Raw genomic sequence first — 43255 nt, 5'->3', positions numbered from 1 at the left:
CCGTCCGCCCGCCGTCGCCCGGCCGCCGCACGCCCCGGCGACCTGGGACCGCCCCGGCACCGCCGGACGGTCCGAACTGCGGCGCGACCTGCGCCACCTGTGCGCCGGGGTGGCGGGCGCGGTGGAACCGGGGGAGCTGGCCCTGGACCTCGAACTCGCCGAGAAGGCCGCCTTCCGCACCCTCGGCTGCCTGCTCTACGGCATGGGCCGCACCGCGGACGGGGTCTTCTGGTGGCGGATCGCCGCCCAGTACGGCGACCAACTGGCCGTCCACTGCCTGGCCGTCCACTACGCCGCCGAGGGCGAACGGCGCGACGCGGCCCGCTGGGCCGCCGAGGCCGAGGACCTCAGCGGCCCGGGGCGGCTGCCGGTGCTCGCCCCGGAGGCCCGGCCGGGCTGCGCCGCCGAGCTGGCCCGGCTGCTGGCGGAGCGCTACGACGGGGAGATCCTGCTGACCCTGCGGGACGCCGTGGCGGCACCGCCGGCGGCCGACGGCGGGCGGCTGGGCGTGCGCGCGGTGCGGGGGCGGGGGATGGTACGGATCCGGTGACGGGGCGGGTGCCCTTGGCGGTGGGCCGGGGCTCCGGCGGGGCGGGTCAGCTGAGTCCGGAGAGGGCGCTGCCGAGGTAGTCGGCGCCGAGCACGATCGGGACGGCGGTCGTGATCGCCGCGTGGTGTGCCGCCATCCAGGCGCGCCACTCGCCGAGGGCGTGGACCGAGCGGTCGGCGCCGCGGAACTGCACGGCGAGCGGCACCAGGGTGCCCAGCGAGCCGATCAGCACCAGCAGGGCGGCGGCCACCGTCCTCGCTCCGGTGCCGGACGGCGCTGCGGCTACCGAGGCGGCGCCGCCGACGGCCGGGATCAGCGTCGTGGGGCGGGATACGACCAGGACCACGGCGAGGGCGGCGGACCTGGCCGGGGTGAGGCGGTCGATCCCCAGCAGCCAGGTCGGTGGCGCGGTGACGTGCCCGGGCCGTGGACGGTCGCGCCACTGTTCGGCCGCGAGCCCGAGCAGGGCGATGCCCAGGGCGAGCTTCAGCCAGGACGACCAGGTCGGGCTGCCGCTGTCCGGGGCCAGTGCGCCGCCGGCCGTCACCACGAGCGCCGCGACCGCTGCCAGGCCGAGCACCCAGCCGGCCGCGAACGCCGAGCCGTTGGCCCGGCCGCGCGGTGAGGCGAGGATCAGCAGCACGGCGATCAGCGGCAGCGGACTGAGCGCGACCGCCACCGCCGAGGCCAGCACCGAGCCGATCGCCTCACCCATCCGCGGACCTGCCTTCCGTCGCCGGGCGCCGTCCGCCATTCAGCTACCGCCGGGGGCGGGGCGCACGGCCGGTGCCGCCGTTCGGGTGAGGGTGGGTGGGTGGTGGTGACCTTGTCGGGTGGGCGGGTGATCTTGTCCGGGATCGGCTGCGGGAGCGGCCGGGGGAACGGCCGGGGAGAACGGCTGCGGGGCCGCCGCACCGATGTGGTGCGACGGCCCCGCGACGGACTGCGTCGGCTGGTCGTCCGGCTGGCTATCGGAGCGGTCGCCCGGCCGGGCGGCGCCCGGTCAGTCGGTGCCGGACTCGATCGCCGCGTGGTCGAGCGCGGTCGGCCGCTCCTCGTCGCCGTTGCCGGCGGCGATCGGCGCCGCGCCGCCCGGGGCGAGCTCGCCGATCAGACCGCTCCACGGTGCCAGCTGGCCGTGACCCGCGTACAGCTCCAGCTTGCTGCGGGAGTCGGCGATGTCCAGGTTGCGCATGGTCAGCTGGCCGATCCGGTCGTCCGGGACGAAGGCGGCGTCGACGCTGCGCTCCATCGACAGCTTCTCCGGGTGGTAGCTGAAGTTCGGGCCCTGGGTGTCGATCACCGAGTAGTCCTGGCCGCGCCGCAGCCGCAGGGTGACACTGCCGGTGACGGCCTGGCCGACCCACTTCTGCAGGCTGTCCCGGAGCATGAGCGCCTGAGGGTCGAACCAGCGGCCCTCGTACATCAGGCGACCGAGGCGCCGGCCCTGGGTGTGGTAGGTGGCGAGGGTGTCCTCGTTGTGGATCGCGTTCAGGAGGCGCTCGTAGGCGATGTGCAGCAGCGCCATGGCCGGGGCCTCGTAGATGCCGCGGCTCTTGGCCTCGATGATCCGGTTCTCGATCTGGTCCGACATGCCCAGACCGTGCCGGCCGCCGATCCGGTTGGCCTCGTGCACCAGCTCCACGGCGGTGTCGAATGCACGGCCGTTGATCCGGACCGGACGGCCGAACTCGAAGTCGACGGTGACGTCCTCGGTCTGGATCTCGACGGAGGGGTCCCAGAAGGCGACGCCCATGATCGGGGCGACGATCTCCATCGAGGTGTCCAGGTACTCCAGCCGCTTGGCCTCGTGGGTGGCGCCCCAGATGTTGGCGTCGGTGGAGTAGGCCTTCTCGGCGGAGTCCCGGTAGGGCAGGTCGCGCTCGGCCAGCCACTCGGACATCTCCTTGCGGCCACCGAGCTGGTCGACGAAGTCCTGGTCCAGCCACGGCTTGTAGATCCGCAGGTTGGGGTTGGCGAGCAGACCGTAGCGGTAGAACCGCTCGATGTCGTTGCCCTTGTAGGTGGAACCGTCGCCCCAGATGGAGACGCCGTCCTCCTGCATGGCCCGGACCAGCAGGGTGCCGGTCACGGCACGGCCGAGCGGGGTGGTGTTGAAGTAGGTCTGCCCGGCGGAGCGGATGTGGAAGGCGCCGCAGGCCAGGGCGGCCAGGCCCTCCTCGACCAGCGGGGCCCGGCAGTCGATCAGGCGGGCCTGCTCGGCGCCGTAGGCACGGCCACGGGCCGGGACGTCGGCGAGGTTCGGCTCGTCGTACTGGCCGATGTCGGCCGTGTAGGCGTAGGGGACGGCACCGTGCTCGCGCATCCACGCGACCGCGACGGAGGTGTCCAACCCACCCGAGAATGCGATGCCGATCCGTTCACCGACCGGCAGCTTGCTCAAGACCTTCGACATGCATGCACCCTTGACCCACCCGCGCGGCGCGGGCTCCTGATTTAGCGACGTGTGAGGGGATTCGGCCTGATTGATCCGATGCCCGCACTCTGGCATAGATTTGCAGAGTACCGCAAGAGCATACGGACGCGCCGGGCGGGGTGGTCGATCCCGAGTGTCGCTTCCGGTCGTCGCTCTGGGCGTCAACTCCGCTGGGTGGTCCGGTGTTTGACGGGGCCGACGGTCGCGTGGGTCGGGTACGTCGCCCGGGGAGGGGAGTGGCCGGGAAAGCGAGGGGCCGGGCTCCCGAGGGGGAGTCCGGCCCTGCAGTGGTGACGGGGGTGCGGAGGTCAGGCCTTGCGGCCGACGCCTGCGTACATCCAGCGGGTGGAGCCCTCGGTCGGTCCGTCCGGGCGCCAGAGCGGGACGAAGTCCACGCCCGGTTCCACCGGCTCCCAGCCCGTGAGGAAGGCCTCCACCTCGGCGCGGCCCCGGAGCCGGATGCGCGAATCGGTGTCGTCCCAGGTCTTCACGACCTCGGCGGCCCGCTGCGGATTGCCCTCGGCGGTGCTGTGCGAGAGCAGCAGGAAGCTGCCCGGGGCGAGCCGGCGGTGCACCGCCCGGACGGCCGCGGCGGCCTGGGCGTCGTCGACGAAGTGCAGGACGGCCATCAGCATGACGGCGACCGGCTGGGAGAGGTCGATCAGCTCGCGCAGCGCGGGCCGGTCGAGCAGCTCGTCGAGGTCGCGCAGATCGCCGGTCAGCACGGTCGTGGAGTGGTTGCTCGCGAGCAGCGCCCGGCCGTGGGCGAGCACGATCGGGTCGTTGTCGATGTAGACCACCCGGGAGTCCGGGGCCAGCTCCTGCGCGACCTCGTGCACATTGCCCTGGGCGGGCAGGCCGGAGCCGATGTCGATGAACTGGCGGACGCCGGCCTCGACGCAGAGCTGGACGGCACGGCGCAGGAAGGCGCGGTTCTCCCGGGCCGCCTGCGGGATGTCGGGTGCGGCGGCGATCGCGTGCTCGGCGGCGGCCCGGTCGGGCGGGAAGTTGTCCTTGCCGCCCAGCCAGTAGTCGTAGATCCGGGCCGGATGGGGCCGGTGGGTCTGCAACATCACCGGGTCCACGAAGCCCGTCGTGTCGGTCACGTCCGCCGTGTTCGTGGCGTTGTCGAGCTCGGGCATCGCGTCCCCTCCGTTTGGCCTGATCAACTGTCATCAGAAGCTGGCAGCCAGCCGGTTGATCGGTTCTGCATCGTACCCGGCCCACTTGGAAGGACGATCAGCGCCCCGGGTCGGGTTCACCGCGAGGTCCACCGGCGGCGGAGGCCCGGGCGCGCAGCCAGGGAGTGCGGGCGGCGAGGACGCCGAGCCCGAGGGCCACCAGGTGTCCGGCGTCGGCCAGTTGCTGGTCCGTCGCCCAGGCGCCGGCCAGTGCGAGGGCCAGGGCCGGCAGGCCGTACCGGCGCAGCGCCCGCGGGCCCAGGGCGAGCAGGCAGCCGACGGTGGCGACCAGCCCGTAGCTGATCCCCACGTCCCTCGCGCGGGAGAGTGCGCCCGGGATGCGGGCGGTCAGCATGACCCACATGGCCCCCTCGGTGAGCAGGGTGGCGCCGAGGTGGCCGAAGACGAACACGGCGCCCGCGCGGGCCGGGCCCCAGCGCCACTCGGCCAGGCCCAGGGCGACGGCGACGGCCGCGATGCCGGCCCACGCCGGGACCCCGTCGACCACCAGGCCGCTGGTGAACAGCGTCCACCACTTGCCCACCTCCATGTGGTGGACGTTGCTGCTGTTGTGCCGGACGAACCGGGCCCGCGCGGCATGGCTCTCGTTGGCGAGCCAGGTGGCGGTGAGGGTCAGCAGGACGACGTAGACGGAGGTGAGGCGCAGCCGGAGGGCGGTTCTGCGGGCCGTCGAGCGGAGGGCGGCCGTTCTGGACGCCGCTCGCCGGGTGGTGGCGGGGTCGGGGTCGGTCGGTTTCGTCGTCCCGAGGCGGTCCGTCATCGTGCCTGGCGCCCTTGCTGTGCGGTGTCCGGTGCCGGCGGCTCCACGGGAGGCCGGAGAGCCAGCCTACGGCAGTCGGGGGTGTCCGCTCCGCCGACGGTTCTCGGACGGGTGACGCCCGGCATCCTCTGGGGGCCGGGAGGTTCTCGGGCGGTGCGGGGGCGGTGCGGGGGCGGTGCGCGGGCGGATGCCGGGCGGGTCTCGGGTGGGACTCGGGCGGTGCGTGAGGGAAGGAAGGCCGGAGCCGGAGCGGGGTCACCCGAACGGGCCGTCGCGGCGGCGGGTGGGGGCCGGGCCGGGCGAGGGTGAGGGGGACCGTCGAGGAGGCGCCGATGACCGGCAGCACCACCGGGGTGCCGGGGGCGCACCGGGGGCCCTGGTGGACGCCGGCCCGGGCGGTGTGGCGGTACGTCCGGCGTGCTCCCGGCACCTACATCTGGCTGGCGATCCTGCTGGTCACCACCCAGGTGATCCGGCACGTCGACCCGGCGACCGCCGACCGGATCCTGGAGCGGCGCTCCACCAACCTGCACCACTTGCAGGTCTCGCCGGTCCGGGTGTTGGCCACCAGCGCGCTGTGGATCGCGGGCGGTGGCTGGCTCGGCTACTTCGTGCTGTACAACCTCTTCCACGTGCCCGCCGAGCGCTGGCTGGGCACACTGCGCTGGCTCTCGGTCGCGGTGCTGGCGCACGTCGGCGCGACGTACCTCAGCGAGGGCGTCCTCGGCTGGGCGATCCACCGCGGCATTGCCGCGCCGAAGGCCGTCTACACGCTGGACTACGGGGTGAGCTACGCGCTCGCCGGGGTGGTCGGGGTGCTCACCTACCTGATCGTGCGGCCCTGGCGGTACGTGTACCTGGTGGGGGTGCTGGCCGTGTACGGCTACGGCGTCCACCAGAGCCGGGACTACACCAGCATCGGCCACCTCAGCGCGGCGCTGATCGGGCTCGCCTGCTATCCGATCGCCCGGGACCGGCCCGGCTCCTTCGACCCGGTCGCCTGCGTGGGTGCGGTCGGGCGGCGGTTGCGCGGGTGGCTGCGCAAGCGCTGAGGGACGGGCGGTGCGCGGCGAGCCCAGATCGGTGCCCGGCCTGCGGAGTGTGGTGGGCCGGGGCATTCGGTGAATGCCAACTGTTGGAAACGGTAGGGCTCTTAACCGTTCTTTACCGTACGGGCCTTCCCTCCGCCGGGCCCACCGACCAGGCTTACCCCCTGCTTCGCCGGGACCGCGCGACCGCGCGGCCGGCCTCAGGGGAGGACCGCACTCGTGCCCATCAGGCAACACCGACGGCTGCTGTTGAGCGCTGTCACGCTCACCGCCCTCGGACTGACCACCACTCAGGCGCTCGCCGCGCCGTCGACGTCGCCCACGGCGCAGCCCTGGCAGGTGCGGCACCAGGCGGACGTCGGGAAGCAGCACGCCGCGCAGACCAAGAAGGCCACCGCCCCCTCGACCTTCAGCCCCAAGGCCGACCCTGCGGCCGGGGACGGCGGCAACGAGGCGGAGAACTCCGCCGAGGGCGTCGCCCAGTACACCGAGGCGCGCACCGCGCCGGGCGTCGTGGCGCCGGGCGCCTACGGCGCGGCCTGGGCGCAGCTGCAGTCGATGCCGCACACCGACGGCAACTGGAAGCACGTCACCGACAAGCCGTACAACTCCGACGACCCGCGCTACCGGGACGTCAACTCCAACTCCAGCGGCGGCGCCGGTCTGGTGACCGGCCGGATCACCGGCATCGCGGCCGACAGCAACGGCTATGTGTACGCGGGCGGCGCCGACGGCGGGGTGTACCGCTCCCGCACCGGCGGCGGGCAGTGGCAGCCGATCGCGGACAGGCTGCCGACCCTCTCCACGGGCACGCTGAACCTGGACGAGGGCGGCCGGCTCTGGTACGCCACCGGCGAGTCCAACACCGGGGCCACCTCGTACGTGGGCACGGGTGTGTACGTGCTGTCCGACCCGCAGCACGGGAAGTTCCAGCCCGGCAACCGGGTGGGTGGCGCGGAGCTGGAGTCGACCATCATCCACGCGCTGCGCTTCGGCGGCGGCAAGGTGTGGGCGGCGACCAGCCGGGGTGTGTGGAGCCACTCGACCTCCGACCTGTCGGGGCCGTGGACGCTGGAGTTCGCGCCCAATCCGGACTACCTGCCGGGCGGTTCCAAGGACAAGGACCCGAGCGCGCCGTACAAGAACATCGCCAATGACATCGCGATCGACCCCAAGGACCCGTCCAAGGTCGTCCTGGCGGTCGGCTGGCGCGGCGGCGACACGTACAACGGCTTCTACAGCAAGGCCGCCGACGGCAGCTGGCAGCGCGTCGCCTCGATGGGCGACCTGCCGACAGACGCCGCGAACGTCGGCAACGTGACCTTCGCACGTTCGGCGGACGGCTCGCGCTACTACGCGATCGACCAGTCCCCGGATGTCGCCGCGCACAACCCGGACACCGGCCTCAAGGGCATCTACGTCTCCAAGTCGGGCTCGCCGTACGGCCCGTGGACGCTCATCGCGGACAAGGACAAGCTGAAGGGCTCCGGCTCCGCCCTCCAGGACGCGGGTTACCAGCCCGGCATCCAGGCCTGGTACAACCAGTCGCTCCAGGTCGACCCGGCCAACCCCGACCACGTCTACGCGGGCCTGGAGGAGGTCTTCGAGACCACCGACGGCGGCAGCAACTGGGCAACCGTCGGGCCGTACTGGAACAACGGGTTCCCGTGCTGGAGCATCGACCCGAGCAAGCAGACCGGTGACTGCTCGCCCACCGTCCACTCCGACCAGCACGCCGTCGCCTTCGGCAGCTACCAGGGCAAGGTGAACGTCTACGTCGGCAACGACGGCGGCATCTACCGGCGCCCCGGTAACGGGCAGTTGGACGCCTGGGGTCACGGTAAGGACTGGACCCCGCTGAACGACGGCACCATCGACACCCTCCAGTACTACTCGGTCGGCATCGGCAAGGACCCGGCGGACCGCTCCGGCAAGGGCGTCATCGTCACCGGCGGTCTGCAGGACAACGGCCAGTCGATCCTGCGCGCCCACGACAAGGTGATGGGCTCCAACTTCGGCGGCGACGGCGCCGACACCCTGGTCGACCCGGCCAACGGCTGCAACATCGCCCAGGAGTACGTCTACCTGGACATGTGGGTCACCCAGAACTGCGCCGTGAACGACGGCAGCTGGACGAAGGACCCGAGCAAGGCCACGTCCTTCGAGATCGCCCCGCCGGACAAGGACACCAGCGCCGCCCGGTTCATCGCGCCGCTCACCAGTGACCCCAAGGACACCAACACCTGGATCGCGGGCGGTCGGCACGTCTGGGTGCAGCACAAGGGTTACGCGATCCGCAGCGGCAGTGAGTGGACCAGCGCGTACGACCTGGGCGCCGGGCACGTCGCCACCGCCGTCGCCACCGTCAACGGGACGGTGTACGCGGGCTGGTGCGGTCCGTGCAACAACCAGGGCTTCAGCCGGGGCATCGCGGTCGGCAACATCGACGGCACCGGCTGGCACCAGCTGGACCTGCCCGTCGACGGCACCCTGCCGAACCGCTACATCTCCTCCTTCGCGGTGGACGAGAAGGACGCCCGGCACGTCATCGTCGCCTTCAACGGGTTCTCCCGGACCTGGACCGAGGGCCCCGGCGCGGGCACCGGCCACCTCTTCGAGACCCACGACGGCGGCGCGACCTGGACCGACGTCTCGGCCAACCTGCCCGACGTCCCGGCGACCTCGGTGAAGATCCTGTCCGACGGCGGGCTCGCCCTGGGATCCGACCTCGCCGCGTTCTACCGCGCGCCGGGCGAGAGCCGGTTCTCGGTGCTCGGCCGCAACCTGCCCACCACCGCGGTGCAGCAGCTCAAGACCGGCCCCGACGGCCGCCTGTACGCCGCCACCTTCGGGCGCGGCATCTGGTCGATCAACCCGCATCAGCTGTCCCAGGACAACGACAGCCAGGGTGACGACAACCAGGGCGACGACAACCAGGGCTGACGGTCCGCTTCGTCCCGGTGCCCGGCCCGCTCACCACGAGCGGGCCGGGCACCGGCGCGTCCGGTCACCCCGCGTCCGATGAACGGGCGGGCGCGGTGGATGTGCGCGGTGGATGTGCGCGGTGGGGCCTGGCTACTGGCCGACGCGCTGGGCCAGGCAGAGGATGTTGCCCTCGCTGTCCTTGAACCAGGCTGCGCGCATTCCCTCGCCCTCGGCGACGCCGTCGACCGTCTTGAGGCCGGGGAAGTCGTACTCCTCGAAGGTGATGCCGCGCTCGCCCAGGGCGGACATCTCCCCGTCGAGGTCGGCGACCTTGAAGCTGGCGAGGGTGTGGGCGGCCTGTCCGCCGCTGGGAGTGCGGTAGACGGTGAACTGGGTCGTGCCGCATTCGCAGGTCAGTTCCTCGTCGCCCTCGTCGACGACCTTGAGGCCGAGGACGTCGGTGTAGAAGGCCTTGGCGCGGGCGAGATCGGTGGCGGGGATGACCGCTTGCAGCGGTCCGTCTCCAAGCATGGTGTTTCGCCTCCTCTCGGTTACCAGGCTAGGGAGGTACGGAGCCCGTCGCCCGGCGGGCGGGGGACCGCTTCGGGCCGTGGGCGGCCGATCACGCCGAGGAGTTGGCGCAGGGACACGATGCTGTTGTCAAGGAGCGGTCAGTAGGCGGCGGCCGGCCGGCGCGGGGCCCGGCAGGCCGTGGGTCGTATACCGTCCGTCATGTCGGGCCTCCTTCCTGAGCGTCCTTGTCCTGCGAGGCGGCTTGTCCTGCGAGGTGGTTCGTACGCTGTCACGCGGCGTGGTCGGTTCGCAACCGATTTATCACCCTCCCGTCGGCCAGGCCTGCGGCATCTGCTCCAGGACGCCGCGACGGACAGCTCAGGTGCGCTCCAGCCGGTCGAGGACGACGGTGTCGCGCAGGTGCGGTGCCACGGCGCGCAGTGGTCGCCGGCGCCCTGGGCGGTGGTGAGCAGGATGTGCTCCTTGGGACAGCGCAGAAGGTCGTACAAGCGGCGGTCCTGGCCGGGGACCAGGATCTCGGTCTCGTAGGCGAGGACGAGGGCCGGGCAGCCGACCAGGTGGGCCACGCCCGCATCCCCCGCGAGAAAGGCATCCGCTGGGGCGGAGGATGCGCGTCCCGGCGTTCTGACCAGCGGAGAAGCAAGCTCCCAGGCGAGCGGTAGGGTCACCCGGGTGCGGTCCCGGGGCGGGCCCACCGCAGGCGGCAAGGGAGGCCCAGTGACCACATGGCGGCGGTTCGAACGCCAAGAGGACGCGCGCGAATTCTGGGAGATCCGCCAGGAAGGGATCCGCTGCTTCCTCCGCTGGGGCTCCGACCGCACCTCGGGCAAGGGGAGCACGACCATCCTCCACGACGAGGAACAGGCGCGACGCCACACAGCACGCAAGATCAACGAGCGTCTCCGCAAGGGCTTCACCGAGGTCGAACCGCCCTCCGGTCCGGCAGAAGCCGAGACCGCGTCACCGGTCCTGGACGTCATCACCAGGGCGGCCGGCCCCTACACGCCGGTCCCCGAGTTCCTGCCGGTCGAGGGCTTCGACCAGGTCTACCGCCGCGCAAGCGCACCCGATCACCCGATGGGCTTCCTCGAGTACTACGTGCTGCGCGAGCAGGGACGCACCGCGGTCCGATTCGCAGTGCGAGCCGGCAGCCACCAGGACGCGATGGTTGCCGAGTTCCTGGACTTCCTCTGCTCCAGACGTGACCTCGCCTTCGACGGCCGGTCCCACCACAAGGTGCCGTTGCCGCGCCCGGTCGGGTCCTTCGATCACGCGCTGTTCTGCTCGCCGGCACTTGGCCGGGCCTGTGCGGCCTATCCGGCAGCGGCGGCGCGAGTGGCGACAGCCTTCCCGATGTTCAACTGCGAGATCGGGGACGAGGACCCGGAGGTGCTGGTCGACGCCCGCATCCACGGTCCTGCCGCGCTGCCCTACAGCGACTGGGGACGATCGCCGTATCCCGCCGTTGACCTGCGCTTCGACGTCCAGCCGTCGTTCTACCGACCGTCACCGAAGTTCAAGGTCTTCCGTCCGGCCGACGTTCAGAAGCTCATGGACGTGCTGCGGACTGCATCGCCGCAGAGCTGGCTGGAGATGCGGTCCTTCCGAGGCGAGACCCTGCGTCTCCAGCCTGAGACGAGCATGTCCTTCGCTGACGTGCTCTCCGTTCTGACCAGCTGAGGACCCGACAGTCCTCGCCAGCGGTACCAGCGGCTGCGTTCCCCGAACCCCGGACACCCGGACCGCCGACACCTGGGCCGGTGGCGTTCCGCGGGTCCTGGTCAGGCGGCCGGCTGGGTGCGGTGGATGGGCGTCCGCCTGGTGAGAAGGCGTCGGCGTTCGTCCTCTGTCAGGCCGCCCCACACACCGTAGGGCTCGCGCGTCGAGAGGGCGTGACGTCGGCATTCGATCATGACCGGGCAGTCGACGCAGATGGCCTTCGCGGCCTCCTCACGCGCGTCGTGGGCAGAGCCACGCTCACCCGGGGGGTGGAAGAACAGGCTGGTGTCCGCTTGACGGCAGGCACCGTGGATCTGCCAGTTCCACTGGTGGTCGAAAGCTCCGGGCAAGCGGGATATGTCCGTCACGGCAGGTACCTTTCCGGTGTCGACAAACACTGCACAATCGCTCGTCTAACCAGCTTCTGGCACCTTAACCAGGGCACGGTGAGGGCCACTTGTGCTTGTGCGCGGCGAGGCGGCCCTTCTCGAAGAACGCCTTCTCCAGGGTCCGTATCAGGCGGGACGCCTTGACGACTGACGCAGACGCGGCGGGCGTCTGCGGGGATGGTGAAGGTGCCGTCTGCGGTCGCCGTGCGGCGTCTACTCTCCCCGGGGCTGGGCCAGGGGGCGCCCCAGCGCGCTGTTCGACAGATCGGCCAGCAGCGCGGCGACGTCCCGGTGGACCTCCAACGCGCCGGCGGCTCGCAGATCGCGGGCACTCCAGCCACCCGACAGGACGGCGATGCACGGCACGCCCGCCTCGGCGGCCGCCTGCACGTCCCAGAGGGTGTCGCCGACGAACACCGCCTCGTCGGTGCGGGCACCGGCCTTGTCGAGCGCCGCGTGGACCAGGTCCGGCGCGGGCTTGCTCTGGCGCACGTCGTCCGCGCTGGTCGCCTCCGTGATCGCATCGTCCGCGCCGAGGGCGCGCCGCATGACCTCCAGGTCACGGCCGGAGGCCGAGCTCGCCAGGACAACCGTCCACCCGCGGGCCGTCACCGCCCGCAGCAGGGCCGCCGCACCGTCGAAGGCCCGCAGCCGAGGCCAGAAGCGTCCGTAGAGAGCCTTCTGCGCGGCGCTGATCTCCTCGTCCTGGCTGGGGTCCCGGTCGGGGCCGAGCAGCTCGTCGAGCAGTTGGTCGCCGCCCATGCCGATCGCGCGGTGGATTCGGGCCATGGCGGGGTGGTGGTCGTACTGCGCCAGTGCCTCCGCCCAGGCCACGGTGTGCAGATAGTTCGTGTCGAGCAGCGTTCCGTCGACATCGAACAGAGCTGCCGGCGCCATGGGCCAACCTGCCTTCGCGTAACGGGGACCAGAGCACCGACAGTACGGTGGGGCGCCCTGACGCGCGACCGCTTCCGTGCCGCGCTCCTGGCGGGGGACCATGCGACCTCAGGTCGCCGCCTTGCACGCGTGTGGCCGCCGCCGTTTCGCCCGCTGCTTCCCGGGGAGGCGCTCAGTATGGTTCGTATCGGTTACACGATGATGAGTGAGCAGCGAGGTCCGCGGCAGCTGGTGCAGGACGTGGTGCGGGCCGAACAGGTCGGGTTCGACTTCTCGGTGGCGTCCGACCACTACTTCCCCTGGCTGGACGAGCAGGGACACTCCCCGTACGTGTGGAGCGTGCTGGGCGCGGCGGCGCAGGCGACCGAGCGGATTCCCCTGATGACCTATGTGACCTGTCCGACCATGCGGTACCACCCGGCGGTGGTGGCGCAGAAGGCGGCCACCGTCCAGTTGCTCTCCGACGGCCGGTTCCGGCTCGGCCTGGGCTCGGGGGAGAACCTCAACGAGCACATTGTGGGAGGGGGCTGGCCCGCGGCCGATGTGCGCCAGCAGATGCTGGTCGAGGCGGTCGAGATCATCAGGGCCCTGTTCGCCGGCGGCTACGTCAACCACCGGGGCGAGTACTTCCAGGTGGAGTCGGCGAAGCTGTGGGACCTACCGGAGCAGGCACCGCCGATCGGCATCGCCGTCTCCGGGGCACAGTCGTGCCGGATCGCCGGGGAACTCGCCGACCTGGTGATCGCGGTGGAACCCGAGCGGGCGCTGCTGGACGCCTTCGACAGCCACGGTGGGGCGGGCAAGCCGAAGGTGGGGCAGCTGCCGGTCTGCTACGACCCCGACCGGGAGGCCGCTGTGGCCCGCGCCCACGCGCAGTTCCGCTGGTTCGGCGGCGGGTGGAAGGTCAACGCCGAACTCCCCGGTCCGGCCGCCTTCGATGCCGCAAGCCGGTTCGTGCGCCCCGAGGACGTATCGGCGTCCATCCCCTGCGGTGCCGATGTGGAACCTTTCGTGGACGCGGTGCGCGCCTTCGCCGACGCCGGGTTCACCGAGGTCGCCTTGGTGCAGATCGGCGGGGATGCGCAGGGGCCGTTTCTCGGCTGGGCCGAGAAGTCCCTGCTTCCGGCCCTCCGGGAGCTCTGAAAGCCCGGGAGCTCTGAAAGCAAGCCGGCGGCCCCGGATGTCGGCGGGTCCCGGGTCGCCCGCGGCTTGTCCGTGGCTAGGCCCTCAGCACTGCGCTGCCCCCGGCCGGCTCAGGCCGCCAGGCTGCCTTGTCACGGGGCGGTGTCACAGGGGCGGTGGCACGTCGCTCTCGCGGCTTCCGCAGGTGGCCGAGCGGCTCAGCACCTCGGCCGGCTCAGCACCTCGGCGCTGACGACGCGGTGCCACCGGCTCAGGGTGCTGGCCTGCTCACGCGCACGCTCGGCCAGGCGGTCGAGCTGGTCCGGATCAAGGCGCGGGTCGTCGTCGGCGATGGCGCGAAGGGCGTGCCACAGCGCCGCCTTTCCCTCGACACCGGCGCGCAGCGCCTCCAACTCGACCAGGTCGCTGAGAGGGGACCGACGCAGCAGAGTGCCGTTCGGCTTCAGCCGGCCGACCCGCTCGCCGGCGAGACCGAGCCAGGTGCGGTAGCGGTGTACGGGCACGCCGAGTCGGTTCATGATGCGCACCAGGTCGTCGCGATCCCGTCGGACCTCCATGGCGAGGCCACGCAGGTCCGCCGCGCGCTGGCTGTCGGCGTGCGTGTCCGCCATCCGGCGCGCGAGCGCGGTACCGCCGAACGCGCCGGTGAGGTGGTCGTTGAGGTAGACGCCCAACGGTTCCGCCATCTGCTGTTTCGACATCACGATCTCCCAAGAATCGGAACTTCGCGGCCGACGGCACGAGGGGAGGAGTTGCTGCATGTCGTGCTGCTGGAGGAACCCGCCACTCGGCGCTGGCTCACCAGCGATACCAACGGCCGCGCGAGCCGCCGGCCCCAGCCCCGCGGAACACGAAACCCAGCAGCCACAGCACCAGCAGCACGACGGCTACCCACCACAGGATGTGGATGGCGAATCCGACACCGGCCAGGACCACCACCAGCAGAAGCACCAACAGCAGAGCAACCATGGTCATCGACCTCCTTGTGCTGCGGGTGCCCGGCTGCGCCGAACTCATGCGTGCCCCCTGAAGGGGCGCCGACCCCAGCCGCCGCGTCGTTGCCAGAGCCGCAGCGCGCCCGCCCGCCCGGACAAGATCTCGCCTGCGAGGCGCGGCAGAGGTGCGCCGGGCCTCCGCCGCGCTGGAGCGGATCGTGAAGACGCCTACGGTATCGGTGCCCCGGGGCGCGGCGAACGGGGCTCCCGGGTGAGCGGCTGTGGGTGGCGTCAGCGGGCGAACTTCTCGATGGCCGCCGGGGTGACGGGGGTGAAGAAGTTGACGAGATTGCCATCGGGGTCGCGGAACAGCAGCGACCGGTTGCCCCAGGGCATCGTGGTGGGCTCGGTGACGAAGTCCGTGACGAAGCCGGTCAGGTTCTGGTGAACGCGGTCCACGTCGTCGACGAGGAACTCGGTGATCACGCTGTGGTTGTCCGCTGGGCGGGCAGAGCCCGGGGCGAACAGCGGGACGGTGCGGGTGCTGCCGATCGCCAGGGTGGCGCCCGCGGTCCTGAGTTCGGCGAAGTCTTCGTTGGCCCACGTCGCCTGCGCCCCGGTGACTCGCTCGTAGAAGTCGACGAGGCGCGCTACGTCGCTGGTGATGATGCGGATCGAGACGAAGTCCATGGGAATCTCCTTGGCTGTGCTGAAGGCGTGCACGTCGCAGGCTAGGAGAAATAGTGGACAGAATCGGTCCTGTATCCGGGTTGGGCATGCGAACATGCCTCGCGGGCCGGGTGGCTCAGGTGCATCGGGACGGCGAGGAGTTCTCGGTGGTGACCGAGGACTGGCAGCGGGTGCGGGCGCGGCGGGTGCTGGTGACCACGGGACTGGTCGACGAGCTGCCGGACGTGCCCGGGTTGGCCGCGCGGTGGGGGCGCGATGTCCTGCACTGCGTGTACTGCCACGGCTGGGAGGTGCGTGACCGGGCGATCGGCGTCCTCGGCAGTTTCCACCAGGCGCTGCTGTTCCGGCAGCTGTCCGAGGACGTCACCCTGTTCCCGCACGGGGGAGCGGAGCTGACGGAGGAGCAGTGGGAGCAGTTGGCCGGGTTGGGCGTCGGGGTGGTCGAGGGGCAGGTCGGCGCCCTGGTCATCGACGAGGGGCAGGACCGGCTGACGGGGGTGCGTCTGGTGTCGGGTGTGACGGTGCCGGTTCAGGAACTGGTGGTGGCGCCGCGGTTCGTGGCACGGGCCGGGTTCCTCGACGGACTGGGCCTGACGGTGCAGGAGCACCCCATGGGACTCGGCGAGCAGGTGAAGGCGGACGGTTCTGGCTTCACCGGGGTCGCCGGGGTCTGGGCGGCGGGCAATGTCAGCGACGTGCTGGCCGGCGTTCCGCAGGCCATGGCGGCCGGGGTCGGGGCGGCGGTGGCGATCAACAGGAATCTGCTGCTGGACGACGCGGGCCGTGCGGCGGAGTCCCGTACTGCGGTCCCCGGCTCCGGCGCTTTCAGAGGGGCCATGGAGGCCGAGGTGTCGCGGCGGGTGCTGGGCACCCGTGTGCACGGGCTGGAGGGACTGCCGCACGAAGGCTGAGCGCCGTGGGCCGATCGGCGGGAGGCGGGGATCAGGTGGTGCGGGCCTTGAGGTGGGCCCGCTCTCCCTGGGTGCCGAACAGGATGAGGAGTTCCACGGTGCGCGCGTCGTCGGGGCCGAGCCAGTGCGGGACATGGGTGTCGAATTCAGCGGCTTCGCCGGGTTTGAGGATCACGGTCTCGTCGCCGAGCAGCAGGCGCAGGCGGCCTGCGAGGACGTAGACCCATTCGAAGCCCTCATGCGTGCTCAGGTGGGGTTCGCACCGCCACCGGCCCCGCCGGGGGAAAGGCCGTTGTGCGGGTGGTCAGGGACGCGATGGCGGGGTCGTGCGGCGCGTGCGGTTAATCGACGGTGGACGACGCGACACGGGAGCGCTCCGCAGAGCAGCGCGACATCACCGCTCCCACCCCGGACGTCCGGGCCAAGGCCGACGACAAGGATGAGGCCGACGACAGGGACGAGGACGGGGATGACGAGCCCCCGGCAGCCGACACCCAGGCACCCTGACCGCCGGCTGCCGCCCATCCGGCTGTCTCGGCGTCGACTGTGCGCCCGGGCCCCGCGAGAGCCTCGTGAGGCGACGGGTGCTTCCGGCGTGCCGCTGCTACGCCAGCGTGACGCCCTCGCTGTCCAGCAACTCGACCAGTTCGTCGCGGTGCAAGAAGGCGACGCCTTCGAGGAGATCGGGATGGCGCAGCAGGGCGCCGGCTTCGGCGTCGAAGGCGCCCGGGCTGGTCAGCCGCTCCAGGCCGCCGACGAGGCCGTGAGGACCGGCGGCGGTCGACGCTCGGCGGGCGCGGGCAGCGAGGGCGGGGTCAGCCAGCAGGCAGGCGGCCCAGCTGACAACGACCTCCTCGACCCAGGTCCGCCACGGCGCGTCCTCGGGTTCGTTGCCGGCGAGCCAGTCCAGCCGCCCCGATCCGCTGGGCGCGAGCACGTGCAGCAGCTGGGCGTCGAGGTCGGTGGGGTAGCGCAGGGCGGCCGCGAGGGTGGCGGCCTGCCGGGCCTGGGCCTCGGCCAGCGCGGCGTTGACCGGGCCCGGTGGCGGAGGGTATGCCGCCAGGAGCCAGCGTGTGCAGGCGGCTATGACAGCGGTGAGGTCGGTGGGCACGGCGATCGGTCCCTCGGGGCGGGCTCGCCGGCCTCCGGTAGATCGGTGGTGCGGCGGTGCGAGCTGCTGGATGCGAGGCCGCGCTGCCCCGCTCGTGGCCGCCAGTGTAGGCAGGCCCAGGCCACCGACGGCATGACGCCGGTCACTCGCCGCCGCTCGACCAGCCCATCAGTGAAAGGCTCCGTTGAAACGGGGAAGTTCACCTTGAGACGCGGTCGCTGCGAGGGACGCTTCAAGCGCGCATGTGGAAGGGCTCGGCGATGGACGGGGTCGAAGACCGTATCCACAAGCCCGGCACCGACCATGCTCGCCAGGGTGATCGCCCGTGCGCATGCCACTTGTCAGCGCCCGCACCGAACGGTCACTCGAATCGCCGTCGGCGAGTAGCGCGCGAATGAGCCCTGGCCGAGGCTGGGCGGAAGTCCGGGTGACCAGAGGGGTGCGGTGTCGATGTTCGATGCGAGCTTTGCGTTCCCGCCCTCCCTGCTGGACCCGGTGACCGGCGCCCGCGGCCGGATCGCCGTCATCGGCGCCGGTATGGCCGGCCTGGTGAGTGCGTACGAGCTGCAGCGGCGCGGCTTCGACGTCGTGGTCTACGAGCAGGCGAACCGGCCCGGCGGGCGGGTCCGCACCCACCGCTTCTGGGACGGCACCCACATCGACCTGGGCGCCATGCGCATCCCCGGCAACCACCACTGCGTGCTGCACTACGTCTCCCGGTTCCGCCTGGAGACCCGCCCGTTCGTCAACGCCAACCCGCGCGCCTACTACCACCTGCGCGGCCGGCGGGTGCGGGTACAGGACGTGGCGGCGCTGTTCCCCGCGTACGCGCTGCGCCCCGCCGAGCGGCAGGCCCCCGGGTCGCTGCTGGACCGGCTGCTCGGCGCGGTGTGGAGCACCCTGACCCCCGAGCAGCAGCACCGCACGCTGGCCGGACACTGGGACGACCCCGCGCTGGAGCGGCCCGCCTCCGTCTCGCTCTGGCAGTTCGTCCACGAGCACCTGTCCCAGGACGCCTGGGACCTCGCCGGCCACGCCAGTGGCCTCGCCCACTACGAGCAGTCCTCCCTGCTGGAGGTCCTGGTCGACTACTTCGGCCTGTTCCACCGCGGGCAGGTCGAGCTGGTGGACGGCCTGGACGCGCTGATCCGCGCCTTCGTCCACGCCCTGCGCCCCGGCAGCGTCCGGCTGTCCGCCCGGATCGACGAACTCGCCCTGACCCCGGACGGCGTCCGGCTGATCGGCGCCCGGCTCGGCGCCCCGCTGCACGACCGCGCCGACTACGTGGTGTGCTGCGTCCCGGCTCCCGCACTGGACCGGATCAGCGTCACCCCCGGCCTACCCCACCCGCAGCGGCACGCCGTGCGCGGCATCAGCTACGCCAGCAGCACCAAGACCGTGCTGCACCTCACCCGCCGCCGGTGGGAGCTGGCGGACGGCATCCACGGCGGCGGGAGCTTCACCGACCTGCCGATCCAGCAGTGCTGGTACCCCTCGGACAACGCGGTGTGGGTCGAGGACGGCGTCAACGGCGGCCCCGGTCCGCACTGGGCCGCCCGCGACCCGCTGCGCTCGGCCGAACCGACCGCCCTGCTCGGCGCCTACCTGTGGGGCGCCAACGCCCGGCGCTTCACCGCGCTGCCGCCAGCCGACCGGGACGCCCTCGTCCTGGCCTGTCTGGAGCGGCTCCACCCCGGCATCACCGCGGACGTCGACGACATCCTGCACTGCGACTGGGACGTGCAGACCGGCATGGGCGGCGGTGCCTTCGCCCACCTCACGCCCGGCGAGCACACCCGCTACCTGTCCGTGCTCGGCGCCCCGCACCCGGTCGACGGCCCGCGGATCTTCTTCGCCGGCGAGCACCTGTCCGGCGCCCACGCCTGGTGCCAGGGCGCCGCCCGGTCCGCCCTGGACGCCGTGGGTGCCCTGCTCGACCGCGCCGGCCACCCCCGGATCGCCACCCGGGTGGGCACCGCGTGACGGACCGCGAGCTCACCCGCGCGGATCTCCGGGCCCCGTTCCGCCCGGCCCGCCGCGAGCAGGTCGGCATCGAGGTCGAGTGCGGCCTGGTCGACCCGGCCACCGGGCTGGCCGCCCGCTACTCCGGGGAGCGCGGCGTCCAGGCCGTCCTGGAGGCGGTGCTGGCCCGGTGGGGCGGTGAGCGGCAGGAGGACGCCGGCCGGCTGACCGGGGTGCTGCGCCCGGACGGCAGCCAGATCACCCTGGAGCACGGCGGGCAGATCGAGTACTCCTCCACGCCCGCCCCCGGCGTCGGCAAGGCGGTCGACGACCTGCGGGCGGCGCTGGAGCAACTCGCCGAACTGGCCGACCGCTTCGGCCTGGCCCTGCTGCCCGGCGGCTACCTGCCCTTCGACCGCCCGGCGGACATGGAGTGGGTGCCGATGACCAGGGGCGCCCTGATGCGGGAGCACTTCGCCGGGCTGGGCGAGCCGGGCAGCCGGGCCCGCAATGTCATGGCGCTGTCGCTGTCCACCCAGGTCACCCTGGACTACCTCTCTCCCGAGGACTTCACCCGCAAGCTGCGCACCCAGGTGGCCGCCGCACCGGTGGTCTCCGCCCTACTGGTCAACTCCCCACTCCAGGAGGGTCGTTCGGAGGGCCTGCTGTCCCACCGGTGCTGGTCCTGGCTGCGGATGGACCCGCGACGCAGCGGCGTGCTGCCGCCCGCGCTGCGGCCCGGCGTCACCGTGGACGACGTGATCGACTGGGCGCTGGACATCCCGCTGATCCACTACCGCGACCCGGCCGGCCGCTACCACCCGGCACCCGACCGCACCTTCGCCGAACTCCTCCGGCACGGCTACCCGGACGGCGGCAGGCCCACCCCCGCCCACTGGAGCGCCCACCTGAACCAGCTCTGGACCGACACCAGGGTCCGCGACACCCTCGAACTGCGCGGCGCGGACGGCCCGCCGCACCCCTTCTCCGCCGCCGTCCCCGCGCTGTGGACCGGCCTCAGCTACCACCCCGGATCCCTCGCCGCCGCCTGGGACCTGCTCGGCCACTACACCCTCGCGCAGCACCGCGCCGCGCTCGCCGAACTGCCCGTCCGGGGCCTGGCCACCCGCCTCGGCGGCGACCCCGTCCGCCCGCTGGCCGCCGAACTGCTGCGCCTGGCCCGGACCGGCCTGTCCGCCCGCGTCGCGGCCGGCCTCGAACCGCCGCACGTCCCCGGCTACCTGGACCCGCTGGACGAGATCGTCGCCACCGGCCGCACCTTCGCCGAGCAGTGCCTGGGGCGCTGGCACGGCGAGTTCGGCCGGGACCCGGCCCGCTACGTCGCCGCCCACCGGGTCTGAGGCCGGCCGGGAAAGACCAAGGGCGGGCCAGCGGGTTTCCGTGCCGTTCAGCACCTCCTGCGGCAGGTGTGCGGGACCTCCACCGGCACCTGGACGAGGAGGACGACCGCACCGAGCACGAGGCACTGGCCTGGCCCGCACAGTGCCACACGGCCCGAAACGGGTCCGACCAGCCCAGCGCAGCGAGGCCGCACCAGGGCCACGATGGAAGTACGAGACGAGAAAGAAGAGCACGATGAGGACCAGGTTGCGGCCCCGCACCGGGGAGGGCATGGCGCTGCTCGGCGTCCTGCTCCTGATCGTTCTGGAGCTGGTCGCCCTCACCACCGCTCCGGCCGGGGACCGGGCGGTGATCGGCGGCACCCTGATCGGCGCCGGCACGGCGGCGTTCGTCATCGTCGCGGCCCTGCTGCACAGCCGACACAACCGTGAACGGCACGCCCGCCAGAGCCTGCCCCCAGTCACGGACAGTAACTGGTTCGACGGCCAAGCCCTGGAGGGATTCCCGATGGAAGCCGTCCGGCCCATGCTGCTGGGCCCGCACGCCCCCAGCCTGAACCGCCTCTACGCCGCCTGGGTACTCGCCACCCACGGCCATGACGCCGTCTGGATCATCCACCATCTCGACCTGCCCGCCGATGTCACCCACCTGCTTGTCGACGCCGCCCACCGGCAGAGCGCGGGGGCTGACCGGACCCGGGCCGGGTGAGCAGCGAGGCCACGTCCATCCCGTACGCCTGTTGAACCGGACGGAGTCCGTCACGTGATCACGGCCCTCGACCACATCCAGCTCGCACCGCCCGGCAGCGAGCCGCTCGTGGGCGCCTGCTGCGGCGCAGGCCGGCTGGGGTGGTGACTAGCCCGCTCGGGGTGCTTCGCCACCGCCTGCTCGTTGAGGACAGGCACACAGGTGTGAGCTCGGTTAGCTTCGGGGCGTGGACCGTGTCGTGTTGTTGTCCCGGTTGCTTCGTCGCCCGCTGGTGGGGCGCGGCGGTGAGGTGGTGGGCCGCCTCGCCGACGTGATCGTCCGCCTGCGCGGTCGCGACTACCCGCTGGTGACCGGCCTCGTCGCGCAGATCGAGAAGCGTGAGGTGTTCCTGCCCGCCGAGCAGGTGGCGGACTTCGACGGCGACCGTATCCGGCTCACCCGCGAGGTGGTGGACCTGCGCCCGTTCGAGCGGCGCGAGGGCGAGGTTCTGCTGCGCGCCGATGTACTCGGCCACCGGGTGATCGACGTCGCCGATGTCGAGCTCGTCAAGGCCCACGACATCGAGCTGCGCGAGCGGCCCGACGGCTGGGTGGTCGACCGCCTGGACACCCAGCCGCACCGGCCCCGCCTGTTCGCGCTCGGGGGAAGATCCGAGCCGCACTGGCGGGACTGGAAGGCGTTCGAACCGCTGATCGGCCACGCTCAGTCGGCCCGGGCACGCGGCCCGTTCGGGCGCCTGGGCCACCTCAAGGCGGCCGACCTGGCAGACCTGCTGGAGGACGCGAACCGTAGGGAATCCGACGAGATCCTGGAGACCGTCCACGCGGACCCCGAACTGGAGGCGGACGTCTTCGAAGAACTGGAACCCGATTCGCAGACCCGCCTGCTCGCCGAGCGGGGCGACGCCGAGATCGCGGCCGTCTTGACCCGGATGCACGCGGACGACGCCGCCGACGCCATCAACGACCTCCCGCAGCGCCGCCGCCAGCCGGTCCTGGACGCCCTGCCCGCCGGGCAGCGCACCAAGGTCCTCACGCTGATGGGCTTCAATCCCTCCAGCGCCGGCGGCCTGATGGCCCTCGACATCCTCACCGCGCCTCCGAGCGCCACCGTCGCCCGAGCCCTGGATCTGGTCCGCGCCGCCCAGACGCTGCAGCCCGAGGCGATCACCAGCGTCTATGTGGTCGAGGAGCCCGATCCCCGCCTGATCGGCACCGCCACCCTGGTGGCCCTGCTCCAGGCCGACCCGCATGCCGACCTCGACCAGATCATGGTCACCGACCCCGTCCGGGTGCTCCCGGACACCGACGTCGAGGACGTCGCCCTGCTGATGACCGACTACAACCTGCTCACCGTCCCCGTCGTCGACGAGCAGGACCGGATCCTCGGCGTCATCACCGTCGACGACATCCTGGAGACGGTCATCCCCGAGGACTGGCGACGCCGCGAGCCGGCCCCCCACCCGGCCCATCGCGTGGAGGAGACCCAGCCGGGCGGACGGCCCAACGACACGACGGGCCAGGGCGCATGACCGCCCCCCAGCAGCCGCCCGACCAACCCGGCCGACGGCAGGAGGGACAGCATCCGGCCCAGCCTCCGAAGGACGAGAAGCCCCCGAAACCCGAGGCCCGCCCTGAGCCGTCGCCCACCCCGGAGCCTGCGGCCACCCCGAAGACCGCGCCCGCGCCCCGGCCCACGCCTCCTCCAACGACGCCGTCCCGTCCCAGCGCCGTCCTGGATGAGGCCCATCTCGGCGACATCGAGGGCGCCTTCGGACGGATTCCCCGCGAACACGCCGAGGAACGCCCCGGCCTCAAGGCCCGCCTGCTGACCCTGCTGGCCATCGTCGGGCCCGGCATTATCGTCATGGTCGGCGACAACGACGCCGGCGGCGTCTCCACCTATGCCCAGGCCGGCCAGAACCACGGCTACAGCCTGCTGTGGGTACTGCTGCTGCTCATCCCGGTGCTGATCGTCAATCAGGAGATGGTCGTCCGCCTCGGCGCGGTCACCGGCGTGGGCCACGCCCGGCTGATCAACGAACGGTTCGGCCGGTTCTGGGGCTGGTTCAGCGTCGGGGACCTCTTCATCCTCAACTTCCTCACCATCGTCACCGAGTTCATCGGCATCGCGCTCGCCGCCGACTTCCTCGGCGTTTCCAAGTACCTGGTCGTACCGATCTCCGCCCTGCTGCTGATCGCCGTCACCAGCAGCGGCTCCTTCCGCCGCTGGGAACGAGCGATGTTCGCCCTCATCGCGGTCAGCCTGCTGCTCATCCCGCTCACCCTCATGTCACAGCCCCAATGGGGCCGCGCCGCGCACGACTTCGTCGTCCCGAGCATTCAGGGTGGTATCACCAGCGACGCCGTCCTGCTGATCATCGCGATCGTCGGCACCACCGTCGCCCCTTGGCAACTGTTCTTCCAGCAGTCCAACGTCATCGACAAACGCATCACCCCGCGCTTCATCGGCTACGAACGCGCCGACACCGTCATCGGCTCCATCGTGGTCGTCGTCGGAGCGGCAGCCCTGGTCATCATCGCCGACTACGCGGTCCGGGGTACTCCGTTCGAAGGGCACTTCACCGACGCCGGCGGCATCGCCCAGGCTCTCGACCAGCACAGCCACGCCATGGCGGTGATGTTCGCCATCGTCCTCATGGACGCCAGCATCATCGGCGCCGCCGCCGTCACCCTCGCCACCAGCTACGCCTTCGGCGACGTCTTCAACCTCCGCCACTCCCTGCACCGCGGCTTCGGCGAGGCCAAGCAGTTCTACGCCTCCTACAGCCTCATGGTGCTGGTCGCCGCCGCCATCGTCCTCATCCCCGGCGCACCACTCGGCGTCATCACCGAAGCCGTCCAGGCCCTCGCCGGCCTCCTCCTGCCCTCCGCCAGCGTCTTCCTGCTGCTGCTCTGCAACGACCCCGAGGTCCTCGGCCCCTGGGTCAACCCGCGCTGGCTCAACCTGCTCGCCACCGTCATCATCGCCGTCCTGCTGCTGCTTTCCGGCACGTTGATGGTTGCCACGCTCTTCCCGTCTGTCGACATCAAGGGCCTCACCATCTGGCTGGCCGGAATCCTGGTCGCGGGCCTGCTCGCGGCGGCGATCGGCCTGCGGATCGCCGAGCGCCGCAGGGGCACGGCAAGGCCGGCGCCACACGTGATGCCGCACGCCGAGAAGCTGGCCTGGCGCATGCCACCACTGGCCCTGCTCAAGCCCGTCCAGTGGTCACCGGGCCTACGCCTCGGCATGCTCGCGCTGCGCGGTTACCTCGTCCTGAGCGCCGTCCTGCTCCTCGTCAAAGCCATCCGCCTCAGCGGAGGCTGACCGACCCCGGACCCCCGGGCCACCCCGTCGAAAGGTCAACAGGACGCGGTCCGCGCGTGGATCAGGAGGCCATGAGAACGGCCGGCGTCGGCACGGCGTCCCCGCCGAACCGGCGCCAGCCGCAAGCACCTGCCCGTCGTGCCCGGTGGGGGAGCGCCGCCACGTCCACCGCGGCGGCGTAGTCGGTCTTCTCCACGGTCGCGTCCGCGCCGTCCCAGGAGGTGGTGAAGGAGCCGGGCGCGGGCGGGGTGAAGCTGAGCAGCAGCACCGCGGGAACGGTCAGCAGCAGACGATCCCAAGGCTGTGGTGGCGCTCGTGCTCATGGTCGTGCGATTCGGCGGGACGGTTCGAGCCGGACTGCGTAGCGCTCGGCGTCGCGCCCGAAGCGTATGGCGGGGCCCCTTCGTGGCCGGTCAGTCCAGGCTGCCTGCTCTGGTCGGCGGGATGACCCATGTCAGGCCCGGCAGGCGCGGCCAGGGGTGCCCGGGGCGAGAGGCGGCGATGCTTCGTCCCCGGGCACCAGCCGTATCCGGTTCAGGATTTGCCGCGGCCGGTGACGAAGTCGCGGGCCCGGTCTACCAGGCCGGCGCCCGGGGCGAGCAGTTTGCTGGCCAGCGGGGTGCTCGGCGCCGAGGGGTGCGGGCGGGTGGGCGCCATGGACTTGGCCCGGCGGATCCTGTCGCCGAGGTCGTCCAGCTGCTCGGCCGTACAGGCCTGGGCCAGCTTGGGGAAGAGGTTGTTCTCCTCGTCCTGGACGTGGGCGGCGACCTCGTTCATCAGCTGCTGGAGCACCGGGTTCATCTGCTGGTCGTCGGTGTCCATCTTCTCCAACTGCTTGAGGAGCTTCTCGACGCGGCCGTGGTCGGCGATCTCCTTGTCCGCGAGTTCGTCGCCGCCCTGGATGTGTTCGCGTACCGCCGGGTAGAGGTACTGCTCTTCTGCGACCGAGTGCCGCACCAGCTCGATGGTGACCTCGTCCACCATGTCCCGCAGCTGCTGCCCGCCGCCGGTCATCGCCTGGATCCGGGCGAACATCTTCTCCACCTCGCGGTGGTCGGTCATCAGCTCCTGGATCACATTGCCGCCGTGCCCCATCGCGTCTCCACCTTTCATCGTGTGTGTCCCGGGTCGGTCCCGGTCCGGCCGGCAGTGATCCCCGCGAAGACGAGCACAAGTGAGCGGGAGGGGCGGTCCTCACCCGATCGGCGACGGTGACGACCCCCGCCGGGCGTACCCGTGCGGCAGGGAGCCGCGTCGAGCCCTACGTTCGGGGCAAGCGCCGTGGCGCACCCCATCAATCGAGGAGAAGACCATGCCCGCCGGTTCGAGCAAGAAGCGTGAACGCCAGTACGAGCACATCAAGGACAGCGCCCTGGACCGCGGCGAGAGCGAGAGGCGGGCCAAGGAGATCGCCGCGCGCACCGTGAACAAGGAACGCGCCCGCCACGGCGAGTCGAAGACCGCCAGCCGCTCCTCCCTCCACGACACGTCCTCCCGGCGCGGCGGCCGGCGCTCGCACCCCGTCTCCCAGGGCCCGACGAAGGAGCAGCTGTACAACGAGGCCAAGAGGCGCAACATCCACGGCCGCTCCACGATGAACAAGAAGGAACTCGCCAACGCGCTCGGCCACTGACACCGCGAGGGCGGCCCAGCCGAAGGCTTCGTCCAGTCGGTGAGGGCAGGTCAAGCCGGTTCGCGGGCCAGGGCGCCCTGGCCCGCGTGCGGTGTCTCCTGTGTGCGGCCGGGCCGGTCATTCGGAGCGCCGCAGGCCTCCAGTTCCGGGGCCTTCTCTTGATCCATGGGCTACGCGCTCCCGTTGTCCTGGGAGGGGGAACGCGGTGGCTGGACCGCCACCCCGTCGCATACGCGCGGCTCAGCCGCGGAATCAGGAGAGCAGGGCGCGGACGGCGTCCTCGACCGGGCCGTGCGTGGCGACCGGTGCGCCGTCCGCGCCGAGCTCACCGAGGGCAGGGGCGATCGTGGCCCCTTCGTCGAAGAGTGCGATGAGCCGCGGATCGACGTACGAGGCGCGGCGTACGGCCGGGGTGCTGCCCAGGTAGTTCGCCACCTCGCGGACGACTCCGGCCTCGGCCTGCTCGCGCGCAGCCTGCGAGCCGCCGGCCACCGACCGACGCGACGGAACGGACATGTCGGCTGCACGTCGCAGCAGCAGACGCCGGCCCGGGGCCCGCCGAAGCGACCGCTTCAGCCGGCCCGAGGCTTCGGCCCGGCGGCCGGCGGGCTCAGTGCGCCCGGGCCGGGAAGCGTTCCCAGACCCGGTGCGTGCCCAGCTGCCCCACCAGGGCCGCGACGGCCCGCGCGGCGTCGGTCTCGGTGAACACGCCGGGTGCCTGCGGGTCGACCCCCGCAGCGGCCCACAGCGCGCGGGCGTCCGCGAGGCCGGCGATCGGCTTGGCGTGCCGGTAGGCCTCGTTGACCAGCAGGACGATCCGGGAGTCGATTGCCGGCTGCCCGCCCGCGACGGCGCCGGACTTGGCGTCACGCGCGCCGCGGTCGTCGGCCCCGGGGGCGGGAGCGTCGGCCACCAGCAGCGCGTCGAACTCGACGGACCGGGCGGCGCCGAAGGTCCGCTGAACGGCGAGACCCTCGGCCAGCGGGGCGCCGGTGGGTCCGATGACCAGCGGCAACAGCCCTGCGGCCAGGGCGGCTTCACGCATCTCGCGCGCCGCGCCGGGGTCGCTGCCGGTGCCGGCGATGATGCCGAGCACGCGGCCGGTCGCCGGCCAGCGCTGCCCCAGCTGGGACAGGGCCGCACTGGAGGTGACGTCGGCGTGCGCCTTGGCGGTCGGTGCGGGCAGGCCCAGGCCGGTGGCGACCTCGCGGCACAGCCCGTCGTCGACCCGCGCCAGCACGGCCAGCACGCGCTCCTTGATCGCCTGCTCGTACACCTTCGACAACTCGAAGGTGTAGGCGGCGATGACGTGCTCGCGCTCCACCGGGCTCAGGCTCAGCCAGAACAGGCGGGGCTGGCTGAAGTGGTCGTCGAACGAGGCGGGCGCCTCACGTACCTTGGCGCTCGCGGCGATCGGGGTCGGGTACTCCACGAGGGCGTGCTCCGCGGTTTTGGCGAAGAACGGGCAGCCGCCGTCCAGCGAGTTCGGCTTGTACGGTGCGACGCCGCTGTGGACGGCGTCCTGGTGGAATCCGTCGCGGAGCATGTCGTTGATCGGGGCATGGGTGCGGTTGATCGGGATCTGTGCGAAGTTCGGCCCGCCCAGGCGGGTGATCTGGGTGTCGAGGTAGGAGAAGAGCCGGCCGGAGAGCAGGGGGTCGTCGGTGATGTCGACGCCGGGAACGAGGTGGCCGGGGTGGAAGGCGACCTGCTCGGTCTCGGCGAAGTAGTTGGTGGGGTTGGCGTTGAGCGTCATCAGGCCGATCGGCTGGACGGGGGCGAGCTCCTCGGGGACGATCTTGGTCGGGTCGAGCAGGTCGATGCCCTCGAAGGCCTGGTCCGGGGTGTCGGGGAAGGTCTGGATGCCGAGTTCCCACTGCGGGAAGTTGCCCGCCTCGATGGCATCGGCGAGGTCGCGCCGGTGGAAGTCCGGGTCCATGCCGCCGATCAGCTGGGCTTCCTCCCAGACGAGGGAGTGCGCGCCGAGCTTGGGCTTCCAGTGGAACTTGACCAAGGTGCTCACACCGTCGGCGTTGACCAGGCGGAAGGTGTGGATCCCGAAGCCCTCCATCATCCGGTAGGAGCGCGGGATGCCCCGGTCGGACATGTTCCACAGGGTGTGGTGGGTGGCCTCGGTGTGCAGCGACACGAAGTCCCAGAACGTGTCGTGCGCGCTCTGCGCCTGCGGGATCTCCCGGTCCGGGTGCGGCTTGCCCGCGTGGATGACGTCCGGGAACTTGATCGCGTCCTGGATGAAGAACACCGGGATGTTGTTGCCGACCAGGTCGAACACCCCCTGGGCGGTGTAGAACTTGGTGGCGAACCCGCGGGTGTCACGCACCGTGTCCGCCGAACCGCGCGACCCCAGCACGGTGGAGAACCGCACGAACACCGGCGTCTCGACGTCCTCGGCCAGGAACGCCGCCTTGCAGACGCCGGCCGCGGTGCCGTAGCCGCGGAACACACCGTGCGCTGCGGCGCCGCGCGCGTGCACCACCCGCTCGGGGATCCGCTCGTGGTCGAAATGGGTGATCTTCTCGCGCAGGTGATGGTCCTGCAATAGCACGGGGCCGCGTGGTCCGGCCTTCAGCGAGTGATCGGAGTCCGGCAGTCGCACACCCTGGGCGGTGGTGAGGTAGCCGCCGTTCTGCGCCGCCGCGTCCGCGGGGGCGCCGGTGTCGCGGCCGGTGGGCGACAGCGGGAGGGGCGCCTGCTGGTCCGGCTTCGCGGCCAGCGGAGCTTTCGGCTCGGTCGGCTCCGCCAGCTGCGGGGACTCGCTGCTCGGCGCACCGGGCACTCGGGCCGACGGCCGGTCGTCATCGCGTACCACCTCCGTGACGGCGTCCAAGATCTTCTTCACGGGGCCCGGCTGTTTGTCGTCCATCAGTCCTCCGGTGTCGGGTGGGGCACGTGAGGGCGCGAGTCGCCGAACCGGCGCCCCACACCCGCTGATGCTGTACGAACGACTATCCCGGTGGGAGACACCCGGCCCGGCTCGACACACCCCGCGCCCGGCGAGCGGCGATCAACAGCCGTCTGCCCCCGCCCTGGGGGAGCATGCCCTGCGCTTCGCGGCCGCCGAGGCCGTCCCGCCATCAGGGTGTGGTCGGGGCCGGCGCGGGAAGGCGCTGAAGCATGGCCAGGGAACTGAAGGAGATCGAACGCAAGTACGACGGGCTCGCACTGCCGCCGACGGACCTGGAGGACCTGCCCGGCGTGGCGGCAATCCGCCGTGCCGAGCCGCAGGACCTCGACGCCGTCTACTACGACACCCCGGACCTGCGTCTTCTGCTCCGAAGGATCACGGCTCGCCGCAGAAGCGGCGGCAGCGACGCCGGCTGGCACGTCAAGCTGCCGCTCGACGCCGACTCGCGGCGGGAAGTGCACCTCCCGCTCGGCCCAGGAGACCCACACGAGGTGCCTGCGCAGTTCGTCTACCGGCTCGCGGCCTTCACGCGCGGCGCGCCGCTCCTCCCCGTGGCCCAGCTACGCACCCACCGGTCCCGGCGGCAGCTGCTCGACGACACGGGCCGGATACTGGCGGAGGTCACCGAGGACCGGGTGGCAGCCCAGGCATTCGACCCCGCGCCGGCGCCAAGCGCCCCCGGCCGGCGGGGGAGGAGCGTGCCCTCGACCGCTGCGGACTCGGCCGGCGGCGCCACGGTGCGGGCCAGCGGATGGACCGAGTTCGAAGTCGAGCTGAAGCACGGCACGCGGTCGCTGCTCGATGGCATCGACGCCGTGTTCGCCGCAGCGGGCCTCACCCGCTCCCCGTGGCCGTCCAAGCTCGCCCACGCACTCGGCTCCACCTGCACCGCCCAGGCCGGACCCACCGCGCCACGGGACACGGGCGAGGCACGAACCGCCGGCGAACTCGTCATGCGCGGCATCCGGACCCAGTACGAGAGGCTGCTGGAGGTGGACGGGGCGGTGCGCTGCGGGGAGGAGGACTCCGTGCATCAGATGCGGATCACGGCGCGTCGGCTGCGGAGCCTGCTGAAGGCTCACCGACGGTTGCTCGACACTCGCCGGTCCACACCGCTGGCCGATCAACTGCGCTGGCTCGCAAGGCTTCTGGGTGAAGCCCGCGACCAGGAGGTACTCGCCGGCCAGCTGACGGACGCCTTGGACTCCGTCCCTGCAGCCATGCGCGAGGGCGCCCTGCGGGCCCGGATCACCGAACGCTACGCCCGCGGCTACCAGGCCGCCTGGCAGCGGGCGGTCGACGAACTCGACGGAGCCCGGTACTTCACCCTGCTCGACGACCTCGAGGACTTCCTCGCGCACCCGCCACTGCGACGCCGGGCCCGCCGCGACGTCGGCGACTACCTGGCCGGCGCCCTGCGGCGCGAGCAGCGCCGGACTCTGCACCGACTCGACACGGCGCTCGGCACGCCGGCCGGCCCCCCACAGGACGAGGCACTGCACAGCGCCCGCAAGGCCGCCAAGCGCGCCCGCTACACCGCCGAGTGCGCGCAGCCGGCCGCCGGCCGGACCACCGCGAAGCGCCTGGCCACGTACGCGGCCCGGATGAAGAAGCTGCACAAGGTACTGGGCAACCAGCACGACAGCGTGGTGGCCCGCCGAACTCTGGTCGACCTCGGCGCGCAGGCGGACGCCGACCGTCGGCACGTGTTCGCCTACGGCGTGCTCTACGAGGTACAACGGCGCGCCGGCGACGACGCCCTGGCGCGCCTGCCCCGACTGCGCCGGCGCGTCGAGAAGTCACGGTGATCGATACCGGGCGCGGGTCGGCTCGCACGCCTGCGGCGGGGCGCCCGGCTGCCGTACGCGGCACGACGACGTGCCGGCGGCTCACTCCTGGCAGCGGCGTCCGTCGGCGTAGGCGCCGACGCCGAGAAACCCGGTCCTGCCGTGCTCGAAGACAGTTCGGGCCGTCACCACGGCCCCAGCCCGCGCACGCCGTAGCGGCCCGGCGGTCGTACCTGTCTCGGGCCGACGGGCCGCTACGGCTGGGGGTGGCGCCTCAGGCCTGGGTGACCAGGTCCAGGTAGGCGTCGTGCCAGAGGTCCTCGTCGCCGTCCGGCAGGAGCAGCACGCGGTCCGGGCGCAGCGCCTCGATGGCGCCCGGGTCGTGGGTGACCATCACGATCGCCCCCGGGTAGGTGCCGACCGCGGCCAGCACCTCCGCCCGGGACGCCGGGTCGAGGTTGTTGGTCGGCTCGTCCAGCAGCAGCACATTGGCGCCGGAGTGGACCAGGCCGGCCAGCGCCAGCCGGGTCTTCTCGCCGCCGGACAGCACGCCGGCCGGCTTGTCGGCGTCGTCGCCGCGGAACAGGAACGCGCTGAGGACGGTCCGCAACTCACCGTCGGTCAGGTCGGGCGCGGCGGCGGCCAGGTTGTCCCGGACGCTGCGCGCCGGGTCCAGGGTGTCGTGCTCCTGGGCGAAGTAGCCGATCCGCAGGCCGGTGCCGGGGACGACCCGGCCGGAGTCCGGTCGCTCGTGGCCGGCCAGGACGCGCAGCAGGGTGGTCTTGCCGGCGCCGTTGAGGCCGAGCACGACCAGCCGGGCGCCGCGGTCGACGGCGAGGTCCAGGCCGGTCAGCACCGTCCGGTCGCCGTAGGCCTTGGTGAGGCCGACCGCGCCGAGCGGCATCCGGCCGCAGGGCGCGGGCTCGGGCAGCCGGATGCGGGCGGTGCGCTCGGCCTGCCGGACGGGTTCCAGCTCGGCGAGCATCCGGTCGGCGCGGCGGGCCATGCTGCGGGCGGTGGTCGCGGTCGCGACGTGGGACCGCATCCGGTCGGCCTGGGCGTGCAGCGCGGCGGCCTTGCGTTCGGCGTTGGCCCGTTCCCGGGTGCGGCGGCGCTCGTCGGCCGCGCGCTGGTCCAGGTAGGCCTGCCAGCCGGTGTTGTGGACGTCGATCGCGGCGCGCTGCGGGTCCAGGTGGAAGACCCGGTTGACGGTCTCCGCGAGCAGGCCGAGGTCGTGGCTGATCAGCACCAGCCCGCCCTGGTGGGCGGCGAGGAAGCCGCGAAGCCAGGCGACCGAGTCGGCGTCCAGATGGTTGGTCGGCTCGTCCAGCAGCAGGGTGCCGTGGTCGGCGAACAGGATGCGGGCCAGCTCGGCCCGGCGCCGCTGACCGCCGGAGAGCGTGCCGACGGCGGAGTCCATCACCCGGGCGGGCAGCCCGAGCCCGGCCGCGACCCGGGCGGCCTCGGCCTCCGCCGCGTAGCCGCCGCGGGCCTGGAACTCGGCGTCGGCGCGCGCGTAGGCGTCCATCGCCCGGCGTTCCTCGGCGGGGGAGGCGGCCCGCGCCATCGCCTGCTCGGCGGTGCGCAGCGCGCGTACGGCGGCGTCCAGGCCGCGGGCGGACAGGATGCGGTCGGTGACGGTGACGGCCGGGTCGGCGGCGCGGGAGTCCTGCGGGAGGTAGCCGACCGGGCCGGTCCGGGTGACGGTGCCGGCGGCGGGCGGCAGCTGCCCGGCGAGCGTGGCGAGCAGGGTGGTCTTGCCGGCGCCGTTGCGGCCGACCAGGCCGATCCGGTCGCCGGGGGCGATGTGCAGGGTGACGTCGGACAGCAGCAGGCGGGCGCCGACGCGCAGGTCGACACCACGGGTGGTGATCATGGGATAACGCTCCGAAACAGCTAGCGGACACACGGGTGGCGTGGAGGCGGGTCCGTCAGCTAGGAGATTCGGGGCGTAGACATGTGGGTCAGGGTAGCGGCCGGTCGGAACGGACGCATGCGAATTCACGGACGCATCCGACACGCACCCGGGGTGACGGATGCATCCGAAGCGATGGACGCAGCCGGGGTGACGGATGCATCCGACGCGATGGACGCATCGGAGGTGACGGGCGCGCTCGGACGCACCTGAGTGCGCCCGGGCGCGCCCGGTCGGCCGCGGCGGCCGTCAGCCGCGCAGCACGGCGGCCACCACCGAGGGGTGGAACAGCCGGGTCGGCGGCGCCACCAGGGACAGCACCTCGTGGAACGCCGCCGTGACCTCGGGGTTGTGGGTGGCGCCCCGCAGCACCTTGTCCAGGTAGCGGTGCTGCAGCCGGACCAGCGCGCCGGAAGGGCCGCCGGTGGTGGCGGTGAAGCGGACGTCCTCGGCGCTGGACATCATCCACGCCGTCTTGGACACCGCGGCGACCTCCCGCCGGGCGTCGCGGGCCGTGGCGTGTCCGACGCCGCCGTGCCGCGCGGCGGTGCGGCGCAGCACCTGGGCGCAGAACAGCGAGACGGTCACGCCCTGGCCGTACACCGGGTTGAAGGTGCTCGCCGCGTCGCCGACCACCACCAGGCCCTCGGGGGCGCTGCGTTCGTAGTGCCGTCGTACGCCCGGGCCGGGGAGGAAGCCGCGCACCTCGCCCGCCGGTTCGGCCTCCCGCAGCATCTCCCGCAGGGCCGGGTCGCGCAGTTGCGACAGGTGCTTGGTGAAGCCCTCGGCGCCGGGCTCGGGTTCGGCGCCGCGCATTCCGGCCAGGCTGACGATCCAGCGGTCTCCCTCCACCGGCAGCAGGACGCCCATCCGCGGCTTGTCCGGGGCCTTGGTCTGGAGGTAGATCGCCTGGTAGCCGAGGTCGACACCGGGCGGACGGTGGAACAGCCGGGAGGTGTAGGCGACACCGGCGTCCACCCGCTCCTCGGGCACCGCGCGGCAGCCCAGTTCGGTGAGCCACTTCGGCACGGAGGTCGAGCGGCCGGACGCGTCGATCACCAACTCCGCCGGGATGTCGCGGACTTCGCCGCGTCCCGAGCCGTGCCCCGAGCTGCTCCCCGAGCTGCTCTCCGAGCCGTCCTCCGGGCCCCGCCCCGAGCCACGCGCGCGGACCTTCACCCCGGTCACCGCCTGCCCCGAGCCGAGCAGGCCGACCACGTCGGTGCCCTCCAGGAACTCGATCGACGGCTCGGTGCGGACCCGGTCCAGCACCAGTTTGTCCAGCACCGGTCGGGTGCAGGAGAGGAAGGCCATCCGGGCCGGGTAGTCGACCATCCACCCGGCCGAGCTGAGCCACCTGAGGTCGCCCGAGGTGGACACCCGGTGCGCCCCCGCGGCCGCCAGCTCCTGGTTGATGCCGGGCATCAGCTCCTCCAGCGCCCGGTGGCCCGCCTCCAGCACCAGGTGCGCGTGCCGGCCCTGCGGCACCCCGGACCGGAACACCGGCTCGTCCGGGTAGCGGTCCCGCTCCACCACGACGATCCGCTCGGCGAAGCCCCGCAACGCCCAGGCCGCCACCACACCGGCCAGTCCGCCGCCGATCACCACCGCCGTGCCCCGCCCGGGGGTCGTCTCCGAAGAAGTCATGCGACGTAGCGTAGTGGTGACGGCGCCGGTCCGTAATCGGTCCAGCTGGGCGAACCCGCCGCGGGGAAGCGCCCGTTGACGTCGCTCCGGGTCCCACCGCGCCCGACGGTCGGCCCGCCCCAGGTTGTCCGTGGTCCGCACGCGGCGTGACTGGCTCTGGCCCCCTGGCGGGCCCCCCACGCTAAGGAAGTGTCAAGAACCCCGTCGAGCGGTGTCAAGGAGGCGTCAGGAAACGTCTCATCGCCGGTGGCGCGGCATTAGCGTCGCGCGGCGGAGAGAAACGGTTCCGCGTTCGGTTCCCACCGGGAGCCCCGGCGGACCGTGTCACGGGGGAAAGGAACGTGCGGTCATGACCACCTCGACAGCGGGCAGGGCGACCACCTCGGAGGAGGAGACCGACGGAGGGGACGACGGTCCCGCGCCGGCCGGACCGGGCATTCCGCCCGGCCCCCTGGCCCGGTTCGGCCGGGGCTTCCGGACGGTCGGCAGCCGCTCCTACTGGACCACCCCGCGCCTGGTCCGCGGCCTCACCGCGCTGAGCCTGGCCGCGCTGATCGGCCTCGGCGCCACCGCCACCGCGGTGCTCGGCGGCGCCCGCGACGGCACCGACACCATCGGCCACCAGGCCGCCCCGCAGGCCACCCGCGCCGCCGACCTCTACTTCGCGCTCAGCGACATGGACGCCCAGGCCGCCAACCTGCTGCTGGTCGGCGACGACCAGGACTACGCCACGCTGCGCAAGCAGACCCTGGACACCTACGAGCAGCGCCGCAACCAGGCCGACGACGACCTCCAGCGGGCCGCCCAGTCCGCCGCCGGCGACCCGTCCGGGCAGCGCGCCGTCCAGCTGGTGCTCGGCCGGCTCGGCAGCTACGAGGCCCTGGTGGCCCGCGCCCAGCTGCTGGAGGAGCAGGCGAAGGCCCCGGCCGGCCAGCCTTCGCCCGCCGCCCTGGACGCCTACCGGCAGGCCTCCGACCTGCTGCGCAGCCAGCTGCTGCCCGCCGCGGACCAGGTCACCGCCGCCAACGAGGCGACCGTCGACCACGTCTACGCCCAGCAGCGCGGCGCCCTCGACAGCGGCTGGTGGTGGCTGTTCGTGGTCGGCCTGCTCGCCCTCGCGGCGCTGTTCGGGCTCCAGCGCGCGCTGGCCGTGCGCTACCGCCGGGTGATCAACCCGGCGCTGGCGGCCGTCACCCTGCTGACCGGCGTGGTGCTGGTGACCGGTCTGACCCTGGTCGGCCGCACCGAGGACCACCTGGTGACCGCCAAGAGCAACGCCTACGACTCGGTGATAGCGCTCAGCCGGGCCCGCGCCGTCGCGTACGACATGAACGCCGACGAGAGCCGCTACCTGATCGACCCGGGCCGCGCGGCCGTCTGGGAGCAGGCCTACCTGGACCAGAGCCAGGCGATCGCCCACTTCGACGGCGTGACCCTGTCGAGCTACCGCACCCGGGTGCAGGACGCCGCCGACCGGCACCGGGCGGACGACTCCGTCGTGCCCTTCGGCGGCTTCCTGGGCAGCGAGCTGCACAACATCACCTTCCCCGGTGAACAGGACGCCGCCGACCGGGTCCTGGGGGCCTTCCAGGAGTACCAGGCGATCGACCACCGGATGCGCGACCTGCGCGCCGCGGGGCAGCTCAAGGACGCGATCACGCTCAACACCGGGCTCGCCAAGGGTCAGTCCAACTACCAGTTCGAGCAGTTGAGCACGGCCATGGGGGACACCATCACGGTCAACCAGACGGCGATGGACTCGGCACTCGCGGCGACCGACGGCGACCTCGACGGCACCACGGCGGCCCTGGGCGGGGTCGTCCTGCTGGTGGCGCTGGGCCTGACCGCGCTGGGGGTGCGGCCCCGGCTGCGTGAGTACCGCTAGCACGGAGCGCGGAGCGGCGCCCGGGCGGGCCGGTGACCGGCGGGTCCGGTGAGGAGCAGGCCCGGTGACTGGCGGGTCCGGTGAGGAGCAGGCCCGGTGACTGGCGGGTCCGGTGAGTGGGAGGCCGGAATCCGGGAAGCCGGAGGCGGGGGCCCGGTGGCGATCGGCGGATCGTCACCGGGCCCCCGCCGTCCGCCTCCCCGGCGGAAGTCACCGGGCACGTCCTCAACGGTGTGCCGGATTGACAAACACCCTTGCCGTCCCGGCGAATAGCAGGCATGGCCGACGAAGAGTCCGAGAACGTCCTCACCACGGTGGGCCCCCGGCTGCGCGCCCTGCGCCGGGAGCGCGGCACCACGCTCGCCAAACTGGCCGCCGCGACGGGCATTTCACTCAGCACGCTGTCCCGGCTGGAGTCCGGGCAGCGCAAGCCGACCCTGGAACTGCTGCTGCCGCTGGCCCGGGAGTACCGGGTGCAGCTGGACGAACTGGTCGGCGCCCCGGCCACCGGCGACCCGCGGATCCACCCGCGCCCGGTGACCAGGAACGGCCAGACCATCGTGCCGCTCACCCGCCACCTCGGCGGCCTGCACGCGTACAAGCACATCGTGCCGCCCGGCCGGAACAGCGGTCCCGAGCTGGAGTTGAAGGTCCACGAGGGCTACGAGTGGCTGTACGTGCTGTCCGGGCGGCTGCGGCTGGTGCTCGGCCCGCACGACCTGGAGCTGACGGCCGGTGAGGCCGCCGAGTTCGACACCCGGACCCCGCACGCCTTCGGCAACGCCGGTCCGCAGCCGGTGGAGTTCCTCAGTCTGTTCGGCCCGCAGGGGGAGCGGATCCACATCAGGGCGCGCCCGGGAACCTCTGTTCGGTAGGTTCGTTCCCTGACAGGGGGTCTCCGCTTAGGGCTCCCACCAGGCCATCGGGAGGGGCCGATCACATGAGTGTGCAGCAGAGCACGGAGTCCGGCGAGAGCGGCGGATCCGAGGAGAGGCCGGGGACCGGGCCGGAGGGGGCGGCGGAGGCCGGCGCGACGCCCGAGGCGGCCGCGAAGGGCGGGTCGTCGGAGACGCCCGAGCCCTCCGAAGCGCCCGGGTCGCCCGAGGCACCCGCGAAGCCGGCGCGCAAGAAGCGCCCGTTCTGGCAGGAGCTGCCGATCCTGCTGGTGATCGCCCTGCTGCTCTCGCTCGGCATCAAGACCTTCTTCGTGCAGGCCTTCTCGATCCCCTCCGGCTCGATGGAGAACACCCTCCAGATCGGCGACCGGGTGCTCGTGGACAAACTCACCCCGTGGTTCGGCGCCGAGCCGGAGCGTGGCGAGGTGGTGGTCTTCCACGATCCGGGCGGCTGGCTGGAGGACGGGCCGACGACCAGCTCCGGCGGCGTCATGAGCACCGTCCAGAAGGCGCTGAGCACCGTCGGCCTGATGCCCTCGGCGGACGAGAAGGACCTGATCAAGCGGGTGATCGCGGTCGGCGGGGACACCGTCGAGTGCAACGCGGGCAGCCCGGTCAAGGTGAACGGCGTGGCGCTGGACGAGCCGTACGTGTTCCCCGGGGCGGCGCCCTGCGACAACGACCCGGTCGGCACCGTCACCGTGCCCAAGGGCAAGCTCTGGGTGATGGGCGACCACCGCAACAACTCCCGGGACTCCCGCCCGCACCACATCCTCACCGGGGACGGCTTCGTACCGGTGGACGACGTGGTCGGCCGGGCCTTCGTGGTGGCCTGGCCGCTCTCGAACTGGTCGACCCTGCCCGTCCCGGACACCTTCGACAAGGTGCCCTCCAGGGCGGCGGGCACCCCGTCGGAGACGCCTCCGGCACCGGCGGCGCTCGCCTTCGCGGGGGTCGTGCCGATCGCGCTGTGGCGGCGCCGGCGGTCGCGGCGCGCCGCGGACTGAGCCGGACGGTTTCGCCGGAACTCCGGTCGCCGTGTGCTACACGGCTGTAGAGTTCCGGCGCCGGGCCGCGGTGCCGGGTGCGGTCGGGCCGGGCGGATCGGTCGGGCCGCCGGGCCGGTGGGGCCGGTTGGGCCGATGGGGCCGGTCGGGCTGGGAGGCGTCGGAGGCGTCGGGAGGCGGAGCCGTGGTGGAGCATCCGGGCGGGCCGCCGGTGCCGACGACGGAACCGGCCGACTCCGAGGTCCGGTGGGTCTACCAGCCGGTCGAGGTCGACGCCGGCGACGGCGCCTGGGCGCCCGGCCGGATCAGCGGCTGGTGGCAGGACCCCGCCGGGCGGAGTTGGTGCCGGCTGCGGGTCTGCCGTGGCGGACAGCCCGCCGACTGGCGGCCGTTCGACCCCGAGCGGGTACGACTGCTGCCGGTCTCCGGGTTGTGAAGCCACGTCGTGAAGCCGGGTTGTGAAGAGAGTGTCAGGAGTTCTTGGCGGAACCGTTCGAAGGCCCCTGTCGTCCCTGGGAGCGAACGCCGACGAGGCCACTTTCAGCAACCGGGGACGACGTGAGTTCCGAGATCAACTTCAGCAACAACTACCGCGACCTGTGCGAACAGCACGGTACCGGCGCGGGCTTCCAGTTCGAGTTCTCCTGCTACCGCTGCTCCGACACCTGGCGCTCGCCGTTCGAACGGTTCACCACGGGGCAGGTGGCCGGCTGGATAGGCAAGGGCGTCAGCGCGGCCTGGAACATGTTCGGCGGCAACGCCAACACCATCAGCAACGCCGCGGACGGCCTGGCCGGCCAGACCTGGGGCACCTCGCGGGACGCCGCCTTCCAGCGCGCGATCGACACCGCCCAGTCGCACTTCAACCGTTGCGCCCGGTGCACCCACTACGTCTGCGGCCGCTGCTTCAACCCGGAGCAGGGCCTGTGCTTCAGCTGCGCCCCGGACACCGCGGCCGAGGCGGCGGCGGCGCAGCGGCGCGGCCTCAACGACATGGTGACGGACCGGGCCTACCAGGTCGGCCAGCAGTCCGGTACGGAGTTCGACGTCCGCACGCCACGCCAACTGGTCTGCCCGCAGTGCCGGACGGAGACCCACGGCACGCCGTTCTGCCCCGGTTGCGGCTTCAAACTGGCCCAGCCCGTCCAGTGCGGGCAGTGCCACCAGGACGTGCCGGAGGGGGCCGCGTTCTGCCCGTCCTGCGGGGCGCGGCGCTGAACGGCCGGTAGCCGGCATCCAGTACGGGCGGGGCGCCCGCGGGCACGAGGTCCGCGGTGGGCGCCCCCGCCCGTACGTCCGCTCCGCGGTGGGCGGCTCAGCCGTACGACACGTTGGCGCACGGGTCGTCGTCCGCCGAGCGGGCGGTGCCGCTGACGCTGCTCGGCAGTGGTGCCGGGGTGTTCGGGGCGCCGGGTGCGGGGGTGGCGGCGGAGGCCGGGTCGGCGGCGAAGTCCCGGCCGACGACCACGTTCAGGCCCCTGCCGCCGGGCTCGACGGTCGCCCCCGGGAAGAGCTTGGCAACCGCCTCGGCGGCGGTGCGCTCGCCGGTGCCGTACTCGACCACGGTGGTGCTGCGGGGCTTTCCGGTCGCGTTGCCGATGGTGGTGACGGTGTAGCCGGCGCCCTTGACGGCCTCGGCCGCCTTGCTGCCGACGCCGCTCTCGCCGGTGCCGTTGAGCACGGCGACCTTGATGTCGTTCTTGGCGGCTGCGGTGGGGGAGGGCGTGGCCTCGGCGGCGGGCGTGGTGCTGGGGGCGGCGGAGTCGGTGGCTGCCGGGCTCTGGGCGCTGGCGTCCTGGCCGTCGATGGTGCGGTCGGCCTTGAGCGCGGCCCAGAGCTGGTCCACGTCGGGGTGGACCAGGGCGACCCGGGGGCCCTCGTAACGCCAGGGTGCCGTCAGGAACTTGACGTCGTGCAGGTTGACGTCCTTGACCGACATGGCGAAGGACATCAGCTTGGCGGCCGAGCCGAGGTCGGGGTCGACGGTCAGCGACTTGGTCGCGGCGTCGGCGAGCGGCAGCAGGGTGGTCGGGTCCATGCCGCGCGACTTGACCTCCTTGATGAGGGAGGACAGGAAGGCCTGCTGGCGCTTGGTGCGGCCGATGTCGGAGCCGTCGCCGATGCCGTGCCGGACCCGGACGTAGTCCAGCGCGGACTGGCCCTCGACCTTCTGCTTGCCCTTGGCGAAGACCTGCTTGCCCTTGTGGCCGAGGTTGGGGTTGAGGTCCCCCTCGTAGACGTTGTTCGGCAGGCAGACCTCGACGCCGCCGACCGCCGAGGTCATCGAGGCGAAGCCGCTGAAGTCCACCACGATGGTGTGGTCGACGCGCAGGTTGGTGAGCTTCTCGACGGCGTTCTGGGTGCAGGCCGGGTTGCCCTGGTCGGTGTTGCCCACCGAGAAGGCGCTGTTGAACATCACATTGTTCTGCTCCTTGGTCCACTTGCCGTTGGGGAGCTTGCACGGCGGGATGGTGACCAGGGAGTCGCGGGGGATCGAGATGCCGACGGCGTGCTTGTGGTCGGCGTAGATGTGCAGCAGGATCGCGGTGTCCGAGCGGGCGCCGGCGTCCCCGCCGCCGCCGAGGTCGCTGTTGCCGTTGCCGCGGCTGTCCGAACCGATCAGCAGGACGTTCACCGGGGTGCGGCCCTGGGCGTCCGGTGCGGCCGCCTCGGGGCGGTCCTTGCTGAGGGCGTCGCCGTCGAAGGTGGTGATGTTGCTGTTCAGCCGGTAGTAGACGGCGCCGCCGGCGAGCACCAGCAGGGCGGTGCAGCCGGCCGTCACCCAGAGCACCTTCTGCTTGGTGCTGCGCTTGGGCTTCGGCTTGGCCCGGCCGGCGGGGCGGGTGTCGGCTATGTCCGCACCCGAACCGCCCTTGCCGGAAGCGCCCTTGTCGGAACCGTCCTGGTCCGTACCGGACTTGCGGTTCGCCGCTCTGCGTCCGCCGGCCCGGTGCGACGAATTCTCGGTCTCGGTGGAACCCCTGCGACCCGACACGGCGTCATCCTCCACAGTTGCCACGGAACCCCCGTCGGAGCGGTGGCTTGCGTGGTCCTGGGTTGGATTCGATCCGGGTCGGCCCGTCGCTAAACTTTTACACCGCTGTAGAACTTTCAGAGGAGCATACTAGGCGCAGATGAGAAAAATACTGGTCAGACCATGAGAGAAGGTCGGCCGGGTCTCATCTCCGTCGCTCCGTACCCGCACGAGGAGCACGATGACTCACCGGATCGCACGTTCGATAGCCGGCGCCCTGGTGGTACTGCTGGCCGCCGTCGGCCTCGGCGCCGTGGCGTCGAGCGCGACGGCGGTGGCCGCACCCCGGACCGTCGCGACCGCGGCTGCCGTCCCTGCCGCCGGAACTGCTGCCGCCGGCGCCCCCGTCGGGGTGCGGCAGGCCGAGGTGAAGGGCGCCGCGGCCCAGCACCTCGCGGCCAAGCAGGAGAAGAAGAAGTCCGGCTTCTTCGCCAAGCTCGGCAAGTTCCTGCTGGTCGTCGTCATTCTGATCATCCTGTTCATCATTCTGGTGATCTGGGGGATCGTTCACCTGGTGCGCAAGATGTTCCGCCGCCGGTGAGCCACGGAGTCATTCGGTCACTGAGCCACTGAGCCACTGAGCCGGCGAGCCAGTGAGCGGCTGAGCCGCTGCGGCCGCCCCGGGAGCTGAAGCAGCGCCCGGGGCGGGCCACTCGGCCGTGATCGGCCCTGTCCCGGCCGGCCGGGCCGCCCCAGGGTGGGCGGCCCGAGCGACCACCCCCCGAAGCCCGCCGGGCTGCGCCCCGAGAGCCGGATCGTCCACCCGCCGCAGGTCGGGCTCGGCGGTGGCCGGCCGATGGGCGTCCCGCCGCACCAGGGCCACCTGTTCGCCGTCGAGAGCAGCGACGCGCTCGCGGCCGCAGGAGACGCAGCGGAACACCAGCGTCGCCGGGCGTTCCCATCGCCGGGCCGGGGTGCCGTTCGGGCGATTGTTCGGCACCAGGATTCGTGGGCCGTCGGGACGGCCCGTCAGCGGGCCCTGGGGCGGGCGGCGAGGAGGGCGATGTCGTCCTCGGCGGCGGGGGCCGGGGGTGGCGCGAGGGAGTGCAGGACGGCGTCGAGGAGCTCGTCGAGGTCGCCGGTGGCGGGGAGCCGGAGGGCGGCGAGGCGCGCCAGTGAGGTGTCGATGTCCTCGTGGCGGCGCTCGACCAGGCCGTCGGTGTAGAGGAGCAGGGTCTGTCCGGGGTCGAGCGGGTGGGTGGACTGCTCGTAGCCGCCGAGGCCGGTGCCCAGCGGTGGGCCGGTGGGGACGCGCAGCAGTTCGGTGGGGTGGTCCGGGGTGATGAGGGCGGGCGGCAGGTGGCCGGCGCTGGAGAGGGTCCAGCGGGTACGGCCGGGGTCGGCGAGGACCAACAGGCAGGTGGCGGGGCGGGCGGTGTCGTTGGCGGAGATGACGTTGTCGAGCTGGCGCAGGATGCGGTGCGGGGGCAGGTCCATGCCGGCGATGTCGCGCAGTGCCGAGCGGTAGTGGCTCATGTCGACGGCGGCCTCGACGCCGTGTCCCATGACGTCGCCCATGGCCAGCAGGGTGCGGCCGAAGGGCAGCCGGACGGTCTCGTACCAGTCGCCGCCGACCACCGAGCTGCTGCCGGAGGGCAGGTAGCGGGAGGCGAGGGAGAGGTTCTGGTGCGGGCTGCCGGGCTCGCTCAGCAGGGCCCGCTGGAGCTCCAGCGCGATGCCCTGGGAGCGCGTGTAGCTGCGGGCGTTGTCGATGCCGGTGGCGGCGCGGGCTGCGAGGTCGCCGAGCAGGGCGGCCTCGTCGGGGGTGAAGGCCGGGGTGGCGGCGGTGCGGCCGAGGGTGAGCAGCCCGACCAGCCGGCCGCGGGCGGCGAGCGGCAGGACGAGCAGGGAGGCGGTGCCGGCCGGGCAGGCGTCGGTAGGGCCGGGTCCGCCGAGCACGGCGACGCCGGT

General features: G+C 72.4%; 38 protein-coding genes and 2 pseudogenes. 20 read left to right on the top strand and 20 right to left on the bottom strand.

Annotated elements, in window-relative coordinates; all coding sequences use genetic code 11:
* Positions 1-550 (top strand): annotated as a pseudogene (locus BG452_RS37745) (hypothetical protein); the annotation flags it as partial.
* Between the two features lie 46 nt (positions 551-596).
* Here BG452_RS37745 and BG452_RS37740 read toward each other — a convergent pair.
* The 4 genes from BG452_RS37740 to BG452_RS37725 all read right to left on the bottom strand — a co-directional run bounded on the left by BG452_RS37740 (position 597) and on the right by BG452_RS37725 (position 4949).
* Entirely contained in the window at positions 597-1265 is a 669-nt protein-coding gene (locus tag BG452_RS37740) for a GAP family protein (RefSeq protein WP_188308847.1), read from the bottom strand.
* Positions 1266-1553: 288 nt separating this feature from the next.
* Positions 1554-2966, bottom strand: a complete 1413-nt coding sequence (gene argG, locus BG452_RS37735; RefSeq protein ID WP_188308846.1) for an argininosuccinate synthase — start codon at positions 2964-2966, stop codon at positions 1554-1556.
* 329 nt (positions 2967-3295) lie between these two features.
* Positions 3296-4129 (bottom strand): SAM-dependent methyltransferase, encoded by an 834-nt coding sequence (locus tag BG452_RS37730; protein ID WP_223243310.1) that lies wholly within the window; start codon positions 4127-4129, stop codon positions 3296-3298.
* Between the two features lie 97 nt (positions 4130-4226).
* Positions 4227-4949 (bottom strand): rhomboid-like protein, encoded by a 723-nt coding sequence (locus tag BG452_RS37725; protein ID WP_223243309.1) that lies wholly within the window; start codon positions 4947-4949, stop codon positions 4227-4229.
* A 332-nt stretch (positions 4950-5281) separates the two neighbouring features.
* On the opposite strand from BG452_RS37725, the gene BG452_RS37720 reads away from it, so the two are divergent.
* Both BG452_RS37720 and BG452_RS37715 read left to right on the top strand, forming a co-directional pair.
* Positions 5282-6001: a rhomboid-like protein gene (locus BG452_RS37720; RefSeq protein ID WP_188308845.1), complete on the top strand. Its 720-nt coding sequence runs from the start codon at positions 5282-5284 to the stop codon at positions 5999-6001.
* Between the two features lie 216 nt (positions 6002-6217).
* Positions 6218-8941, top strand: a complete 2724-nt coding sequence (locus tag BG452_RS37715) for a glycosyl hydrolase (protein WP_188308844.1) — start codon at positions 6218-6220, stop codon at positions 8939-8941.
* A gap of 132 nt (positions 8942-9073) precedes the next feature.
* Here BG452_RS37715 and BG452_RS37710 read toward each other — a convergent pair whose 3' ends face one another.
* Positions 9074-9454, bottom strand: coding sequence for a VOC family protein (locus BG452_RS37710; RefSeq protein ID WP_223243308.1), 381 nt, complete (start codon positions 9452-9454; stop codon positions 9074-9076).
* 720 nt (positions 9455-10174) lie between these two features.
* On the opposite strand from BG452_RS37710, the gene BG452_RS37705 reads away from it, so the two are divergent.
* Positions 10175-11137 (top strand): WGR domain-containing protein, encoded by a 963-nt coding sequence (locus tag BG452_RS37705; RefSeq protein ID WP_188308843.1) that lies wholly within the window; start codon positions 10175-10177, stop codon positions 11135-11137.
* 101 nt (positions 11138-11238) lie between these two features.
* Here BG452_RS37705 and BG452_RS37700 read toward each other — a convergent pair whose 3' ends face one another.
* Complete coding sequence (locus BG452_RS37700; protein WP_188308842.1) at positions 11239-11544, bottom strand: WhiB family transcriptional regulator; 306 nt, start codon at positions 11542-11544, stop codon at positions 11239-11241.
* 234 nt (positions 11545-11778) lie between these two features.
* The gene (locus BG452_RS37695; RefSeq protein WP_188308841.1) at positions 11779-12462 is read right to left on the bottom strand and encodes an HAD family hydrolase; all 684 of its coding nucleotides are present in this window, start codon (positions 12460-12462) and stop codon (positions 11779-11781) included.
* Between the two features lie 177 nt (positions 12463-12639).
* Between BG452_RS37695 and BG452_RS37690 the strand changes: the two genes are divergently transcribed.
* Positions 12640-13605, top strand: coding sequence for an LLM class F420-dependent oxidoreductase (locus BG452_RS37690; RefSeq protein WP_188308840.1), 966 nt, complete (start codon positions 12640-12642; stop codon positions 13603-13605).
* A 197-nt stretch (positions 13606-13802) separates the two neighbouring features.
* Here the strand turns inward: BG452_RS37690 and BG452_RS37685 are convergent, their stop codons facing one another.
* The 3 genes from BG452_RS37685 to BG452_RS37675 form a co-directional block, all read right to left on the bottom strand.
* The gene (locus BG452_RS37685) at positions 13803-14366 is read right to left on the bottom strand and encodes a hypothetical protein (protein WP_223243307.1); all 564 of its coding nucleotides are present in this window, start codon (positions 14364-14366) and stop codon (positions 13803-13805) included.
* Between the two features lie 37 nt (positions 14367-14403).
* The gene (locus BG452_RS37680; protein ID WP_188308853.1) at positions 14404-14574 is read right to left on the bottom strand and encodes a DUF5670 family protein; all 171 of its coding nucleotides are present in this window, start codon (positions 14572-14574) and stop codon (positions 14404-14406) included.
* Between the two features lie 257 nt (positions 14575-14831).
* Complete coding sequence (locus tag BG452_RS37675; protein WP_188308839.1) at positions 14832-15230, bottom strand: VOC family protein; 399 nt, start codon at positions 15228-15230, stop codon at positions 14832-14834.
* Positions 15231-15340: 110 nt separating this feature from the next.
* Here BG452_RS37675 and BG452_RS37670 point away from each other — a divergent pair, with 110 nt between their 5' ends.
* A complete protein-coding gene (locus tag BG452_RS37670) occupies positions 15341-16141 on the top strand; it encodes an NAD(P)/FAD-dependent oxidoreductase (protein WP_188308838.1) in 801 nt (266 codons plus the stop codon).
* Positions 16142-16172: 31 nt separating this feature from the next.
* Here the strand turns inward: BG452_RS37670 and BG452_RS37665 are convergent.
* Positions 16173-16400 (bottom strand): annotated as a pseudogene (locus BG452_RS37665) (cupin domain-containing protein); the annotation flags it as partial.
* A gap of 92 nt (positions 16401-16492) precedes the next feature.
* Between BG452_RS37665 and BG452_RS37660 the strand changes: the two are divergent.
* The gene (locus BG452_RS37660) at positions 16493-16648 is read left to right on the top strand and encodes a hypothetical protein (RefSeq protein ID WP_188308837.1); all 156 of its coding nucleotides are present in this window, start codon (positions 16493-16495) and stop codon (positions 16646-16648) included.
* 97 nt (positions 16649-16745) lie between these two features.
* Here the strand turns inward: BG452_RS37660 and BG452_RS37655 are convergent, their stop codons facing one another.
* Entirely contained in the window at positions 16746-17252 is a 507-nt protein-coding gene (locus BG452_RS37655) for a hypothetical protein (RefSeq protein WP_188308836.1), read from the bottom strand.
* 450 nt (positions 17253-17702) lie between these two features.
* Here BG452_RS37655 and BG452_RS37650 point away from each other — a divergent pair, with 450 nt between their 5' ends.
* The 5 genes from BG452_RS37650 to BG452_RS37630 all read left to right on the top strand — a co-directional run bounded on the left by BG452_RS37650 (position 17703) and on the right by BG452_RS37630 (position 24614).
* Positions 17703-19235 (top strand): flavin monoamine oxidase family protein, encoded by a 1533-nt coding sequence (locus BG452_RS37650; RefSeq protein ID WP_188308835.1) that lies wholly within the window; start codon positions 17703-17705, stop codon positions 19233-19235.
* Complete coding sequence (locus BG452_RS37645) at positions 19232-20575, top strand: glutamate-cysteine ligase family protein (RefSeq protein WP_188308834.1); 1344 nt, start codon at positions 19232-19234, stop codon at positions 20573-20575. The genes BG452_RS37650 and BG452_RS37645 overlap by 4 nt, the downstream gene beginning before the upstream one ends.
* Positions 20576-20810: 235 nt before the next feature.
* Complete coding sequence (locus BG452_RS37640; protein WP_188308833.1) at positions 20811-21284, top strand: hypothetical protein; 474 nt, start codon at positions 20811-20813, stop codon at positions 21282-21284.
* 226 nt (positions 21285-21510) lie between these two features.
* Positions 21511-22815: a magnesium transporter MgtE N-terminal domain-containing protein gene (locus BG452_RS37635; protein WP_188308832.1), complete on the top strand. Its 1305-nt coding sequence runs from the start codon at positions 21511-21513 to the stop codon at positions 22813-22815.
* Positions 22812-24614 carry an Nramp family divalent metal transporter gene (locus BG452_RS37630; protein ID WP_223243306.1) on the top strand — a complete coding sequence of 601 codons (1803 nt, stop codon included), beginning with the start codon at positions 22812-22814 and terminating at the stop codon, positions 24612-24614. The genes BG452_RS37635 and BG452_RS37630 overlap by 4 nt, the downstream gene beginning before the upstream one ends.
* A gap of 61 nt (positions 24615-24675) precedes the next feature.
* Here BG452_RS37630 and BG452_RS37625 read toward each other — a convergent pair whose 3' ends face one another.
* Together BG452_RS37625 and BG452_RS37620 are read right to left on the bottom strand one after the other, a co-directional pair.
* Complete coding sequence (locus BG452_RS37625) at positions 24676-24882, bottom strand: hypothetical protein (protein ID WP_188308831.1); 207 nt, start codon at positions 24880-24882, stop codon at positions 24676-24678.
* A gap of 266 nt (positions 24883-25148) precedes the next feature.
* Positions 25149-25709, bottom strand: a complete 561-nt coding sequence (locus tag BG452_RS37620) for a hemerythrin domain-containing protein (RefSeq protein ID WP_188308851.1) — start codon at positions 25707-25709, stop codon at positions 25149-25151.
* 217 nt (positions 25710-25926) lie between these two features.
* Between BG452_RS37620 and BG452_RS37615 the strand changes: the two genes are divergently transcribed.
* Positions 25927-26247, top strand: a complete 321-nt coding sequence (locus tag BG452_RS37615; protein WP_188308830.1) for a plasmid stabilization protein — start codon at positions 25927-25929, stop codon at positions 26245-26247.
* Positions 26248-26499: 252 nt separating this feature from the next.
* Here the strand turns inward: BG452_RS37615 and BG452_RS37610 are convergent, their stop codons facing one another.
* Positions 26500-26763 carry a hypothetical protein gene (locus BG452_RS37610; RefSeq protein ID WP_188308829.1) on the bottom strand — a complete coding sequence of 88 codons (264 nt, stop codon included), beginning with the start codon at positions 26761-26763 and terminating at the stop codon, positions 26500-26502.
* Positions 26764-26857: 94 nt separating this feature from the next.
* Positions 26858-29131: a catalase gene (locus BG452_RS37605; RefSeq protein ID WP_188308828.1), complete on the bottom strand. Its 2274-nt coding sequence runs from the start codon at positions 29129-29131 to the stop codon at positions 26858-26860.
* A gap of 251 nt (positions 29132-29382) precedes the next feature.
* On the opposite strand from BG452_RS37605, the gene BG452_RS37600 reads away from it, so the two are divergent.
* On the top strand, positions 29383-30981 hold the full coding sequence (locus BG452_RS37600; protein WP_188308827.1) for a CYTH and CHAD domain-containing protein: 1599 nt from the start codon (positions 29383-29385) through the stop codon (positions 30979-30981).
* A gap of 253 nt (positions 30982-31234) precedes the next feature.
* Here the strand turns inward: BG452_RS37600 and BG452_RS37595 are convergent, their stop codons facing one another.
* Both BG452_RS37595 and BG452_RS37590 read right to left on the bottom strand, forming a co-directional pair.
* Positions 31235-32836 carry an ABC-F family ATP-binding cassette domain-containing protein gene (locus BG452_RS37595; protein ID WP_188308826.1) on the bottom strand — a complete coding sequence of 534 codons (1602 nt, stop codon included), beginning with the start codon at positions 32834-32836 and terminating at the stop codon, positions 31235-31237.
* A gap of 288 nt (positions 32837-33124) precedes the next feature.
* Complete coding sequence (locus BG452_RS37590; protein ID WP_223243319.1) at positions 33125-34522, bottom strand: NAD(P)/FAD-dependent oxidoreductase; 1398 nt, start codon at positions 34520-34522, stop codon at positions 33125-33127.
* A gap of 349 nt (positions 34523-34871) precedes the next feature.
* On the opposite strand from BG452_RS37590, the gene BG452_RS37585 reads away from it, so the two are divergent.
* The 5 genes from BG452_RS37585 (at position 34872) to BG452_RS37560 (ending at position 39528) form a co-directional block, all read left to right on the top strand.
* Entirely contained in the window at positions 34872-36407 is a 1536-nt protein-coding gene (locus BG452_RS37585) for a hypothetical protein (RefSeq protein ID WP_188308825.1), read from the top strand.
* A 278-nt stretch (positions 36408-36685) separates the two neighbouring features.
* Positions 36686-37282 carry a helix-turn-helix domain-containing protein gene (locus BG452_RS37580; protein ID WP_188308824.1) on the top strand — a complete coding sequence of 199 codons (597 nt, stop codon included), beginning with the start codon at positions 36686-36688 and terminating at the stop codon, positions 37280-37282.
* 65 nt (positions 37283-37347) lie between these two features.
* Positions 37348-38310, top strand: coding sequence for a signal peptidase I (gene lepB / locus BG452_RS37575; RefSeq protein WP_188308823.1), 963 nt, complete (start codon positions 37348-37350; stop codon positions 38308-38310).
* Between the two features lie 184 nt (positions 38311-38494).
* Positions 38495-38746 carry a hypothetical protein gene (locus tag BG452_RS37565; RefSeq protein WP_223243305.1) on the top strand — a complete coding sequence of 84 codons (252 nt, stop codon included), beginning with the start codon at positions 38495-38497 and terminating at the stop codon, positions 38744-38746.
* A gap of 122 nt (positions 38747-38868) precedes the next feature.
* Complete coding sequence (locus BG452_RS37560) at positions 38869-39528, top strand: double zinc ribbon domain-containing protein (RefSeq protein ID WP_188308822.1); 660 nt, start codon at positions 38869-38871, stop codon at positions 39526-39528.
* A 97-nt stretch (positions 39529-39625) separates the two neighbouring features.
* Here BG452_RS37560 and BG452_RS37555 read toward each other — a convergent pair whose 3' ends face one another.
* On the bottom strand, positions 39626-41305 hold the full coding sequence (locus tag BG452_RS37555; protein WP_411293082.1) for an LCP family protein: 1680 nt from the start codon (positions 41303-41305) through the stop codon (positions 39626-39628).
* A 220-nt stretch (positions 41306-41525) separates the two neighbouring features.
* Here BG452_RS37555 and BG452_RS37550 point away from each other — a divergent pair, with 220 nt between their 5' ends.
* Entirely contained in the window at positions 41526-41885 is a 360-nt protein-coding gene (locus BG452_RS37550) for a hypothetical protein (protein ID WP_188308821.1), read from the top strand.
* Between the two features lie 428 nt (positions 41886-42313).
* Here the strand turns inward: BG452_RS37550 and BG452_RS37545 are convergent.
* Positions 42314-43255, bottom strand: a 942-nt coding sequence (locus BG452_RS37545; RefSeq protein WP_188308820.1) for a PP2C family protein-serine/threonine phosphatase, incomplete at its 5' end; no start/stop codon positions are given.

The organism is Streptomyces sp. CBMA123 (assembly GCF_014596465.1).
Classification (GTDB): Bacteria; Actinomycetota; Actinomycetes; order Streptomycetales; family Streptomycetaceae; genus Kitasatospora.
The sequence above is the reverse complement of the archived record's forward strand: the minus strand, read 5'-3'. Positions and strand labels throughout refer to the sequence as shown.

Bases quoted from the DNA above. Each gene is read 5' to 3' on its own strand.
- BG452_RS37650 (WP_188308835.1), top strand. From the start codon at position 17,703: ATGTTCGATGCGAGCTTTGCGTTCCCGCCCTCCCTGCTGGACCCGGTG.
- BG452_RS37580 (WP_188308824.1), top strand. From the start codon at position 36,686: ATGGCCGACGAAGAGTCCGAGAACGTCCTCACCACGGTGGGCCCCCGG.
- BG452_RS37675 (WP_188308839.1), bottom strand. From the start codon at position 15,230: ATGGACTTCGTCTCGATCCGCATCATCACCAGCGACGTAGCGCGCCTC.
- BG452_RS37610 (WP_188308829.1), bottom strand. From the start codon at position 26,763: ATGTCCGTTCCGTCGCGTCGGTCGGTGGCCGGCGGCTCGCAGGCTGCG.
- BG452_RS37685 (WP_223243307.1), bottom strand. From the start codon at position 14,366: ATGCAGCAACTCCTCCCCTCGTGCCGTCGGCCGCGAAGTTCCGATTCT.
- BG452_RS37585 (WP_188308825.1), top strand. From the start codon at position 34,872: ATGACCACCTCGACAGCGGGCAGGGCGACCACCTCGGAGGAGGAGACC.
- BG452_RS37605 (WP_188308828.1), bottom strand. From the start codon at position 29,131: ATGGACGACAAACAGCCGGGCCCCGTGAAGAAGATCTTGGACGCCGTC.
- BG452_RS37550 (WP_188308821.1), top strand. From the start codon at position 41,526: ATGACTCACCGGATCGCACGTTCGATAGCCGGCGCCCTGGTGGTACTG.
- BG452_RS37690 (WP_188308840.1), top strand. From the start codon at position 12,640: ATGGTTCGTATCGGTTACACGATGATGAGTGAGCAGCGAGGTCCGCGG.
- BG452_RS37740 (WP_188308847.1), bottom strand. From the start codon at position 1,265: ATGGGTGAGGCGATCGGCTCGGTGCTGGCCTCGGCGGTGGCGGTCGCG.
- BG452_RS37720 (WP_188308845.1), top strand. From the start codon at position 5,282: ATGACCGGCAGCACCACCGGGGTGCCGGGGGCGCACCGGGGGCCCTGG.
- argG (WP_188308846.1), bottom strand. From the start codon at position 2,966: ATGTCGAAGGTCTTGAGCAAGCTGCCGGTCGGTGAACGGATCGGCATC.
- BG452_RS37710 (WP_223243308.1), bottom strand. From the start codon at position 9,454: ATGCTTGGAGACGGACCGCTGCAAGCGGTCATCCCCGCCACCGATCTC.
- BG452_RS37640 (WP_188308833.1), top strand. From the start codon at position 20,811: ATGAGGACCAGGTTGCGGCCCCGCACCGGGGAGGGCATGGCGCTGCTC.
- BG452_RS37590 (WP_223243319.1), bottom strand. From the start codon at position 34,522: ATGACTTCTTCGGAGACGACCCCCGGGCGGGGCACGGCGGTGGTGATC.
- BG452_RS37600 (WP_188308827.1), top strand. From the start codon at position 29,383: ATGGCCAGGGAACTGAAGGAGATCGAACGCAAGTACGACGGGCTCGCA.
- BG452_RS37730 (WP_223243310.1), bottom strand. From the start codon at position 4,129: ATGCCCGAGCTCGACAACGCCACGAACACGGCGGACGTGACCGACACG.
- BG452_RS37615 (WP_188308830.1), top strand. From the start codon at position 25,927: ATGCCCGCCGGTTCGAGCAAGAAGCGTGAACGCCAGTACGAGCACATC.
- BG452_RS37680 (WP_188308853.1), bottom strand. From the start codon at position 14,574: ATGGTTGCTCTGCTGTTGGTGCTTCTGCTGGTGGTGGTCCTGGCCGGT.
- BG452_RS37595 (WP_188308826.1), bottom strand. From the start codon at position 32,836: ATGATCACCACCCGTGGTGTCGACCTGCGCGTCGGCGCCCGCCTGCTG.
- BG452_RS37630 (WP_223243306.1), top strand. From the start codon at position 22,812: ATGACCGCCCCCCAGCAGCCGCCCGACCAACCCGGCCGACGGCAGGAG.
- lepB (WP_188308823.1), top strand. From the start codon at position 37,348: ATGAGTGTGCAGCAGAGCACGGAGTCCGGCGAGAGCGGCGGATCCGAG.
- BG452_RS37695 (WP_188308841.1), bottom strand. From the start codon at position 12,462: ATGGCGCCGGCAGCTCTGTTCGATGTCGACGGAACGCTGCTCGACACG.
- BG452_RS37620 (WP_188308851.1), bottom strand. From the start codon at position 25,709: ATGGGGCACGGCGGCAATGTGATCCAGGAGCTGATGACCGACCACCGC.
- BG452_RS37725 (WP_223243309.1), bottom strand. From the start codon at position 4,949: ATGACGGACCGCCTCGGGACGACGAAACCGACCGACCCCGACCCCGCC.